Source organism: Corynebacterium sp. HMSC08C04 (assembly GCF_001807495.1).
GTDB lineage: Bacteria > Actinomycetota > Actinomycetes > Mycobacteriales > Mycobacteriaceae > Corynebacterium > Corynebacterium simulans.
In genome coordinates, this window is sequence record NZ_KV789226.1 from 171845 (window position 1) to 228514 (window position 56670).

The following is a 56670-nucleotide window of genomic DNA, read 5'->3' on the forward strand; positions in this document are numbered from 1 at the left end:
CGCCCTCGCTTCGGTAGCGCTTTTCTACCTCCGCCAGCAAGGCATCCACCTGGGATTGGCGGTATCCATGGGAAACGACGTCGAACTTGATGTCATCAAAGTTGCCATCTTGAAGCGCTCGCTGATTGTTTGCCAACACATCGCGTTTTTCATCAAGATCGTCTAGCACTTCCCCCCGCCCAAAAATCGAGCCCCACGCCCATGTCCCTAAAACCACCAACGCGAGCAGAACGACGATAAGCAAAATCCACGACAGCATGGGCTAAAGCTTACCGCCGGATGGTTCACGTTGAGCAACAGGACCTATTACTCCGTCGCGTGACAAAATCGTGCGCGCGACCACCTCAGCCATGGGCGCAAGCTCATGCAGCGGCCGGTTGCGGTGGATGCGCTCGCCAAGGTCTACTTCGGCGATGGAAGAAACACCGCAGCGCTTAGCGACGTCGATAAGCAGCCCGGCTTCCACCCCGTAGCCATCAACAAATGGCAATGCCCGAGCCAGCGACGTGCGCAGCGCATATTCGCCACCCAAGGGCTGTGCGATATCTCCGAGCTCCGGGAAGAAGGTGCGCAGCAAAGGCTTAGCGGTCAACTCCGTGACCCGCCCGCCGCCGCTTGGGGCACCGTTGAAGGTACGACGATAAGTAGCTTTGACCATCTGGATCTCTGGATCCGCAAACGGCGCAGCCAACTGCGCGACCATCCCTGGACACGCAGACTCCAAGTCGGCATCAACGAAGACCACGATGTCACCTTGCGCTGCGGCGACCCCGCGCCAGAGGGATTCACCCTTGCCCGGCCGCGGCGCAATCTCCGGCAGGATTTCGCGCCAGTTGTATACCTTTGCTCCGGCAGCGGCAGCGCGCTGCGCGGTGTGATCCGTGGAGTCAGCATCGACAACGATGACCTCCATTGGGTCATCTGCCAAACAGGCTCGTACCACGTTCGCGACGGTTGCTTCCTCGTTGAGCGCTGGGATGATGACAGAAACGCTCATGCGAGCCCACGGGTGGTGTTCAGCGGGGCCATCGTGCCTTCGATAGCTGCGGTCATACGAATGACGTCGAGGGTCTCCGCGACCTCGTGGACGCGGAAAGCGGCCACACCATGCGCCGCCGACCACGCGGTTGCGGCCAATGTCCCTGCCACGCGCTTGCCGACGCCGCGGTCCAAAGTCTCGCCTACGAAGTCCTTGTTAGACAACGCCATCAGTACCGGCCAGCCCGTGGCAACAACCTCGTCGATGCGGCGCAGCAACTCCAGCCCGTGAAAGGTGTTCTTGCCAAAGTCGTGGGTTGGGTCGATAAAGACCAGCTCCTCCGGGCACCCCAGGCTCGCCGCCTTTTCTGCCAGAGCAGTCGTCTCCGCGATGACATCCGCTACGACGTCGTCAAAGTGCACGCGGTGTGGGCGCGTGCGTGGGGTGACGCCGCCCGTATGCGAGCAGACATAGCCGACCTTATGTTCTCCGGCGACTTCGATGAGCTCAGGGTCCCAGCCCGCCCATGTGTCATTGATGAGCGTCGCCCCGGCTGTGATGGCGGCTTCGGCAACGCTTGCGCGCCATGTATCTACTGAGATGGTGACATCCGGGTAGCGCTCGTGCGCCGCGGCAATCGTGGGAACCACGCGCTCGATCTCTTCCTGCGCGTCCACGGCTTCGCCAGGCCCTGCCTTCACGCCACCGATGTCGACGATGCTGGCACCCTGCTCGATCACCTCGGCACAGCGGCGAAGGGCCTCAGCTTCGGCGAAGGTTGCGCCCTTGTCATAGAACGAATCCGGCGTGCGATTGACAATTGCCATCACCTGCGCCAACTTGGCGCTACGCGGATTAGCGCTCATCACGAATCCGCTTATCGCTCATCACCTTGTGCGAGTTCACGATGTGTGCGACCGCTTCGTCGACGTCATCAGTAAGCAGGAACAAGTCCATGTCTGATGCGCTGATAAGGCCGCGTGCTGCCATGGTGGACTTCATCCACTCTAGGAGTCCGGACCAGTACTCGGTGCCCATCAGGACGATTGGATAATTGGTGACCTTTCCGGTTTGCACCATGCAGGCCACCTCAAAGAACTCGTCCATGGTGCCCATGCCACCAGGCAGACAGATAAAAGCCTGGGAATACTTCAAGAACATCGTCTTGCGGGCAAAGAAGTAACGGAAGTTCAATCCCAGATCGACGTATTCGTTAAGTCCCTGTTCATGCGGAAGCTCGATGCCAAGGCCTACCGAAAGGCCTTTTTCCTCATAAGCACCACGATTCGCAGCCTCCATTAGTCCTGGGCCGCCACCGGTGATGACCGCGTACTGGGCATTGGTTAGCGCTTTGCCCACGCGAACGCCCAAGTCATATTCCGGCGTGCCCTCGCCCAGACGTGCGGAGCCGAAGACGGTGACAGCCTTCGGCAGCTTTGCCAAAGCATCAAAACCCGAGACGAATTCCCCCTGGATGCGCAGAACCCGCCACGGGTCCGCGTGCTGCCATTCGTGGTCGGCCCCGGATTCCAGCAGGCGCTGGTCATAGGTTGAGGTCTGCTCGCCCTCGGTGCGCAGCAATAATGGTCCGCGCAGGGTGCGATTACGTTCTGGCGACATATTGGTTAGGCCTCCTTGGCGTTTGCGCCGCTTAAATACTCAATCAAAGCATCGGACACGGAAGTAATTTGCGCAATTGGAACCTGCTCGTCTTTCTTATGCGCAAACCCCGGATCACCCGGGCCAAAATTCACGGCCGGAGTGCCCATCTCGGAAAAACGAGCAACGTCAGTCCAGCCGTATTTCGCACGGAAGTTACCGCCGACGGCGTCGACAAGCGCGCGAGCGGCGGGCTGGCCCAGGCCTGGAAGGGCTGCGGAGGATTCGTCATCAACCTCAATGGTGACGTTTTCATGCTCTCCGATAACCTCACGCATATGCGCCATGGCCTCGCGCAAGCTCCGGTCTGGCGCGAAGCGGAAGTTCACAAACATCCATGCCTCATCTGGAATGGTGTTGGTTGCTACTCCGGATTCCAGATGCACGATGTTGAGACCTTCCTTATAGGTACAACCATCAATGGTGACCTCGCGCGGAGCGTAGTTCGCCACGTTGACCATGATCGGTGCCAGTTTATGAGCAGCATTAGACCCCAGCCAGGCACGCGCGGAATGAGCGCGGGTTCCGTGCGCCGTGATGCGGAGACGGATGGTACCCTGGCAGCCGGCCTCGATCATGGCGCCGGAAGGCTCTCCCAAAAGAGCTAGATCGCCGTGCAGCCACTCGGGGTGGTCTTTTTGCAGATGTCCCAGCCCATTAAATTCCGAGGAGACTTCCTCCCCCTCGTAAGCAATGACTGTTAAGTCATGGGCGAGGTCGGGGGCGTCGTAAAGCGCAGCAAAAGCGTGCAGGTACACGGCCATGCCAGACTTCATATCGACGGTGCCACAGCCCCACATGACATCGCCTTCCATGTGGTGGGGAACGTTATCCGCCAGCGGGACGGTATCGATGTGGCCAGCCAGAATCACGCGGGATTCGAGCCCGCGATTGGTGCGGGCGCAGACGGTGTTTGCGTATCGCACCACTTCGATCTTGTCATTATCAAGGCCCCGTAGGGCTGCCTCTATTGCATCAGCGATCTCCTCCTCATGATGAGAGGGGCTCGGGATGTCTACGAGCGCTTTGGTCAATTCGATTGGGGAGGCAAAGAGATCTAAAGTCACAAAGCGCCATCGTAGCGACCTTGCACGATGGCTGCATTGTGTAATATACCTCTCAATACTTTGTTCTAAATCACAAAAGGTGCATCGATATGGCAGAAACCTCACAGCAGCTCAAGACACGCCACCTCACGATGATGGGGCTCGGGTCTGCGGTTGGCGCAGGCCTCTTTCTAGGCGTTGGCCTGGGAATCCAAATGTCCGGTACCTCGGTTCTGCTTTCCTATGCAGTCGCCGGCCTCTTGGTCGGCGCCATCATGTGGATGCTCGGCGAGATGGCAGCAGCCCGCCCCTCGCTAGGATCCTTTTCCACCTATGCCGGCCAAGCTTTTGGCAATTGGGCACGCTTTACCCTGGGCTGGTTGTTTTGGTTCATGCTAGTGATGGTGATGGGAGCCGAGATTACGGGCGCTGCCGCAATCATCGCCTCCTGGTTTAACATCGCAGCGTGGATTCCCGCCCTTATCGCAGTCTCCTTCTTCGCGGTGGTCAACTTTGCAGCCGTTCGTGGATTCGGCGAGTTCGAATTCTGGTTCGCCATCATCAAGGTGGCCGTCATCCTAGCCTTCCTGGCAGTGGGCGTACTGATGCTGATTGGCGTGCTGCCAGGCTTCAACGGCGACCTCGCAACCACCAACTTCACGGAGAACTTCCTTCCGAATGGCATGCCGGGCTTTGCTTCCGGATTGCTCGCCGTTGCATTCGCCTTCGGCGGTATTGAGATGGTAACCATCGCCGCCGCCGAGTCGGAGGATCCTGCACGCAACGTCGCGACCGCCGTGCGTGCGGTTATCTTCCGCATCATGGTCTTCTACATTGGCGCCATCGTGGTCATCACCATGGTTTTGCCATTTAAATACATCCAAGATGCCGATGCAGCCGCCGATTCCCCATTCACCCTGGTGCTAGAGGCCGCGCAAATCCCATTCGCCGCGGGCTTTATGGAAGTCATCATCGCTTTGGCCCTGCTTTCTGCATTCAACGCGCAGATCTACTCCACCTCCCGCGTAATTTTCGACATGGCTAAGGACGGCTCGGCACCGGCTATCTTTAAAAAGCAGAACCCATCGGGCTCCCCAGTCTTCGCCGTCATCTTGTCCATGCTTTTCGCATTCGGCTCCGTGCTGCTGCAGTTCTGGAATCCGCCAGGACTTCTGTCCTTCCTCTTCAATGCAGTCGGCGGCTGCCTGCTAGTGATCTGGACCTTCGTGGTTTTGTCCTACTTGAAGCTGCACCCAATCATGAAGAAGAACGGTGAGCTTTCCGCCGTCGAGGTCATCGCCTACCCGGTTCTGCCATGGGCCACCCTGCTGGCGATTGCCGCATTGGTTGTTCTCATGCTCTTCGACCCATCCGCACGCAACCAGGTCCTTGCAGTGAGTGCGCTGACCGTCGTGCTCATCGTTGCGTCCCGCCTCACAAAACCTCGCCAAGTAAACACGGTGTCGAAGTAGCTGTGTATGCTCTAGCGGTGAAAGAAATGGCCTAGTTTTCGCTAGGCTCTACCCCGCATTTGTGAAGGTTTTTCCTAAAGCTATGACTTCTGCATCCGCACGCGGCCTTGCCACCCTTACCCACGATGGGACCGTTCTCGACGTGTGGTTCCCCGCCGTTCATATCGGCGATGACGCCCCGGTAACCGAGTCCGGCACCACTCGCTTGGAAGAGACCCCTCAGCAGTTCGCCGCCTTGGCGGGCCCGGATGAGGAGCGCGGCGTCGCCCGCGTGGCGGTTGAGACCGCCATTAAGGACTTGGATGATGCGCCGCTGGACGCATATGACGCATACCTGCGCCTACACCTGCTCTCGCACCGTGCCGTCAAGCCGCACGGTCTGAACATGGACGGCATCTTCGGACTTCTGGCCAACGTTGTGTGGACCAACTACGGCCCATGCGCTGTGGCTGACTTCCAGATGATCCGCGGCCGCCTGTCCTCCCGCGGCCCGGTCACCGTCTACTCCGTAGACAAGTTCCCGCGCATGGTGGACTACGTTGTGCCAACCGGCGTGCGCATCGGCGATGCTGACCGCGTCCGCTTGGGCGCTCACCTGGCTGAGGGCACCACCGTCATGCACGAAGGCTTCGTCAACTTCAATGCTGGCACCCTGGGCGCCTCCATGGTCGAAGGCCGCATCTCTGCAGGAGTTGTTGTCGGTGACGGCTCCGATATCGGCGGCGGCGCCTCCATCATGGGCACGCTTTCCGGTGGCGGCAAGGAAGTCATCTCCATCGGTGAGCGCTGCCTGCTCGGCGCTAACTCCGGTATCGGCATATCGCTTGGCAACGACGCAGTTGTCGAAGCCGGCCTCTACGTCACCGCCGGCACGAAGGTAAGCGTCTTCGGAAAGGTTGCCGAGGCACTGGGCGTGGAGGAAGGCTCCACCGTCAAGGGCTCCCAGCTCTCCGGCGCATCGGGCTTCCTGCTGCGCCGCAACTCCGTTTCCGGCGCCGTTGAGGCCACCGAATGGAAGTCTGATGCAATCGCTCTCAACGAGGATCTGCACAAGAACTAAGCCCGCCGACTCGTGGATTTAGTCATGGCTTAAACTATTCGGGTGACCGATAGCAATAAATCCACGCAAAATCTTGGCAAAGGCCTCAAGGTCCGCCATCTGACCATGATGGGCCTGGGCTCCACCATCGGCGCCGGTCTCTTCCTCGGAACCGGCGTCGGCATCTCGGCTGCAGGCCCTGCCGTCCTCCTCGCCTATTGCATCGCAGGCTTATTAGCCATCTTGGTAATGCAAATGCTCGGCGAGATGGGTACCGTCATCCCCGCCTCCGGCTCCTTTTCCGAATATGCCGAACACGGCATCGGCCGCTGGGCAGGCTTTACACAAGGCTGGATTTATTGGCTAGCCACCGTGGCCGTGCTGGGCGCTGAGATCACCGGCGCCGCCGGCTTCATCGGTTCTTGGTTCGGTGTTTCCCCATGGATTCCCGCGGCTATTTGCGTGGCGTTCTTTGGAATCGTGAACCTGCTGCGCGTTCGACTCTTCGGCGAGTTTGAGTACTGGTTCGCCGCCATCAAGGTCCTCGTCATCGTGGCCTTTTTGATTGTCGGCTTCCTGCTTATTTTTGGTCTTCTGCCTGGGCATGAAGCAATTGGCACCAAGGTCTTTTTGGATGACGGCTTCATGCCGAATGGCTTGGGCGGCGTCGCCGCTGGCCTGCTCGCCGTGGCATTCGCTTTCGGCGGCATTGAGGTCGTCGCCATCGCGGCGGCTGAGTCTGAAGATCCGGAAAAGTCCTTGGTCAACGCCGTTCGCACGACCATCCTGCGCATCTCGGTGTTCTACTTGGGCTCCGTTTTGGTAATTACCTTTCTGCTTCCCTACTCCTCGCTGGGTAACGCTGATACCGCGGCGCAATCGCCATTCACTCAGGTTCTCGACCATGCAGGAATTAAGGGCGCTGCGGGATTCATGGAAGTCATCATCGTGTTGGCACTGCTTTCCGCATTCAATGCTCAGATCTACGCTTCCTCCCGCATGATGCACTCGCTGGCCTCTCGCCACGAAGCACCGAAGATCTTCACGAAGACCAATGCACAGGGTGTTCCGACGCACGCGATTGCGCTTTCGGTCATTCTCTCGGTCATCATGGTCGTGCTCAACTATGCCGACACCGGCTGGTTGTTGTCCTTCATGCTCAATGCGGCGGGCGCCTCCCTGCTCATCGTGTGGGTCTTCATCGCGGTCAGCCAGCTGCGCCTGCGCCGCCAGCTTGAGGCCATTCACCCGCTGCCCATCCGCATGTGGGCTTTCCCGTACCTGACGTGGTTTGCATTGGCCGTCTTCGCAGCGATTGCGGTACTCATGCTGACTGACGCCTCCGCTCGCGTCCAGCTACTGTCCGCCGGTGCGATGTTCGTCGTCCTTGCGTTTGCGGGCGTACTCAACGCCAAGGCGCGCGGCATTTCGCCTACTTCGACGCTGCCGCTGCCGGACGTCGCCAAGCCCTAGCAATTCGCCTCGAATAATCCCCGGGCCAGCTGTTTCCTTCCAAACGCTGACCCGGGGATTTGACGTTTTGCGGCACCACTCTTGACATGATGACAATGAGCCTTTACATTTAGGGATGTAAGCACGACATAGAAACTTGAAAGCTTTACATCATGCCCGAACACTCCAATATGGTTCGCAAGTGGCGTCGATGGCTGGAAATGACCCAGGCAGACCTCGCCGCTGAGGTAGGCGTTTCCCGGCAGACCATCGCGAACATCGAAAAAGGTAACTACTCGCCTTCCGTGTACTTGGCACTAGACATCTGCAAGGTGCTCGGCAAGTCCGTGGAAGAAGTCTTCAACAACAACCCAGAAAGCGTGAACGATAATGGCTAATAACAACGATGGCTTCTTTGCCAACCTGACCTTCAAAGAGATTGCAAGCTACTCGCTCGATGAGTTCGAAGAGGAAACCTACTTCAAGACCTATGCCATTGGCTACACCACTGCCTTGTTTACCGTCTACTGCGTGTCCGCGCTATTAGCGTGGGTCCTGCCGGGCCGACTTTCCTTGTGGAGCCTCTCGCCCATCGTCGCGCTCGCGATTGCAGAATTTGTCTCGGCGCATTGGATGAAAAAGCGTGTTCCGCGTCCGAACAAGATGCGTTCTTGGACAGGCATAATCTTGATGCTGGTCCCCACCATTGCGCTTTTCGCTGGACTCGCTATGAAACTCAGCATCGACAGCGATTTCGACAACGGTCTCGTAATCGGCGCATTCACAGGTATAGCTGCGGTACTCATCCTCGGTCCCATTTTCCTAAAGTGGCAAAATGGCCGCGACCAGCAGCGCTTGGACAGCCAGCTAGAGGGCTAATCAAGAGGTTCCTCACCATCTGGCTTCCTAGTCCCCTCGTGTGACACTCCTCTTTTGGTCCTTTTGCTCGGCGCCCTTTGCCGGGGGAAAGGACCAAACAGCTCGTTTTCAGCGGCCGTCGAGAGAGCCCAACCTGGGCCAGCCAGCTTAAGCCGGCTCGGTGTGCTCGACCAAGACTGGGGCCTTCGGGCTAGAGCGGAAGGTCCACAGCTTATTAATGATGAAGTTAATCGGCATCGCAAGCAGGATGGATCCCGCAGTAGCCCAGTAAAACTTGGTGCGTAATCCAGTGGAATTATCGAAAATATCCGTGGGTAGACCAACCGGCGAATTCGGGTTCATAAACAAGGTCAAAAGCAAAAGGCTGACGACATACGCCCCCAGTCCCGCAACAAGAAACGCAACGTAGCCCCGAAGCCAGGAGACCTTTTCCACCGATTTGAAAGTCCACATGCGATTGAGCTGGTAGTTCCAGGTATTCGCTACGAGGAAAGCGATGGTCTGAAACACATGGTACCAACGAACATGGAACGCGGAACCGAAAAGATTCACAAAGGGGTCATCGGGCGTAATGCCACTGGTGGCTAGTGCAATTTTGACTGCGATGTATGACACCGCCAGGTTGACCACCGTGCCCGATCCGCCGACCATGCCAAACTTGATAAATTGGCCCATATTGGACGCAAAACGCCCAGCGGCAACTGATGAGCTCACGCGTTCCTCTTTCCGGTTAATCGATAACTAAATCAGGTTACCGCCCAATTGCCGCAAAGTGGAAAATTCGCGGCGTGTGCCGGATAACGGATCTGCAAACTCTAGGCGGTGCGCCACGAGTTGGAGAGGCGAGGAAAAGTCGTAGAGGTCGAGTCCGCGGTCTACCGGGTAGGTGTCGTCGCCTTGGATGGGAGCGCCTAAGTAGTTACAGACCACCCGCAGCTGGTGGGTATGCCCCGTGTGCGGAATGAGCGAGGCCGTATAGCCGTGTGCCTCCACTTGGGTCAACGTGGGCGTACCGCCGAGCGAGACTTGGCGGCTACCTTTGACCTTGTGCATGGAAAGCTCAACCGTTCCGGAGTATTCCAGGCAGGCAGAAAGGCGCGCATGGTAGGTCTTGGTTACTTTGCGCTCAGCAAAAAGCCTCTGATACCTCCCGCGTGTGCGAGGGTTGCGTGAGCACACCACTACCCCGGCAGTCAGGCGGTCGAGGCGGTGCAGCGGCACAATGTCATCTTCACCGAAATCCACGCGCAGGCGTGTCTGTAGGGTCTCGCGCACCAATCGCCCATTGCTGGTCGTGGGTAAAAAGTGTGGCTTGTCCACGACGATGAGGTCGCGGTCTTCATAAAGCACCGTGTAATCGAAGGGAATCGGCTTCTCTTCGGGCACATCAGGGTGATACCAGGCAGGGACCGGACGTGAAAGCGCCATTCCCGCAGGCAGAAGCTGCCCCGGTGAAAACGGCGAATCGCCCGCCGCGGCCGCGAAGTACTCGGTGTCCGCGGGCACGACTGCCTGCAGGACTACTTTGCGCGGAGAAATCCCCTCGCGGGCTGGCGGGCGATAGGTCACGGGCTAGTTGTCAGCAGCAAGGCGGGCCACAGCGGCATCGATACGCTCATCAGTGCCGTTCAAGCCGATGCGCACGAACTTATCACCCGATGGGCCATAAAAGTCACCCGGGGCAACCAAGATTCCGCGCTCGGCCAGCCAATCTACGGTAATGCGGCACTGCTCATCGCGGGTCGCCCACAGGTACATGCTGGCCTCAGAGTGCTCGATGCGAAAGCCGGCGCCAGTTAGTGCGCGCAGGAGCTTAGCGCGGCGGGCGGCATAGCGGCGCACCTGCAGCGTCTCAGAATCGTCGTCGTTTAGCGCTTCAACCATCGCAGCCTGAATCGGCCCTGGAACGATAAGGCCTGCGTGCTTGCGCAGCTCGAGAAGCTCCGCGATAAGCGCCTCATCACCCGCGAAAAAGCCCGTGCGATAAGAGGCCAGGTTATGGGACTTCGACAACGAGTGCATCGCGATAAGACCCGTGTTATCGCCGTCAGTCACGCGCGGATCCAAGATGGAAACCGGCTTCTTCTCGTCGTCCCATGCCAACGCCAAGTAGCACTCGTCAGAGGCCACAATGACGTTGTTCTCACGCGCCCATGCCACCACGGCACGCATCTCTTCCACGGTCTTTACTCGGCCGGTCGGGTTCGACGGCGAGTTGATAAAGGCCAGCTCTGCATCGCCAAAGTCGCGAGGATCGTCCGCGCGCTCTGGGTATGCGCCAGCAATCAGCGCGCCCACCTCGTAAGTCGGATAAGCCACGGAAGGGATGATGACGCGCTGGCCGCGCATGCCCAGCAGCGTCGGCAGCCAAGCGATAGACTCCTTCAAACCGATTACCGGCAGTACGCCGAAGGAGGAAGGTTGAGCGCCCGTGCGGCGCGCAACATTACCGCGGATGGCTTCCTGCAGCTGCGCAGTGCCCGCCGTGGTGGGATAGCCGGGAGCCTCCGCGTTCGAAGCCATCGCCAGCTGCACGCCCGGAGCTACCGGATCGACCGGATTGCCCACGGAAAGATCCACGATGCCATCTGGGTGCGACTGAGCTTTCTTCTTCGCCTCGGCAAGCGAGTTCCACGGAAAGTCCGGCAGGCTATTTCCAAGCGGTTGGCGAGCCATTCTTAGGTCAAGCTCCTTATTTACAAGGTAGGCAGTGGGAAAAGTTAAAGCCCGGACCCAAATGCGTGAGGTCCGGGCAGCAGGAATTAATCCTGGTTCTGCGGAGGCAGGGCCGCAATCAGCGGAGCGTCGAAGTCCTGTGGACCAAGCGCTGCAGCACCACCCGGGGAGCCAAGATCATCGAAGAACGCAGCGTTAGCGTCGTTGTAATCAATCCACTCATCCGGAACGTCATCCTCATAGAAGATTGCCTCAACCGGGCAAGCAGGCTCACAAGCGCCGCAGTCTACGCACTCGTCAGGATGGATGTACAGGGAGCGCTTTCCTTCGTAGATGCAATCGACGGGGCACTCTTCAACGCAAGCGCGGTCCATCACATCGACGCAAGGCTGCGCGATAGTGTAAGTCATGAGGTGCTAAAACTCCTGTTTTCACGGGTTTTGGGATGTCTAACAGTATGTCACTTTTGGGCAAAAAATGGGAAAATTCCGCCCCCGATTCCGGCGATTAACAGCAGGAGCGAGAGAATGTTATTGGCCAGCCACATATCACCGGTCACGACCGCACCCAGCACGAATGCGAAGTATCCCAGCAGCCAAGCCGCCAAAGGAACAAGCCCGATGTAGGCATTATCACTCCAGAGCCTTGCTGTGCGCGTGAGCACTGTATTAAACCACCAGGCTAGAACGATCGTGATGGGAAAAGCCACGCTTGTCCCACCCGGCAGCGGCAACCTGGCGGTGAGATAGACAACTTCTAGAACCAGGGAGGTCAGCGCGCCTAGGCACAGCCAGGCCAGGCCGGTTATCTGCTCGCCGCGTGAATATTCATTCAAAATCACAGGCCCTCCAGCAGCGCTTCTGCAGGCTCGCCCTGCCCCAGCTGGTAGTGCTCGGCACGCAACAACGGCATAACAAGGAGGTTGGACAGACCATATGCGCTTGGCGACGCCGCCGGGTCCCCAATGGCAGCCGCAGCCGCTACCGGGTTCGTCTGGGTCACTGTGGAGTCAGCCACCCAAATCTGCGTGGCATGGGCGACCATGGCGCGACGCTTGGCGGCTAGCGCGGCATCGTCAAGCCGGTATTCCACGTCAGCGGCCTCGTTGGTGAAATTGTCGAGGTAACCCCGGTCCGGCTTTCGCCAGCCCTCCGGTGCACCGATGGTCTCAAGCGCACTGTAGTGCGCGCCGCGTTCGAAGATTGCCCACCAGATGCGCTGGTCTGATGCTGCGGCCGCGTGGACTGCCTGGTGCACGGCGATGTGGTCCGGGTGGCCATAGCCGCCGTCCGGCCCGTATGTCAGCACGATATGCGGGCGAAGCTGCGCAAAGTGCTCGCGCAACAACTCTGCCGCCTCGTCAATGCGACGCACCAAGGCACGCGGATTCTCGTGAGCCGGTGAGCCCTCCATGCCGGAATCGCGAAAGAAGCCAAAGCCGCCGAGTTGAATACCGTGGACGCCCAAGATATCGAGGGCGTCGGAAAGCTCACGTGCCCTGAAACCGCCTAGCTGGTCTGCATTGCACAGGCCTTGATAAGGCGTGCCAATGACCTCGCCTTCCTCGCCGAGCGTGGCCGTGATGATCGTGACCTCGGCGCCTCTTGCAGCCATGTCAGCTAGCGTTCCGCCGGTAAAAAGCACCTCGTCATCTGGGTGAGCATGTACGGCCACCACGCGGTAACCGCGCAAATCATTACTTTTCATCTTTCCTCCACATCGGTGCCGTAATAAGCCCTGCATCCCAATCTTCGATGCGTTGACCGGGCCCAAGGATACCCCTGCCCAAAGCATGGATTCGCACCTCGTCCATCAAAGGTACGTAAAGCACCTCGTCAGAATTGAGTTTGTGGACCTTTTCCATGGCGGCGTCAGGATTGATGCGTCCAGACAAGATGTCGCCGCGCATGTCCTCTGCCTCCGCAGGGCAAAAGCCGGAGATATCGCTGGCGCGTACGTCGTCGTTTTCACACATATAGAGGCTGGCCAGACTCTCCGGAGACACGTTTGCATTCTCCCAGGCCACCACGGCGTCCACCTCTGCCTCCGGCAGCATCTCGCCCGCAATGGTTTGAGTGCGCTCAGAGACTACCTCTGCACTAATTGCTTGTGTTTCGAGGACGTCGACGATGGTGCTGGCAGCCGCCACAGCCTCCGGATGCGTGGGATCAGCTGCGATGCGCAGCGGCTTGCGGCCCGCGCGCTCGCGAAGTGGCGTCAGGTCCACTTCTTCGTTGACCGGGTTTTGGCCCGGACGCAACTCCGAGGCACGGCCCGCCGCCAGGCGAGCGACCTGGTCGGTCTCGATGAGCGAGGCTAAAGCGCGACGCTGGCTTTGCTCTGGCAACGCGCCTTCCCGGGCGGAAAAGTGCAGGCGCAGCTGGCGATTACGGGTCACGGTCCCGGCGTTGACGTTGCTCAGCAAACTGAGGCTCTCCAGCGAGGTTTGTTCCGGAGTAAAGTCCACGAATCCCACCTGGCCCGAGCGCAACATGTTGACCGCCTGACTGGTATCGCGGACGGTACGCAGCTGGACGACGTCGACAAGCGCAGGCCCCGCGCCCCAGAAGCGGTCGTTGCGATTCAGGGTAATAACTCCCCTGCCTCGATCGACGGCCTCGACGGCATAGCGCCCAGCGGATGCGGGGATGCCGTCGGCAAGAGCTGCCGTAAACTCGGTGTCCTGCAGCAGGTGCGAAGGAAGAAGGTGCGCGAAAAGTCGGTGCCAATCGGACACGCGCTGCTTGAAATCCACCACCACAACGCGCCCTGCCGAGGACGTGCTGATGTCCTCGATGGCGAAGTAGCCCGCTGGGTCCACCACTCCGGGGTTGGAGGTCATTTGGGTCCACAGGTAGTGAAAGTCACTGCCGCTAATCGGAGTGCCATCGGACCATTGCGCCGGCGAGGCAATCTTGTACACCACGCGCTGGGCAACACCTTTCGGCGGCTCTACCTCCTCCGCGCTGGCCAGCACATCGGAATCCATGTGTTCGCCGTGGAAAGCAGAAGGAAGGACGAGCTCTGCAATCTGGCTGACCAGCTCGCTATTGTTGGCTACCAGATGCGGATTGAGCCCGCCGCGGAGCGGATCGACGCCGATGGCGACGGTCTCGCGCTCGACGCCGTCCTCTTTTTCCTTCTTCTCGGGCGTCGGTGTTTCGGTCTGGGTGCTCTCGGCAGCCGGCTTGTCCTCGATGGGCGGCGGGCCTGGATTGGCCATGCACGAGGTGAGCACGCAAAGTGATGAGGCAACCACTGCCGCGCCAAGCTTTCGCACTTTGATACCGCCCTTCTACCTAGATCTGAAACCACTTTAGTCGGAGGGCCGGCATTGCTTGGAATCTGACGCTGTGTTTACGGCGCTCTCCAGCTGCATTCGAACCATCGAGTAGCTCTCTTGGGTGCCTTTTGGCGCCCTTCGATGGTTCGAATGCAGGTTGTTTTAATACATGAAGAAATGTGGATTGAGAAGCCGCAAGACCGCCAGGTGCCACGTACCAGTTTGCTGATGAGGAGCACTGCCAAAATCCGGTTGGTCCGCAGTACGAACTTGCTCGATGATGGCTGGGAGATGATGCGCCACGCAATGCCCCGTGTAGCGCAAGGTGCGCCACCCGCGAAGCACGGCGTCATTGTTCTTCCAGTGATCCTTTATCCAGGTATCCAGTGCTGAGTGAAATTTCCGACCATTAATTTCGATGGCAATTCGCTTGTCCTTTAATACGATGTCCCATGTATAAACACCGATGAAGTAATTGCACTCAACGTCCATTCCCGCATCTTGTAATCCGCGGGCCACCTTAATTTCCGCCGAAGAATCGGTGAATAGGACTGCTTCTGACAACGCTTCCTGCGTTCTCGAGTCTAGGCGAGCAAGCTTTCTTCTATCTTCTTCAAGCCGCGTTCTGCTACGTCGTCCTCGGTAGACCGCTTCGAGCATTTCTACTGCTTGAGTGCGCTCTGCAAAAGCCGCGGCCGCGAGCGGATTGTGTACTTTAAGACCTTCATATTCAAAGTGGTCTCTGACTTGGCTGCGTTTATAGGTAAACAGTGCACCGCTTCGCATCTTGTGTGGGCCTGCCACGATGACTGGAAAACTAAGGTCTTGTTCACTCAGCAATTGAGCTGCTGTATTCCCCGTTGCGCAACATCCGTGCTTGGCTGTTAGCAACGTGAGGACATCCCGCGGGTTCGGTTTACCCCACACATAAATCCCGCGAGCAATTTTTGTTATTTCCCCCGAGCGCACGCGGGCAGCTATTTTCGATCGACTAAGCCCCGATACTGGTTGCATGCTTGCCCCTCCCCCTTGCATTGGCATCATCCAGTTTCGATGCTCAAGCTAGCACGAGAGAAAGCAACCTGCATTCGAACCATCGAGTGGCTCTTTTGGGCGCCTTTTGGCGCCCTTCGATGGTTCGAATGCAGGTTTTCTGGCAAAAGAAAAAGCGTGACCCCAAAACGGCCGCGCTTTAATCTCCTAAGCGTTACTTGTTGAGCTGCTTCGCACGGGAAGCTGCACGCTTACGGTCGGTAGCGGAAAGCTCGACCTTACGCACTCGCATGACGTTCGGAGCAACCTCGACGCACTCGTCGTTGCCACAGAACTCAAGCGCCTCGTCCAGGGAAAGGGTACGCGCCTTTGCCAGGGTGACGGTTGCGTCTGCGGTGGCAGAACGCATGTTGGTCAGCTTCTTTTCCTTGGTGATGTTGATGTCCATATCCTCATCACGGTTGTTAGCGCCAACGACCATGCCCTCGTAAGCCTCCATGCCTGGCTCGACGAAGAACTCGCCGCGGTCAGCCAGCTGCTGCAGTGCGTATGCGGTGATCTGGCCGGAGCGGTCAGCAACCAGGGAGCCGGTCGGACGGGACTTGATCTCGCCTGCCCAGCTATCCAGGCCATCGGCGATGGAGTTAGCGATACCTGCACCGCGGGTCTCGGTCAGGAACTGGGTGCGGAAGCCGATGAGGCCACGCGCCGGAACGCGGAAGATCATGCGTACCCAGTCACCCTCGCGAACGTCCATGGACTGCATCTGGCCCTTGCGGGTAGCCAGCAGCTGGGTAACGGCGCCCTGGTACTCGGAAGGAGTATCGATGGTGAGCATCTCGTATGGCTCCATGGTCTTGCCATCGACAACCTGGGTAACAACCTGTGGCTTACCCACGGTCATCTCGAAGCCCTCTCGGCGCATGTTCTCAATCAGAACGGACAGCGCCATCTCGCCGCGGCCCTGTACCTCCCAAGCGTCAGGACGCTCGGTCGGCAGAACCTTCAGGGACACGTTACCGATAAGCTCCTGGTCCAAACGAGCCTTGACCATACGTGCGGTCAGCTTGTCGCCACCGCCCTGGCCAGCCATTGGGGAGGTGTTAACGCCGATGGTCATAGAGATTGCCGGCTCATCAACGTGAATCTGCGGCAGAGCAACCGGGTTTTCAACGTCAGCGATAGTATCGCCAATCATGATCTCTGGGATACCGGAGATGGCGACGATGTCGCCGGCAATAGCCTCGGTCTCTGGCTGGCGCTCGAAGCCGACGGTACGCAGCAGCTCGGCAACCTTAACGTTCTTGACAACCTCGTTGCCGTCCTCATCCCAGGAGATCCAGGCAACCTGCTGGCCCTTCTTGATCTTACCGGAGTAGATACGCAGCAAAGCGATACGGCCGAGGAAGTCAGAGGAGTCAAGGTTGGCCACGTGCGCCTGCAACGGGCCGTCGACGGAAGCGGATGGCTCCGGCAGAACCTCGTAGATGACGTCGAAGAGCGCCTGCAGGTCCTCAGCCGCAGGAACGTTGCCGTCGCCTGGGTTCTCGGTGGAAGCCTTGCCCTCACGGCCAGAAGCGTAGAGTACCGGCAGATCCAACAGTGTTTCTGCAGCAGCAGCTGCTTCCTCATCCTCTAGGCCGGAGGCGATTTCCAGCAGGAGGTCGTGGGACTCGTTGACGACCTCGTCGATACGAGCGTCTGGGCGGTCGGTCTTGTTAACGCAGATGATGACCGGCAGCTTGGCTTCCAGGGCCTTGGTCAGAACGAAGCGGGTCTGTGGCAGCGGGCCTTCGGAGGCGTCGACTAGCAGCACGACGCCGTCAACCATGGAGATACCGCGCTCGACCTCGCCACCGAAGTCGGCGTGGCCCGGGGTGTCGATGACGTTGATGATAAGGTCGCCGCCGTCCTTGCCCAGGCCCTTGCGGTGAATAGCGGTATTCTTCGCCAGAATGGTAATGCCGCGCTCGCGCTCCTGGTCATTGGAGTCCATGACGCGGTCCGTGTGCTCGCCGTGGTCACCGAAGGCACCGGACTGCTCCAGCATGCCGTTGACGAGGGTGGTCTTACCGTGGTCAACGTGGGCGACGATGGCGACGTTACGGAACTCGGTATTAGTCACTGGTGGGGTGCTCCTTAAAGCAAAGTTGGAACGCTTAAGCGCAAGATTTTGAACGGGGTCTAAATATACTCTGCAACTTTGCAATTTGCAGCATTGGAACACCCCTCTGAAGCGGGAAATCGCAGGAGCCAGCGTTTTGTAACAAATCTATAACCCCGGACGAAAGACGGGTTGAGACACACTTTCGCTTCAGAAACTGGCTTGACCGTAAGAAACTTGACCGCAAGAAAAAGGTGAATATTGTTACCAGAGATACTATTGTGACCAATGTGCCGAATGTTATTGTCAAGCATCTCGCACCCATTTCCGTCTCCTGCACCCAATTCAAGGAATCTGATAATCGTGAGCACCTCGAGCACCGCACCTAGCTCCGAGCACAACAACGGACGCCGCCTCCGCGCGAGCTCCGGCATGATTGCTGCCGCTACCGCGGCGCTCATCGGTCTAGCTACTCCCCTTATCGCACCGGCCCAGGCAGACGCCCCGGACCTGGCCGCCCTGGAAGCACAGGCAATGTCGCACTCCCCGCTGGATTCGCTGGGACGTCCCAATGAGGCAACCCAGAATCGTATCCGCGAATTCGCCGCACAGCTATGGATTCCCAACGACATTCGCAGCGCCATCCTCTCCGGACTTGCTTTCAGCATGGGCCAGGGAGGCGATCCAGGCGTGAAATTGCCTGAGGGCCAAAGCCCAGCATTCCGCCAGTTCTACTGGCCTACCGTCTCCGCAAAATGCATCGGGGGCCAGGGCGATTCCATGGGTTCTGCCATCGCCGTCCCGGGCCCTACCAAGATGCCAGCACCGGGTGCAGGTCCAGGAGAGGCAGTCTTCCTCTTCACGGCACTAGGCACTTCCCCTGCAGCTAAGGAGCAGGGCAACATGAAGGTCCAGTGGTTCAACCTGGACACCTTCCAGTCCGGCGTTACCCCGCTTTTCAACAACGGCATCAACGCCGACGGCCCCACCACCGTCTCAGGCCGCGCCACCACGGGCAAGGGCACCGTCGTGGCCATCTTGTCCGGTTCCGTCAACACCCAAGATTCCGCGTGCGCATTCCCGCCAACTGCCGCCTTCCTTGAGGTCAATTAATGAGCGTCGATCTGCACCCTGTCAAGCAAGAAACCTTTAATACAGCGGAAAACATCAACGTCGATCCAAAGGGTTTCTTACGCGAGGTAGACACCTACAAAGAAACCGAATTCGGTCTTTACATGGCCCGCGGTGCTAATCATCCGCGCTTTGGCTACCTCGAATCTTGGTTGCTGCCTAAACTGGGCCTGCGCGCGAATATCTTCCACTTCCGGGAAGGGGTCGAGGCACACCAGGACTTCTACTTCGATATCGCTGACATCGATAACAAGGATGGAGTCTGGACTACCCGTGACCTTTACGTCGATCTGGTCTCGAACACGGGCGAGCCAATCGACGTTCTCGACATCGACGAGTTGGCCGCAGCCACCTCCGCGGGTTTTATCTCGGCAGAAGAGGCAGAGCGCGCTATGGACCGTACCCTCGTCGCGGTTGAAGGCATTACCCGATACGGCGACGATTCCATGGCTTGGCTGCGCGCCCTCGGCATCGAGCTTTCTTGGGCAGACTCTGTCACCCTGACGCCTGCGGAGTAGTTGCGTAAGATATTTAGGGTTATTTGTCCCTATCATATTAAGGATGCTTTCCCCATGGCCGGTGGACTTTTTGCATTGCTTGACGACGTCGCGGTAATCGCTCGCGCGGCAGCCTCCAGCGCCGACGACGTCGCTGCCCTAGCTGGCAAGACCTCGGTAAAGGCGGCGGGCGTCGTGGTTGACGATGCCGCCGTTACGCCACAGTACGTCTCCGGCGTTACCCCAGCCCGCGAGCTGCCTATCATTTGGCGCATCACCAAAGGCTCGCTCATCAACAAGATCGTCATCATCTTGCCGATCGCGCTGCTGTTGTCTTGGATTGCGCCGTGGGCGCTGACCCCCATTCTCATGTGCGGCGGTACTTATCTGTGCTTTGAGGGCGCAGAAAAGATCTTCCACTACTTCGCAGCACATGGCGCAGAAGAAGAAAAAGAAGCACAGACGGATACAAAGGATCCAGACGCCGAAGACAAGTTGGTTAAGTCTGCCGTTACCACGGACCTTATCTTGTCCGCTGAGATCATGGTGATCTCGCTCAACGAGGTCATTGACCAAAGCTTCTGGATGCGCCTAGGCGCGCTGCTCATCGTCGCCTTCGCTATCACTTTGGCGGTCTATGGCGCTGTCGGCGTGCTGATCAAGATGGACGACCTTGGCATTAAGCTGCTGGAGCGCAACGAAGGAAAGTCCGCCGTCGGCAACGCCTTGGTCAAGGGCATGCCGGTAGTTCTGGACATCATCTCCGTCATCGGCACGGCGGCAATGCTGTGGGTAGGTGGACACATCGTTATCAAGGGTCTGCACGAGTCCGGCATCAACCAGCCGCACGGTTTTATCCATCACCTGACCGACCCCATCTCCAACGGCGCGCTGGCCTGGACCGTAGATACCGTCTGTTCCATGGCCTTCGGCCTTGTCCTGGGCGCCATCGTCTTGGGCATCGTCACAGGCGTCAAGAAGGCTCTCGGTAAGTAGTCGAGAACCCCTTAAGGTTTTTCTCGGCTACTCGATTACAGAAACATAAGCAGCGACAGCGCCATCACTGCCATTCCGGCAATCAGCCCGTAGATGGCGTGGTGGTGTTCACCAGTTTCCTCTGCGGTGGGCAAAAGCTCATCAAGCGAGATGAAGACCATAATGCCGGCGATGGCTGCAAAGCTAAAGCCCATCGTGGCAGGCCCCATCAGCGGCAGCAGGAGAACGAAGCCCACCGCTGCCCCGACTGGCTCAGCGAGCCCCGAAACCGTAGTCCACCAGAAGGCTTTGGCTCTCGAGCCCGTGGCTTCCCGTAGTGGCACCGCGACGGCGATGCCTTCCGGTATATTGTGAATCGCAATCGCCACGGCTACCGGAATCGCGATACGTGGGTCTTCCAAGCCGGCGAGGAAGGTGGCAAAACCTTCCGGAAAATTATGAAAGGCCAAGGCACAGGCCGTAAACACGCCCGTCTTCATCAGCCGCTTGCGGCGTGCTTCTTCTTCCGTGGTGGCAGGCTCGTGCGGATTAATCTCTTCCGGAACGATCCGGTCAATAACCGCAATTATCGCGATGCCGGCGAAAAACGCGAGCACCACCGCCCAGGTTCCTGTCTTCTTTCCGCCAAAGGCCTCAGTCAATTGCTCGAGGCCCGTCGGCAGGATCTCCATGAAAGAGACATAAAGCATGACGCCAGCTGAAAGGCCTAACGCGGCAGCCATAAAAGCCGAACCAGCATGGCGTTTACTGACGGCGATGCCGGCGCCGATGGACGTCGATAAGCCGGCCAAGAGCGTAAGACCGAAAGCCACCGCCAAGGAAGACGCTGTATACATAACTTAAGACTCTAGAACATTAGCGCGTCCCAGCCCCCACTCCGTGGTGCGTAGGCTTTAAATGCGTAGGCTAGAAGCCTATAAACCTTTAAAGATTTGGAGGCCCTCGTTGGACGTGAGCATGTACCCACTAGCTAAAAGCTACTTCGGCGTCACTCACGTCGCAGTTCTCGAGCATGTAGTCCACTCGGTAGCGCTCAGCCTCCCGCTTTTGCACAAAGGGCCGCTTGCGCTGGCGGTCACGCTCGAGCCCGAGGCTTTCAGCGGCGGCTGGCGTGTGCGCAGTGAGTTTGGCATCTTAGGCTATCTCGACGCCGCGGAAACCGCGGAGTTTCCTGCCCTGCAGCGCGTGCGTGCATCAGGGTTTAGAGTCGCAACTGACGCTACGGTCGAGCTCGTGCCTGAGGACGCGACTATCGACGTCGCGGTTAACCTCGGTCTTGCCCCGTGGATGGTGCCTGTCAATGAGCAACCCGCAGGCTCCGTACTATTGCAGGGCGGCCTCGGCCTCCTCATCGATACCGCAAACGGGCAGCTCAATGAATCTCAACTTTCGCGCTTAAATACCCAGCAGATCTTCGTCTCGCTGCATCTGGTTGAAAGCGATATTGTCGCCGCTACCCCAGGCTCCGTCCTGGGCCGCGTGTGCACCACACAACAACAGCCACACCTCGGTGCGATCCTGGAACGTGGCGCTGCACAAGGTGCCGCTATTGCTGCCCGTGCTTACTGCGCCGACGGCCGCATCGCTGTCGACGTGCCCGAGGTGGGTGCCACCGAGTTCTTCTCCCCCGCCGTCCCCGCCCTGCGCGTGCCGCCCGAAGCACCCGCCATCCCTCCTGCCGTCGAGCCCGTGGCCACGCAGGCTTGGGAGACCGGCCTCGAGGCCGCAGACTTCCATGCCGACCTGCCGCGCGGAGCCAAGAAAATCGCGCGCCTGGTGACTCTAGCGGCACAGCCTGCCCCGGAAGCAGTAGTAAAACCGGAACCAGCGGACAAACCTGAACCGCTGGCAGAGCCTGCACCGCATAGCGAGCTCGCAAGCCTCGTCAACCACGTCCCAGGCCAACAAGCGTTAGCATGGCGGCAGCTTCCCATCGCTGCAGCGCCGGGTCGCTTCTCCTCGGAGTCAGCGCGTGTGCGCGCACGACGCTCTGAACGTGCGGCCTCCCGGCAGCGGGGCGGGCACCACCGCAAGTAGACTTGCAGCTTTCCCACCGAAAGGACTTAACAATGCTTTCCCACAACCGGCGCTTGCTGCGCATCGGCGCGACCGTGCTGGCTGGCAGCCTCTTTTTGGCTGCCTGCGGCGAGGGCGAGTCCGCCAACCCGCGCATCATCCAAGGCTTGCACCAGAAAAAGCCGAAAGAGCCGATTGCCCGCCCGATGTCGGAGATGGTCCCAGCAGAGGTCGCCGCAGGACTCGGCAGCGAAAAGTACGGACTGCCCACCGCCCACGGCGCATCCATCGCATCGGGAGCGATGGAGCAATGCCGGGATTTCAAAGGCGATACCTTCCAAGCTGTTGCCGAGGCCAAGACTTTGGAGGACCACGAAATCGAGGTGGACTACGGCCTCGACGATGCCGACATGAAGTCCTGGGATGGCATGTGCGCACCCATCAAATTCGAAGGCGCCAATGCCTTTGCCACCGTGGCGACAGTGCCGTATAAGCAGGACAAGAACGAAGTCACGGGCCCGATGCTCTACATCTTCAACGGCGGTAACGGCGCTCCCCTGGTCACCCAACCTTTCGAGCTGCCGCACGAATTTGCCGGGAAGAAGATGAGTGATTTCGCCATCACCCAGGTGGGCGAAAAGCTGGTCTTTTCCCTAAACGATGTGCCGGAGGACAAAGCCCCACAAATCTTCACGCTCTCGCTTGCTGATGCCACCTCAAAGACCGTCAATCAGCCAGAGCCGCCGGCGAATACCTCGCAGCGCCGCCTAGAGGAATTCCGCATTCAGGATTCCTATGTTTATATCGCCGAACGCAACAGCGAGGCCGGATATCAGCTCGTTGCTGTCGATGCCCTAAGCGGCGAGGAAACCGTCTTGGTGGATGCGGGTTCCCCGGGCTTCAACGACGGCGAGCTGCCGCCCGAGGCCAAGGGCTATACCTTGCTGCACAACAACGACTTCCTAGTGGGACTCTCCGACAACGCAGCGCGCCCAACCTTTGTCTACGACAAGCAGCAAGGCCCGCGCATGCTTGGCGATGCCTTCCCGCTCGACGACCCTGAGGATCCCGCCCACGTCTCCAGTCCTACGGGCACCATCGTGCGCAATCATCTGACGCTGCTGGATAAAGATGCCGGCATCAAGGTCATCGATCTGGCTAGCGGCGAGCAGGTGAGGGAAGTCTCCAACGAGAAGATGACCGAACCTTTCGAGACCGAGGACTACAAGGAGAAGGGTATTTCTGCCATCTCCGACGGCCAGTCGCTCTACTTGTCTACCGGCAAGACCGAGGAATCCACCGAGCGCTACAAGCTCAACCTGGAGACCTTGGAGGTCGAGGAAAAGAACCCGAAGGCCGTGCCGCTCTTCGATACCCAGAACCTCTTCTTTGCTGGCTCCACCCTATTCGCCAACTTCGGCGAGGCCGGCGAGACCATCCCGGCCACCGGCGTTTACGCCTACTACGACTAAGCAAGCTCGCGCAGGCTGCCATCGAGGCGCCGGGTAATCCCCTTCGCATCCAGTTGCTCTAGCAGCGGGATGGCAACCCGGCGCGTGGTGCAAAGCGCCTGACGCGCCTGCGAGGTGCTAAAGGGCTGCTCGATTCCTTGCAGGCGGGTTCTCGCCTCCGCGACTGCCGCGGGCAGCAACACCACGCCGTCTTTTAGGCGCAGCAGTCTCCCGGCGCGCTCAGCTGCGGCAAGCTCCTTGTTTCCCAGACCAAGCTCGCGTAGGTCCGCGGCCTCCGGCGCGGCGAAGGGCTCTCTCTTTAGCCGGCGCTCCAGCTCGGCAACGCCCGCTTCTGCCTCGCCCAAGTTAACCGCAGCGCCGGGCAGCCGAATAACGCCTTCGGCGGACTCCAGCTTCGCCGCGGCAACAGCTAGGTTGAGCAGGCTATCTTCTTCGACACCCAATACATCGCGGGCGGCACCGCGCGGCAGGCCGACAGACAGCGGCTTGGCCGCCATGTGTTCCTGTACGGCATCATTAAGCGCCTGCTTCCACTGTCCCACCTGGCGGGCGGTGATCCACCACTTGTTAAAGGCAATCACCCCGGCAGGCGGCGCGGAGGTCTCATAGCCATCCTGTTCTAACTCGCTGAGCAACACGTAACCGCGGCGGCGCAGGCTCTGCGCCGGATTGCGGTAGTCTTCCAGCTGCGCGAGTTCTTCCGCGCGGCGGGCTGCAGCTCCCCGCCGGCGCAGCGCGGGCGGGACGAGGTCAACAATTTCCACGCCGGCCAACACGTGGCGAGCGCCGGGCCCGCGCAGCACAAAGCGATCCCCCAGCTGAAGAGCCAATGGGGCACTGAGTCGAATGCGCGCGAAGTCGCCGCTGAGAGGTCGCACGCGTGCTGCCACGCCCGCCGTGCCGGTATGGGCGATGAGCTCCTGGACCACGTCACTTAGGCTTTCGCCAGAGACCCGGCGCACGTCGAATTCTTGTGTGACCCGCCACGTGCTTGGGCTGAGCAGGCTATCGCCGCGGCTAATCGCCTCTGCCTCCACGCCGCGCAGGTTTACCGCAACGCGGGTGACTGGCTGGGCTGAGACAACCGCCGTATTTTCACTGTGCAGGCCGCGTACCTCGACTGGGACCAGCTCCCCGCCGCTGAGCAGCTCAAGTCGATCGCCCACGGCAATGCTGCCTGCCCCAAGTGTTCCGGTGACCACGGTGCCCGCACCCTTCACGCTGAAGGAGCGGTCTACCCACAGGCGAACGCGCCGCTCGGCATCTGGAGCAGGCGCGGCAGCCAGCACGGTGTCGAGCTCAGCGCGCAGCTTCTCGATGCCCTCCCCGGTCTTAGCGGAGACCTCGATGATGGCGGCGTCGGCAAGCGCGGTGGCCGCGAGCTGCCTGCCTACCTCCGCGCGCACCTCCTGACGACGCTGATCATCCGCACGGTCAGCGCGGGTCAGCGCCACGACGCCGTGACTAATTCCCAGCGCGGCGATGGCATCGCGGTGATCGGTGGACTGAGCCTGCCAGCCTTCATCGGCGGCGACGACGAAAAGCACCACCGGCGCAGGCCCCAGGCCAGCCAGCATATTGCCCAAGAATCGCTCATGGCCTGGGACATCAACAAAGGCAACATCGGCGCCCGAGGGCAGGTGCGTCCACACGAAGCCCAAGTCGATGGTGAGCCCGCGGCGCTTTTCCTCTTCCCAGCGATCCGGGTCCATACCTGTAAGCGCCCGCGCAAGCGTGGACTTTCCATGGTCCACGTGGCCGGCGGTGGCGACGACGTACATCTTTTACTCCTCAGGCTGTAGCTCTTGGGCTTTGCGGATGGCCGCGATAAGCGCGGCGTCGTGGGAGGCAGGGATGCAGCGGACATCGATAAGACACTGCCCCTGGTGTACGCGCGGCAGCACGGCCGACTGCCCTACGCGCAGAAGAGCGGCGAGTTCTTCCGGCAAAGCCACGGCAAAGCCTTCGAGCGGGTACTCAGGTGCCCCACCACCGCCAACACGTCCGGCGTGTGCAACCACCTCGCCGCCTACCGCCTGCGCCACCTCTTCGGTGCGGCGGCGGTACTTGGCGGAATCAATATGCAGGGCCTCCTCGACTGCATTCGCCGGCGCATTCAGCGCTGCTTCCAGGGCGTTTAGCCGCAGCTTATCGATGCGCACCGCACGCGCGAGCGGGTGCTTTTTCAACAAAGCAATAGCCTTCTTGGTGCCCAAGATGATGCCGGCCTGCGGCCCGCCGAGCAGCTTGTCACCAGAGGCGATGACCACGTCCGCGCCGGCATCCAGCTGCTCGCTGAGGCTCGGCTCCTCGGGCAGGGTCGGGTCCGGCACCAGCAGCCCGGAGCCCAGATCGACGATGAGGCTGACCTGCCCCGCGCCCTCTCCACGAGACTTATTGTGCTTCTGCAGCGCCCCACGCAGCTGCGGCACATCCACGGCGGTGGTAAAGCCCTCGATGCGAAAGTTGGAAGGATGTACCTTGAGCACCGCACCGGTGTTGTTACCTAGCGCAGCCTCGTAGTCAGCGAGGTGGGTGCGGTTGGTGGCGCCAATCTCTTTGAGTACCGTGCCGGAGGATTCGATGAGTTCCGGCAGCCTAAATCCGGCGCCGATCTCGATGAGTTCGCCGCGGGAGATGATGACTTCCTTTCCGGGGGCAAGAGCGGCGGTGGCCAGCAACAACGCTGCAGCTCCGTTGTTGACCACGAGCGCATCTTCCGCGCCCAGGCAGGCTGCGAGCAGCGCATTGATGGCGCCGCGGCCGCGGTCCTTAGAACGCACGCCGGCCGGAAGATCGAGCTCGACGTCGGTGTAGGCGGCGGCATCGGCAAGCGCAGCGATGGCAACCTCCGGAAGCGGCGCGCGGCCCAAGTTCGTGTGCACGATAACCCCGGTGGCGTTGAGCACCGGGCGCAGGCTATACGGGCTTGCGTTGTTTAGAGCATCCCGGACCTTGGCGGTGACATCCGCTGGCGCGATGGCTCCCCTTTGCGCCTGCTTGACGACGCCCCGGATAACAGCCCGCACTGCATGTTCCGCGAGCTTCTCGCGCGCAGCTTGGGCCTCCGGCAGCGCCAAAAGTTGGTCGGTACGGGGGATGTTGCGGCGCTCGTCCTGCCGCTGCGAATCGCTCTTGCTTGTCACAAACGTTCCTTGGGTTGCGGGGAGATGCCACGGGTGCCAGATACGCTGGCGGAGACGGACAGGAATCGAACCTGCCAGACCGAGCTACTCGGCCTCACCGGTTTTGAAGACCGGGGCGCCCACCAGGACACGTACGCCTCCATCGCACGAGTTTACACTTAGGCCAATTCAGCCAACACCCTGCCCAGCACCGCGCCCGCGCTCATCCGCAAAAGCACTATTGTCCCAGCGTGTTGCCAGCGGTTGTACACTCGGGATAATGAACGACATTTTGTTGACATCTTTTGCAGCAGGCGGCGGATGCGCCTGCAAAATCCCGCCGGGCGAGTTGGAATCGGCCGTCGAAGGCCTCGTGGGCAAGGCCGATCCGAACGTCTTGGTGGGCCTCGATGACGGCGACGATGCCGCGGCTGTCAAGATTCAAGATGGCCTAGCGGTAATTTCCACCGCGGACTTTTTCACCCCGATGCTCAACGACCCTTATGACTGGGGCCGAGTGGCGGCAGCGAACGCGCTTTCTGACGTCTACGCCATGGGTGGCACCCCAGTCACCGCCATCAACCTGGTGGGTTGGCCGCGTGAGGTACTCCCCCTCGACGTTCTGCGCGAGGTCTTGCACGGCGGAATGGATATCGCGACGCAAGCTGGCATCTCCGTGACCGGTGGCCACTCAATTACCTCGCCAGAGCCAATCTACGGCATGGCGGCCACGGGCATCGTGGCGCCGGAGAAGCTGATGCGCAACGACACTGCGGAAGCGGGCCTTCCCATCACGCTGACCAAACCCATCGGCGTGGGCATCTTGAACAACAAGCACAAGGCCACTGGTGAGGTTTCCAAAGCGGCCGTGGACTCAATGACCACGCTCAACCGCGAGGCCTCCCGTGCAGCAGTTGAGGCTGGCATTTCTGCAGCTACCGACGTCACCGGCTTCGGCTTGTTGGGCCACCTCTACAAGATGATGCGCGCCTCCGGCATCGCCGCTGAGCTCGACGCCAGCGCGGTTCCGGCCGTAGAAGGCGCCAAGGAAGCTCTTGCTGAGGGCTTTATTCCAGGCGGCTCCCGCCGCAACCTGGATTGGGTACGCCCGCACATCGACAATGCCGCGGAGCTTAGCGAAGAAGAGCTCGTCTTCTTAGCCGACGCCCAGACCTCCGGCGGCCTGCTGCTCATCGGCGAAGTACCGGGCTCCCCAGTCATAGGCCGCACCGTCGCGCACGACGGCGGGCCTTTTATTCGGCTTGCTTAATCTACTGAAGTAATCACCGAATGACGCAGCCCTTCCTGCGCGCGGGCACGTTCCGCCCGGCGTTTTTGGGGCGCGATGGTCGTGGCCGGGTCCTTGACCGCTTCGATGCCGCCGTTAAGCACACCGAAGCGGGTGCAGGCGGAACCAGCCATGAGCGAGAGGCCGGAGACCACCGAAAGCGCACGTGACTTGGTGGCCGCGGCCAGTGCGGTGCCCATACCACCGGCGGCGATGAGGTACTCGCTGGCCTTCATCAACTTGCCTGGGGTGCCGTTGTGCAAAGGTGCGACGGTCTCAGGCTCCATGTTTTCCTCCATGACCTCGGTCATGACCAGGTCGCTGGCAGCGGCAGCCATGCCCAGAGCGCGGGCCGGGCCGGCGCTTTCGACCGGAGTAAAGACCATGGCGCAGCCGGAGGCAGCGGCAGAGGCCGAGGAAACGAACACATAAGGCAGATGCTGCTTGGCGTCGTTCCACGTCGGGTTCGAGGTATTGCCCAAAAGCACCGCGGTATATCCCGCCAGCGGCCCACCCAAGATGCCCGCCGCCACGCCGGCCGGACCGGTAGCGGCACCAAGAGCCTTGCGCACGAACTTTGGCACAGGCAGCTTCTGCTTGGTCAGCTTGTCCGCCTCATGCAAAGCCGGCAAGGAGGAGGCCGTGGCAAAGGTGCCCAGAATCCACGAGCCCACGCTCATCGGGGAGGTCACCTTGAACACACGAAACATGTTCAGCAGGCGCTCAGGGCGGCCGAGGTCCAAGACCAGGAACACGGAGCCGCCCGCGGCAGCGCCAAAGGCCGCCAGGCGGGTGCTGCGCGCCAAGGCTTCATTCTTGGTGGCCTGCGCGCCAGCCGCCAGCAGTGCGGAGCCGCCAGAGACGCCGCCCAAGAACAGGTAAGCGCCAATCGGCCACTCCCATGGCGGAGCCTTGACCACGGGCTTGCCGTAGTAGGAGGAGAACTCGAAGTCCTCCGCCATGCGCTCTTCCTTGGAACCGTCCTGCGCACCGGCGCCAGGACGCTTACGCTTCTTCTTTGGCTTGATGCCGTCGAACTTGCGGTAGCGGTTAGCGCGCGCTGGTTGCGGCGGGCGGTACTCGTCGAATTCACTCACTTGCGGCCTCCCATCACGAATGCGCCAGCGACGGCCAAGGCCATGCCGCCGATAGCTTTAGCTGCGGTCTTGTACATCTGCGGCAGGTCCGCAGTGGGCACGCGTGGGTCTGGCGGCAGGCCATAGACCTCCGGGGAATCCAGCAACAGGAAGATGGACCCAGTTCCGCCGACGCCGTCCTCGCGGTTGGCGCCGTACAGGCGTGCCTCGGTCAGGCCCTGCTCGTGCAGAGCTTTGACGCGCGCCTCGGCTGCGGCCAGCATCTCCTCATACGGGCCGAACTGAATGGAGTCAGTCGGACATGTCTTGGCGCAGGCTGGCTGCTCGCCGAGCTTAAGGCGGTCGTAACACATGGTGCACTTCTGAGCGACGCCGAGATTCTTAATCGGCATTTTCTCACCCGGCGTGTGGTCCTCGCCCTGTGGTTTCAGCTGCGCCAGCTTCTTGAACACATTAATGCCAGCGTGGTCATCGGGCTGAAAATCGACGGTAGCCGTCTTATCAGTCTTCAGCGTCACACCGCCGTCATCGCGGCGCTCAATGACGCCGAACGGACAGCCGGCAACGCAAGTACCGCAACCGTTACACACGTCATCCTGCACAACCACCGTGCCGAACTCGGAGCGGAAGAGCGCGCCCGTTGGGCACACGTCCAAGCAGCCCGCGTTGGTGCAGTGCTTGCACACGTCAGAGGACATGAGCCAACGGAAGTCACCGGTGTCCGGCGGCGTGGTATCGACCTTTTCTAGCTGCGACCCGAAACCGGGCATGCCGAGGGAGACCAACTGACGGCCTTCCTCACGTGCCTGCTCGATGCGCTCTTGACCTTGTTCGATGAAGGCCACGTGGCGCCAGGTATTAGCGCCCAATGAGCCGGTGTTGTCGTAAGAGTCACCGGTTACCGCATATCCCTCAACCGGGTTGCGGTTCCATTCCTTACAGGCCACCTCGCAGGCTTTGCAGCCAATACAGATCGAGGTGTCCGTAAAGAAGGCCATGCGGTTATAGGACTCGTAGCCGTGCTGATCGGCTTTTTCAGTAAGCAAATTAGCCATGAGCTCTACTCACCTACCCTTCTTTGCCTTCGTAGTCGGCTACGTTGCCGGCGGTGTCATCAGCGCCGGTGTTTTCGTCCTTGGAATTAGCACCCTTGTCTTCGGGATTCAGCGTGAAAGCATCGTCGACGTCGACAAGCTGGTTACCGGACTCCAGGTCAAGGTGAGCCTTGTCCTGGTACTCCTTGAGCAACTCGATGCGGGCATGTCCGCGTGGACGACGGCCCGGGCGGATATCGCAGGCACCAATCTTGGAGTTCTGAATCCACACGTTCGGCTCAAGCGTGAGACCGAGCAGGTCATTCGCGCCGTCGCCAGCCACGTCCGTGGTTTCAGACTCGCCGTAGTGATACGGCAAACCGATCTGGTGGAAATCCTCGCCGTTAATCGTCAGCTTCTGCACGCGGCCGGTGACCAAGACCTGCGCCTCGATCACGCCACGCGGTGAAACGATGGTTGCCCATTCGCCATTTTCCAGCCCGCGCAGTTCTGCAAGCTCCTTCGAGACCTCACAGAACAGGCCCGGCTGCAGCTCCGCCAGGTAAGGCAGGCGGCGCGACATCGCACCCGAGGTATACATCTCGGTCAGGCGGTAGGTGGAGAACACGAACGGAAAGACCTCGGCTCCTGGCTCGCCCGGTTCTGGGCGCGACAGGTTATCTGGACGCTTAATGGTAAGACGCGTCGGCGATTGCTGCTGCTTGTAGAGCAGGTTGTGCGCTGGGGACTCATGCGGCTCATAGTGCGTTGGCAGCGGGCCATCCGATAGTCCCTTCGGCGCGAAGAGCCAGCCGACGCCGTCCGCCTGCATGATGAATGGATCGTCACCGTCGAGCGCGGCAGGGCCGACGGCGTCGATAGGCGCACGGTAATCCGGCGCCTTGTTGACTGGGAAGTCTGGGACGTCGTCGCCAACCCATGCCTCCTTGGCAGCATCCCACCAGATGTACTTCTTGCGCTCAGACCATGGTTTTCCGTCTGGGCGTGCGGAAGCACGGTTATAGAGGATGCGGCGGTTTGCAGGCCAGACCCAGCCCCACTCGAGGGCGACCTCGTTTTGTTCAGATCCCGGTACCTTCTTGGCGGCATGGTTGATGCCGTCCTTGAACACGCCTGTGTAAATCCAGCAGCCGCCGGAGGTGGAGCCGTCGTTCTTCATCTCCACGAAGGTCGGCAGTAGCTCGCCCTTCTTAGGACCATCGAGGTAGTAGCCGTTGATCTCCTTGAGGATCTCCTCGGAGTCTGGCTCACCTTCCTCGTTTTCGGTGTAATCCCAGGTGATCTTCTGAACCGGAAGATCGCGCGGATCGGTGGAGTCGGCCAAGCGCTCCTTGATCTTCTTACCCAGCTGGTAGAAGAACCACAGGTCACTGGTGGCCTCACCCGGCGGGGTGACCGCCTGGAAACGCCACTGCAGCATGCGCTGGGTCTGGGTGAAGGTGCCGGCCTTTTCCACGTGGGTAGCTGCCGGCATGAGGAAGACCTCGGTACCGATTTCCTCGGTCTTCAATTCACCGTTTTTAATCTCCGGCGAGTCCTTCCAGAAGCTGGCGGTCTCAATTTCTTGGAAGTCACGAACGACCAGCCACTTCAGCGCAGCCAGACCACGGCGCTGCATACCGCCGTTGGACTGTGCCACCGCTGGGTTTTGACCGAAGACGATGTAGCCCTCAACCTCATGCTCGAGCATGGCCATCAAGGTCTCATACGTCGAGTGCGCACCAGAAATGCGCGGCATGAGGTTATAACCCCACTCGTTTTCCGCCGTAGCGGCATCGCCCCAATAAGACTTCATGAGCGATACGGCATAGTTTTCGCCGATCTGCCAGAAGCCCTTCTGATCTTCCTTGCGGAAGGTATTGACGTAATCCTTCCAGCTCTGCAGGTTAACGTGGGGCATCGGCAGGTAGCCCGGCAGCGAGTTAAACAGCGTCGGGATATCCGTGGAGCCCTGGATGGAAGCGTGGCCACGCAGCGCCATGATGCCGGAGCCTGGGCGGCCGACGTTGCCCATCAGCAGCTGCAAGATAGCAGCGGTACGGATGAACTGAGCGCCCAGCGTGTGCTGGGTAAAGCCCAAGGCATAGGCAAAGCAGGTGGTGCGATCCGGCTTGGAGTTATCCGCGATGGAATTAGCCAGATAGAAGAAGTCCTCCTGCGAGATACCGCAGGTCTCCTCCACCATCTCCGGGGTGTAACGGGAGTAGTGACGCTTTAAAATCTGGAACACCGAATTCGGGTGCTGCAGAGTCTCGTCCTTCTCCACGTTCCACGAGGAGCCTTCCGGCTTGCGCACGTACTGCCACGAGTCGGTAACGTACTTGCCCGTTTCTGGGTCATAGCCAGAGAAAAGACCATCCAAGTCCTCGGTGTCCTGGTAATCAGGCGAAATGATCGAGGAAGCGTTGGTGTACGAGACCACGTAGTCGTGAAAATAAAGCTCGTTGTCGAGCATGTACTTGATGATGGCGCCAAGCAGCACCACGTCAGTACCACCGCGAATGCCGATGTGGCGGTTCGCGAAAGCCGAAGTACGGGTATAGCGCGGATCCACGTGGATGATGCGCGCGCCGCGCTTCTTGGCCTCAACTACCCACTGGAAGCCCACTGGGTGGCATTCAGCCATGTTAGAACCCTCAATGACAATGCAGTCCGCATTTGCCATATCCTGCAGCGGTTGGGTTGCGCCGCCGCGGCCAAACGAAGTTCCCAAACTGGGAACGGTGGCAGAGTGTCAAATACGAGCCTGATTTTCGACCTGAATCGCGCCGGTGGCGGTAAACAGCTTCTTAATCAGGTAGTTCTCTTCGTTGTCCAAGGTTGCACCGCCCAGACCGGCGATACCCATGGTGCGGTTGAGAGTGCGGCCTTCATCGTCAACGTCTTGCCAATGGGCCTTGCGGGATGCGATATAGCGATCCGCAATCATGTCCATGGCGGTTTCGGTATCCAGGTACTCCCACTCGGTGGAGTAAGGCGCACGGTACTTGATCTTGGTCAGACGCGAAGCAGAGTTAATAAGCTGCTCAGAGGCAGAGCCCTTCGGGCAAAGGCGACCGCGCGAGATCGGAGAATCTGGATCGCCTTCAACCTGAATGACTCTGTTGTCCTTGACATAAACGCGCTGCGCACAGCCCACCGCACAATAAGGACAGACAGACTGCACGACGCGGTCCGCTTCAACGGTCCGTCCGTGGAGCTCTTTGCTCTTCTTCGACTGGGTGCTGAGATCCCTGCCGAAGGCGTCTTTAGAACGCACCTGGCGCACAACGGGCCAGTTGAGAGGACTAAATTTCGACATACAGTCAAAAGTAGTGTGACCCATTGCCTAAATCTAGAAAGGCGTGCCTAACTTAGGGCCTTCAATTCTGGAACAATCGGCCGCCCTACAGCGTTGACCAAGGTATGGCTAACCCAACGCATTTCGAACTCAAAGTCCCAGGCGGCAAGCTCCTTGTCGTAGACATCGAGGTCACCGACGGAACTATCTCCTCCGCGCAGGTCTCGGGCGATTTCTTCCTTGAGCCGGAAGAGGCCTTCGAGGCTCTCGGCCCTACGCTGGAGGGCTCCAAGGTTTCTGATTCCACGCAAGAGATCACCGCGCGGCTCGATGCCGCACTCGCCAAGATTGAGGCGGAGCACCCTGTGGCCCTCCACGGCTTTTCCACGCACGACTTGGCCGTAGCTGTTAAGCGTGCGCTCTCAGGCGGCACCGACTTCACGGACCACCAATGGGAGATCCTCCAGCCGGGAGTGCTGCCTACCCCAGTGAACGTGGCGCTCGACGAGGTCATCCTCAACGAGGTGGCTGAGGGCAAACGTGGTCCGACGCTGCGTTTCTGGGAGTGGGACGACAAAGCGGTCGTGTTCGGCTCCTACCAGTCCTATGCCAACGAGTTGGACCAAGCAGGCGTCGACAAGCACGGCATCACTCCGGTGCGTCGCATGTCGGGCGGCGGCGCAATGTTCATGGAAGGCGGCAACTGCATTACCTATTCCATCTATGCGCCTGAGTCCCTGGTTGCCGGGTACTCCTACGAGGCTTCCTATGCCTATTTGGACCAGTGGGTGTTGGCCGCGCTAGCTAAGCACGGCGTCAATGCCTGGTACGTTCCCATCAACGACATCACCTCCGACGGCGGAAAGATCGGCGGTGCCGCACAGAAACGCCGCGCGGGCGCCGTTCTTCACCACACCACGATGAGCTACGACATCGATGCAGACAAGATGATGGAAGTCCTGCGCATCGGCAAGGTGAAGGTCTCCTCGAAGGGACTTTCCTCCGCCAAAAAGCGCGTGGACCCGCTGCGCCGCCAGACTGGCGTAAAGCGCGAAGAGATCATCGAAACGATGGCCCGTGAGTTCGCCACTCGCTACGGCGCCAAGGACGCCGTGCTTTCCGACGCGACCCTTGCCGAGGCCGAGCGCCTCGTTTCCGAGAAGTACTCCACCGAGGAGTGGACGAAGCGAATTCCGTAATTCTTTCGCGGCTCTTCTCAGAGTTCAAAAGCAGCCCGGCGAAATCGCAGTTCCCGCTCAGCGGCATTAGCCGTCATGCGGTCACAACCTCAACACGCAGCCCCACTGCGCTGAGCAGTTCTAAAACGGTGGAAAAGCTCGCTTTTCCGGTCCCCAGCTCCACATCTCGGACCGTTCTGTCGCTCACTCCCACCAACTCGCCCAATTCTTCCTGAGTCAATTGATACGCCTTTCGGCTTTCCCGCAGTGCGGTCCCGAGTTCAGTCAACCAGCCATCGATGCGATTCATGCCGGAAATATCCTTCCTTTTTACGCTTTTCAAACTCTAAAATAGCCTCAAAATCACAAAACAGGAAGTATTTTTCCGATTTATCCATTTCCCCTGACATCCTCCTCACCCCGGCAAGTTTCCGGAAGGATATTTCCCCTTCAAACAACCCGCACCACCACACGGGCTCGAAGGTCGACGTAGCGCCCCTTGCATCCCCGGGCACCCCAACCATGAGCCCGATCTCACAATAGTTGCACGGGAATTTATAAACGTCGTACAGTGTTGATGTCATTAGTGAACCGATCAGTCCATAATCGATGGACTAGACAGTTCAAATACATACAAAGTTGTCTACAACGCCAAACTCTCACAAGTTCGAAGTAAAAGGAATTTTCGTGTCTCAACCACAAACGCAATCACGGAAACTGCCCAGCTGGGTAACCGGCTTCGGCGCCCAGGTCATTGCAGGCCTCATCATCGGCCTGATCCTGGGATTTATCGCTTCCAAAATGGACGCTGGCCTGCCTGCCGACGATGAAAAGGGCTCCTGGCTCACCCAGACCCTCACCGGCGTGGGCAGCGCTTATGTCCAGCTACTCAAGGTGATGGTGCCGCCGCTCATCTTCGCGGCCGTTGTTACCTCCGTGGCAAACCTCCGCAAGGTTGCCAACGCCGCATCGCTCGCGATTTCCACCTTGGTGTGGTTCGCAATTACCGCCTTCTTCTCCGTCATCAGCGGCATCGTCGTTGCCCTCGTGCTGCGCCCTGGCGTTGGTACCACTGTCGATGCAGCGAGCGCAGCGGAGCCATCCCACGTCGGTTCGTGGACGGCCTTCCTGCAGCAGCTCATTCCCTCGAACTTCATCGGTATGAAGGCTTCCTTCGACGAGGGCGAGGTTTCCCTAGGCTTCGGTGCCCTTCAGCTACTGGTTATCTCCCTGGCGCTGGGCATTGCCGCCGTGAAGGCCGGCAAGGCAGCCGACCCATTCCTGCGCTTTACCGAGTCCTTCCTCAAGGTCATCCAGGTTGTCTTGTGGTGGATCATCCGCCTGGCGCCGGTTGGCACCGCAGCCCTCATCGGTAAGGCAGTGGCCACCTACGGCTGGGACGCACTGGGTTCCCTGGGCAAGTTCGTGCTCGCGATGTACGTGGGCTTGGCAATCGTCATCGGCGTGGTTTACCCGGCAGTTCTTGCCTTCAACAAGATTCCGGTCGTGGGCTTTTACAAGCGCGTATGGCCCGTCTTCTCCCTGGGCTTTGTTACCCGCTCCTCCATGGGCGTTATGCCGGTTACGGAGCGTTACACCGAGCAGGCAATGGGTGTGCCGAGCGAGTACGCTTCCTTCGCCATCCCGCTGGGTGCTACCACCAAGATGGACGGCTGCGCTTCGGTCTACCCTGCTATCGCCGCCATCTTCATCGCTCAGTTCTACAACATTGACCTGACGTTGACGCAGTACCTTCTCATTATCTTCGTCTCCGTCATCGGTTCTGCCGCAACCGCGGGCACCACCGGTGCAACCGTCATGTTGACCCTGACCCTGTCCACCCTGGGCCTGCCTTTGGCCGGTGTTGGCCTGCTGCTGGCCATCGAGCCGATCATCGATATGGGTCGTACCGCCGTGAACGTTACCGGCCAGGCACTGTGCGCCACGATCGTCGCCAAGCGCGCCGGTATCCAGAACCAAGAGGTGTGGGACGCAGCCGAGCACGGCGTATCCGGCTTGATGGAGTCCGAAGAGCGCGAGTCCGTCGACGCCTAATAAACTTAGGCATTAACGCAGGGAGGCGCCTCACTGAGTGGGGTTCCTTCTTCGTTTTGCTTCGGTTACTCTCGATGCCGGTCGGACTCGGTCGGTGCCGGTCGGCGGTAGGCTGTGTGCTAGTCGACGATCGCCCCAAGAAAGGCCGCCATGGCAGGTGCCAGGTGGACGGCCTGTTCGTTAGTAAGTACCGCGCCTTTGAGGGAACCCACACCAGAGATAGCGTCGAAGTCGAGGCCGCGGAAGTCCACGTCTTTCATCCGCGCCGCATCCACCCGCAGGGTCCGAGCACGACAGCCCCGGAAGGCCACGCGTTGGGCCTGTACCTGGGACAAATCGACTTCGTCGAATACGCAGTCTTCAAAGAGGACATCCCGCAGTGTTCCACCAGAATGGTTAGTCCAGGCGAACTTGCACCCGCTGAACCTCACCGAAAAGAGGTCCGCTTCACCGAAGTCTGCAGCGCCAAAACGGGAATCAGCCACCTCGACGTCGCGAAGCACGGTGCACGCCATCCTCCATCCTGGCGCATCGAGGCCGGTCAGCTCGCACTCGGTGAAAGTAGATGAGGAAAGGTCGATTCCGTCGAGTGAGGAATCAGCAACCATGCACCCAGTCAGTGACATCCCTTGAAGGTTGCGCTCAAACTCGCCGGAGAACCACTCGTTTTCAAACACTCCCCTCGCGTCCAGTCCCAGGCCTTCCCGCACTTCCAGGTGCAATGAAGATAGTTGGGGCGCTTGGACGATCCGGCGAGTCACTGCTTACTTCCTTGTTGGTCGTGTTTTATTCATTTACGCGTTGCGTTCTATAGGTGCAAGCTTACGCAGCACCAACTCCGGCATCCACGAACGTGCCCCGATTGTGCGGGCAAGCATCCAGACAAGAACGAGAAGGGCTGCAACTGCCGCGAAGACAGCAGCGACGCTGCAGGCTCACAAAGTCGCGGGATCGACTGGAACGCTGATCGATTGTGCAGGAAGATAAGGGCGCAACAAGGCTAGGAGGCCAAAGTGGCGCTTGTTGAGCAGTGGATTGAACAGGCTCCGTGCGCTGATCTGAAGGTCCGGCTCAGCAGTCAGCAACGCTTGGTACACCGGCCACTGCTCCTCATCCGACGCTAAAGAGTGAACCAAATGAACCCAGACGGTTTCGCCAAAGCGATTGACAGCGTTGGGATCGGCGCCTGCAGCGATGAGCTTTTCGATGACTGGGGCGTCCTGCGCGCAGAGCTCTGGGTTGTCCGCCAGCTCCGGCAGCAGCTTGGTTGGCGGTGCCCAACCGAACTCAAGCATCGCCGTGAGAGCCTCAACTCTTTCGGCAGTGTCACGGACACGCGATGCATCAAAGAATACGGCTTCCGGGTCATGGCTCGCCCAGTCGATAGTGTCAACGAAAGTCATTACTGTGCCTCCTGGAGTTGAATCACGAGCCAATCGGGAATCCATTCCGCGGTGCGCGGGAAAGTCTCTATGTCGGCCGCCCACTGCTGCGGGCTAGGTTGTACCGACCACGCCGGGCGGTAAGCAAAGTTAGGTGTGAGGACAAAACCGTTAGGTCCTGGCTTACCGTGCAGCGAGAGCCACGCTCCACGGGGATCGTCTTTGCAATAGCGGGCATCCAAGAATTCGGCACGCTTGTCTGCTGGCAGTTCCCCGCTGACCTCGTAGATTTCGCCGCATGCACGCAGTACGAACTCTGGCAGGTCGGCGTCGATGGTGCCGTAGTAAGGCCCCTCTTGGCCGTTAACAGGCGCGGCAGGAGCAACGCTGTATTTTTCTTCGGCCCACTGACGCGCGGATTCGAGTTGAGTGCGGGCTTGGGGACGCAGCTCATCCACCTCTTGCGCGGAAAGGCTCTTGCCATCGATGATGATGCCATGTTCGGCAGGAGCGAAGTCGATGAGCTCTCTCATCGTCATCTGCAATTGTGCTCCCTCGAAAGGCGCGATGTCGAGGGTATGCGCCTCCAGATGCGGTAGCTTTTTGCGGCTGCGAATCTTGAGCCGGAGCGGACGCGGCTTTGCTAGCGCCACTCCGACCAGCGGGGCGAAATTGAAAGTATCGGGCTTTTCCATGGCAGTCTCCTGTCGCGTATAACTACAAAGTCGTTGACCATGTGCCGCCTAGTGTAAATAACTACTGTGACGTCCGCCTGAGGAGTTTCCGCACTGAAGTTTCACGCTGCACAAAGCGCTAAGAAATGGCTGTGTTGCACCAGCCGCAGACCGAAGAGCTAAGCAGTGGCAGCCGTAACGTGCACTGTTTCGCCGTATGCGCGCCGACCATGCACGAAGTAGTACAGCACCGTCGCCAAGGCCACGGTTGCGGCAAGCACCCAATACATAGCGGAGTAGCCCAGCGCAGAAATCAGCATGCCCAAGACCACGGGGCCAAAGCCTATTCCGATGTCGAGGAGTAAGAAGAGCGTCGAAATACCCGCGCCCATCTCGTGCGGAGCCACGAGGCGCACGGCCACCGCTTGCGCCGCCGGCATGATGGAGCCATAGCCCAAGCCAACCAAAGCACCCGCGATGACGACCTCCCAGTCAGCTACTGCGATAGCAAGCACCACGAGACCAATCATGAACGAAGCGAGCGCACCGTAGAAGATGACGTTATCGCCGTGGCGGTCTTGGACACGGCCCAAGACAAAGCGCATCGCGAGGCTGACAATCGCATAGGCAATGAAGAAGAAGCTGGCGCCCGTCGCCAGGTCGGACGCGTCAGCATAAGCGTTGAGGTACGTGATGATGCCTGCATAAGCAACGCCGATGAGAAGCATGAAGAAGCCAAAGGGTGCGACCGCCGGGTGGACGATGTTGGCCAGGCTAAAGGTCACGCTAGGGCGCTCCTGCGTGGGAGTCTTGAGTGCCAGTGCCAAAGCCACGGCACATACCGCGAGGCTGAGCACCACAACGAAGATGGTGTTGTAGCCACTCGCACCGACGATAGCCAGTCCTGCCGCCGGGCCAAAAGCGGTGGCAAGGGTAGTTCCCAAGGCAAAGTAGCCCGTGCCCTCAGCACGGCGATGGTCAGGAATGACGGACTGCGCCACGGCCATGACGGCAGTCGACGCCACCGCATACCCCAGGCCATGAATGATGCGCACGACGATAAGCAGCGCCAACGAGTGCGCAACAAAATACGCGGCACATGCCACGGTCACGAGAACCAACGAGACCAAGAGGGACTTTTTACGTCCTGCCGCATCTACCAGATATCCCGAGAACAGTCGCGCAATGGTCGCACCGACCACGAAGGAGCTGGAGGCAAAGCCGCCCGCTGTGTCTGATGCACCAAACTGTTGCACCGCATACAAAGCCATGATCGTCACCAACAGGTAAAAGACCATGAATTGGGCAAAATTAACCAGCCATGCAAAGACGAATGTTGGGGTGATGAGTTTCTGCTCAGCGGACGTAGGAAACACCTTCTTGACGCATATGGAGTTAAAACGAACCCTAAAACGGTATCAGACCCTTAATCGGCGCATGGCACTAGCTGGGCAGCAGAGCGGCTACCTCGGCGTCGGAAAGCACTGCGTCCTCGAAGTTGCGCAGCGTCTCCTCCGCATTGAACTCCACACCGATGAGCACGACCTCAGAGCCCGGCGTCACTCCGTTGGAGGCCCACAGTGAGGCCGGCTGGATCTGGAGGTTGGGGCCTGCCTGCTGCCAAGCGTGGGCAACGCGCAGATCCGTGTCGATCCAGCAATACCCCTTGGAGCGGACCAACCCGGTACTCACGCGCAGCGCCTTGAGCAGTCGCTCACGATTGAACGGCCTATCGGAGCGAAAGACGACGGAAGAAATCCCGTACTCCTCAGTCTCCGGTGTGTGTGGATTGGCCAGTTCCTCAGCATAGCCGTGATAGGTCGCGGCGGTAGCGGGGTTATAAAGGGCGGCATCGAGGATGAGCTCGGTGGCGATGACGCCGTTGGTCACCGGCACCACCTTGGCGCGGCGGTTCATAGCCTTGACGGTAGCGATGACCCGCTCGGTCTCCTCCGCGTCGACGAGATCGGTCTTGGTAATCAAGATAAGGTCGGCGAACTCAACCTGGTCCACTAAAAGGTCCGCGATGGTCCGGTCATCTTCCGGAGTCGCTTCGATTCCCTGTGAGACAAGGCTGCGGCCGCGACGTAGCTGGTCTAAGAAGGTCGAAGCGTCGACGAGGGAGACCATCGTGTCGATGTTCGCGTAGTCCTGCAGCTTGAAGCCGTCTTCGAATTCCCACTCAAAAGTGGCGGCAACCGGCATCGGCTCGGAGATGCCGGTCGACTCAATGATGATCTGGTCATATTTGCCTGACCTTGCAAGGCGCGCAACCGAGTCGATGAGGTCCTCACGCAGGGTGCAACAGATGCAGCCGTTGGACAGCTCCACGAAACGGTCTTCGCCGCGTTCGAGGTGTCCCTCCCCTGCAACGAGCGCCGCGTCGATGTTGACCTCGGAGAAGTCGTTAACAATGACGGCTAGCTTGCGGCCTTCACGGTTGGCCAAAAGGTGATTGAGCACAGTGGTTTTGCCGCTGCCTAAGAATCCAGAAAGAACAGTCACGGGTGTAGTCATTCCGCAAATGATAATCATTTTCAATTATGGAGACAACTACGCCCTAACCGAAGACCCTCCGCGTGTAATCAGAACCAAAGCGCCACTGCGGGTCCAGTTCCTCACGCAGGGCACAGAACTCGTCGAAGCGCGGATACAGCGCGGAGAAGTCTGCCCGCGTCAAGGTGTTCATCTTGCCCCAGTGTGGGCGGCCGCCGGCGGCCTTCAGAATGGACTCCACCTTTGGCAAGTATTCGTATGGGTTTTTGAAACGCGGGACGTGGAACGCGATGTACATCGACTCGCGGCCGTTGACGGTAGACAGCGCGACGTCGTCAGGTGCCGTGGTGCGTAGCTCCAGCGGGAAAGCAATCTGTCAGCCCTGTGCATCAATTAAACGTCGGATTTCTCGCACCGCTTCAGGTCCATCCGCCAGTGGTCGACTTCGCGGGAGTGCGGATGAGTGAGCGCCGCGGTCCGACTTTGACGCCACGCAGATGGGAAGCCCACCCGCACGCGTCACCATTTGTTCCGCGTTGAAGTCGAAAGCGGCAATGTCAATGACACCAAGAGGGGCAGCCGCCTCGCCGGCCCTGACGAGTGGCGCGATAGTTTCCCGGAGCTGCGGGCTCGGAATTTTTGAAAGCGTTGCCATAAAGTAATGCTACTCACACTCGCACCATGATTGCGATACATATCACAATCAATTTCTGGCACTATAGACTCCATGAAAACCTTCACTAGTGCTCATCTCCCGCCGCGCGTCTCTGATTTCCTGGCCACCAACCCGGTAGGCGACGTGCGTGGTTCCGGCGCTCAACACACAGCACTCATGCCGTTTACAGGCGAAGAGCTTTTCTCCTTCCCCACGGCCACGCCCAAGGACGTCGCCGCTGCCGTCACCACCGCACGGGCCGGGGTAGGCCAGGGCAATCGCGGGCGCATACTGCTCAAGCTCCACGACCTAATCCGGAAACATGAAGAGCTCATCCTCGACCTCATTCAGGCTGAGAACGGCAAGTCCCGCTCGCACGCCTACGACGAGGTGATGGATCTCTATAACTGCGCGCGCTTTTATGGCGTGAACATACGCAAGGCCTTTGGTCCGGAGCGACATCCCGGCGCGTTGCCGGTGCTCACCAAGACGCGCACCCAGCACTACCCACTGGGCGTCGTGGGGCTCATCTCCCCGTGGAACTATCCGCTTTCCTTGGGCGTGGGCGACGTTCTGGCGGCGCTTTCTGCTGGCAACTCTGTGGTTCACAAGCCTGATTCCCAGACCACGCTGACGGCAATCTTGGTCCGCCGGCTGGCGATTGAAGCCGGCCTACCAGAGGCTGCCTGGCAGCTAGTACCAGGCAACGGCGCGGAGGTGGGCGACGCCTTGATTCCCCTCGTCGACGGTCTTTCCTTTACCGGTTCCACCAAGGTGGGCAAGTCCATTGCCACCCAGGCGGCCGGACGTCTCATCCCCACAATGTTGGAGCTCGGAGGTAAGAATCCAATGCTGGTGCTTGACGACGCCCCCCTTGAGCCCACCGCTCGCGGCGCCGTGCACACTGCCTTCTCGTCCTCGGGCCAACTGTGCATGTCCGCCGAACGCGCCTACGTGCACACGGACATTTATAAGGACTTCCTCGTTGCGCTTGAAAAGGCCCTCGACGAACAGACTCTGGGCGCAGCGTTCTCCGATGCCGCAACTATCGGCTCCCTGACTTCGCAAAAGCAACTCGACGCCGTCCAAGCCCATGTGCGCGACGCTGTGGACAAGGGCGCAACTATTGTCTACGGCGGAAAGCATCGCCCGGAACTCGGTCCGTTTTTCTTTGAGCCCACGGTGCTCACTGGGGTAACGCAGGAAATGGAGCTCTTCGCTAACGAGACCTTCGGCCCAGTGTTGGCTGTGTACGAGGTCGATTCTGATGCTGCTGCCATCCACGCAGCAAATGACACGAACTACGGCCTATGCGCCTCAGTGTGGTCGGGCAGCCCCCGCCACGGCTGGGAGGTTGCTTCCCAGCTAGAAGCGGGCATGGTCAATATCAACGAGGGCTTTGCCGCAGCATATGGTTCTATTGCCGCCCCAGGTGGCGGCGTAAAGGAGTCCGGCCTCAATCACCGCCACGGTATTACCGGCATGCGCTTGTGGGCAAATGAGCGCACCGTAGCCGAGCAAAAGCTGCACCCGCTGGCGCCCTCGGAGCTACTGCCGCCGCAGCGCTTCCAGAAGCTCATCACCACGGGCATGGCGGCCATGAAGGCGCTGCGCTTGTAGCAGCATAAAGAAAGTCCGAATAAAGTTTAAGCAATGCTCCATCTAACGCTGCCTGAACTTCGCGCCCGCCGCCTCATCGCCCAGGGCCTGGCCCCTTCGGCGGCGCGCCCAGCCACCACTTCACCGCTGGCTGCGGCCGAACACCTCATGGCAGTCCAAGGGCAGAACTATGCCGCGGGCGTGCGCGCGCTGGCCCTGCGCAGCACCCAAGGATCCGCAGCGCCAGACGATGCCGCAGTGCTCAACGCCATCGATGAGTTCCAGGTCGTGCGCTGTTGGCCGCAGCGCGGCACGGTCCACTTCATGCCTGCTGCCGACGTGCGTTGGATGTCCCGCCTGCTCTATCCCCGTGTCGCGCGCAGCCAGCAAGCCCGACGCCCAGGGTTGGGCCTCGACGAAGACCTGTTTAACCGCGCACACGCCGCACTTCACGACGCCGCCCTAAAAAGCACGACGCCGACTCTGACCCGCGCCGAGGCCTACGAGATCTTCCGGTCAGTTGGCATCGCTCCGGATGGCGGCCGTGGATCGCACCTGCTGCGCGCATTCGGTGGCGCGGGCGACCTCGTCCAAGGACCGAAGCACGGCAAGCAAGAAACGTTCATGCACGTCGATGTCCTCCCCGTCGAGCAACGTCAACCGGAGGAGCCGCTCCGCGAGCTAGCACTGCGCTACGTCAGTGGACATGGTCCGGTGAGTGCCGCCGACCTAGCTTGGTGGACCATGCTCGCCAAAGGCCAAGCAGCCAAGGCCCTCGAAAACTCCGGATTGGTGCGGGCTGAGCACGAGGGCGAAACCTTCTGGCTCAGCCCATGGCAGCAGGACGTGACCGCAGAGGAAATCTCGGTCGCATTGGCGCTGCGGCTCGAGCTTCCCGCCTTCGACGAATACTTGTTGGGCTACGCCAACAAGGAGTGGATTCTGCCCGATGAACTACGCCCAGATATTCTCACCAAGAACGGGCTTAGCTGGCCGTGGGTGATGGAAAACGGTATGGCCGTGGCTAGCCTGCGTGAACCCGCTTAAGGCATGCGCAAGATGCGGCGATGCACCGTGCCGGCGGGCTCGACGTGGATGAACACTTCGGCGCCTGAGAAAAGCTCGTCGATGTTGTCCTCGATGCGATCCGCGATGTCGTGGGCCGCAAGAACTGTCCACTCGCCAGGCACGTCCATGGTGAGATAGACCAAGCGCTGGCGGCCCGATGCGATGGTACGACGGGACGTGAACAACACGTCGAATTCATCCTCAAGCTCAGCAAGTCGCGCATCAAGCTCAGCGTGCTCTTCCTTGGGCAAGGACTCGGAAAGCAGGCTGCTCAAGGATTCTTTGAGCAGCTTGTAACCGGTCCACAGGATGTTGATGCCCACTGCAAAAGCGACCATCGGATCGAGCCACAGCCAGTCCGTCAGGGCAACCAGCGCGATGCCCACGAGGACGCCAACAGAAGTCCACACGTCAGTCAGCAAGTGATGGCCGTCAGCTTGAAGCGTTGCCGAACGATATTTCTTGCCCGCTTTCAGCAACGCCAGACCGACAGCCAGATTAAGGACCGAAGCGAGCGTCGAAAGCGCCAGACCAATGCCTGGCTGTTCCAAAGGCTGGGGGTTGAGCAAGCGCAATGCAGAGGTATAAATGATGAGTGCTGCGGCGACGAAGATCATCGCGCCCTCTACCAACGCGGAAACATATTCGGCCTTGCCGTGGCCGAATTGGTGGTTCGCGTCAGCCGGCTTCGCAGCAATGCGAAGGGCGATGAAGCCCACTACTGCAGCAACGAGGTTGACTCCGGATTCCAAAGCGTCAGACAGGAAGCCGACGGAGCCAGTAAGCATGGCCGCAAGGACCTTTAAGACAATGGTGAGAACAGCCGTCGCGATGGACAGCTTCATGAAACGCTCAAGCAGGAGCTGCTCGGAAGGAAGTGCCATACAGATACCTTCGGTTAGTTTGGCGCCAACCGAGCATCCAACAACGGGGACAATCGGTCGACGTAGGAACTACGGACCGAAGGTCTCGCTCACTCACGAATTTCGCAAGCTGGGTGGCCGGGCGCAAAGGCACCAGTATGTCGACCATCCATCCGCCGCCATGGGAGGCCGCGGAGGAGCTACTCCCCTTCAGGAGGTTTTAGGTTAGCAAGCCGCCAAGTTGCCAACAACTCGGCGGCTCAAGCAATGCTGAGACTACAGCTTTAATCTCAGGCGAGCGCTAGCCGCCAATCTTGAAGTCGCAGACGTCGCCGTCCTGCATGATGTATTCCTTGCCTTCTTGACGGACCTTGCCCTCAGCACGGGCAGTGGCCATATCGCCGGCGGCATCCAGGTCATCGAAGGAGACGATCTCAGCCTTAATGAACTTCTTTTCAAAGTCGGTGTGGATGACGCCTGCTGCGGCAGGAGCTGCCGCGCCCTGTTTGATGGTCCAGGCACGCGCTTCCTTCGGGCCTGCGGTCAGGTAGGTCTGCAGGCCGAGGGTGGCAAAACCTGCTTTAGCCAGAGTTGCCAGGCCAGGCTCGGTCTGGCCGACGGACTCGAGCAGTTCCATTGCCTCTTCCTCGTCGAGCTCAAGCAGCTCGGTCTCAGTCTGTGCATCGAGGAAGACGCACTCTGCTGGGGCGACGAGCTCGGCGAGCTCGGCCTTCTTCGCGTCGTCGGTAAGCACTGCTTCGTCGGAGTTGAACACGTACAGGAACGGCTTCGCCGTCATCAAGTGAAGCTCACGAACCAGTGCGAGGTCGATCTCGCCATTCTTGGAAGCGGCGAAGAGCGTGCGGTCATCCTCCAGGATTTCCTGTGCCTTCTTGGTGGCCTCGACGGTCTCAGCCAGCTCCTTGTTCTTGCGCGCTTCCTTCTCCAGGCGCGGCAGGGCTTTTTCAATGGTCTGCAGATCCGCCAGGATGAGCTCGGTGTTAATCACGGAAATATCGTGGGCAGGATCGACCTTGCCATCGACGTGAATGACATTGTCATCGGCAAAGGCGCGCACGACCTGGCAGATAGCATCTGCCTCACGGATGTTGGCAAGGAAGGCGTTACCCATGCCTTCACCCTTGGATGCGCCTTCGACGATTCCGGCGATGTCCACGAAGGACACGGTCGCCGGCAGGATGCGCTCGGAGCTAAAGATCTCCGCCAAGCGGTTAAGGCGGTGATCCGGTAACTCAACGAGGCCGACGTTCGGCTCGATGGTGGCGAACGGGTAGTTCGCTGCCAGAATGTCAGAACGGGTCAGGGCATTAAACAGCGTGGACTTGCCAACGTTAGGCAGGCCGACGATTCCAAGTGTAAGACTCACAGGGGCAATCCTAACGCACCCAAGGTTTTTTAAGGCAAGATGGTGGGGTGAGTTCTCATTCGCCTTCCTCATCATCCACGCCGCCATCCGGTCACCACTCGGATCCGGACCACGCTGGGCTCGGCGATCGTTTTGACGAGTCTGTTGATGCCGCAGCGCTTGACGACGTCTCCCCTCACCCACCCGGAGACCAAGTCGACCGTTCCGTTGTAGTCGGCGAGGTAATTAAGTCTGCTTCCCTATGGGCACTGCGCCTGTTCGTCATTTGTCTTTTCCTTTATGCGCTCTTCCGCATCGCCGGCAACCTCTGGCGCGGCATCCTGCCTATCCTGTTGGCTCTCATCATCTGCACAGTTTTGGCTCCGATCACCCGGTGGCTACGCCGCCACCATGTGCCAAGTTCGCTAGCAGCGGCGTTGACGATCTTGGTTTCCTTCAGCGCACTGGGCGCGCTGTTTCTTTTCATCGCGCCGAATTTCGTTCGGCAATCCCAAACGCTTTATTTGCAAACAGCCAACGGCATTCAGGCACTGCGCCTATGGGTCCAGCAGCCGCCGCTGAATCTCAATGAGGATCAGATCGGCACCTACATCGATGAGATCGCCGCCTGGGCACAAAAGCAGGCCGGCACCATTGCAGGATCCGTGTTCAACGGTATTGGGCAGGCAACCAACATCATCGTGACCTTGATGGTGGTTTTGGTCTTGACCTTCTTCTTCCTGAAGGACGGTCACCGCTTCCTGCCATGGCTGCGCGAAGCCACGGGCCGGCGCACCGGTTGGCATTTGACGGAACTGCTCACCCGAGGCTGGAACACACTGGGCGGTTTCGTGCGTGCCCAGGCGCTCGTATCGCTAGTCGACGCCATCTTCATCGGCATTGGCCTGGCCATCATCGGGGTCCCGCTGGCACTAACGCTGGCCATCATCACCTTCGTTGCGGGCTTTATCCCCTTTGTTGGCGCTATCGTCGCCGGCGCGCTTTCGGTGACCATCGCCTTGGTCTCCCTGGGAATCACCAAAGCACTGTTGGTCTTGGCGCTCGTGCTTTTGGTCCAGCAGCTTGAGGGCAACGTGCTCTCCCCCTGGTTGCAATCTAAGGCGATGAACCTGCACCCCGTCGTTGTGCTGACTTCCGTCACTGTGGGCTCTGCTCTCTTTAACCTCGTGGGTGCGTTCTTGGCTGTGCCAGCGGCCGCGATGTTCGCTGTGGCGTATCGCTACTTCCAGGACATGATGATGCTGCAGTCTGGCGAGAAAACCGCAGAGGATATGCATTTTGCCACGGTGGCAGGCTTCCTCATTGGCCGCTATACCCAAGAGCAGGGCGATCATAAGCGGGAGGCCTGGTTGGCGATGCCGGACCACGCCGCCCCGGAGGCCGTACCTGCCGATGTTGCTAATCACGGCAATAGTCCGCACCTCGACGCCGCGGTCGATATGGATGCCCGCCCTACTGGTAAGGGCGAGGGAGAAGCACCTGCTTCCCGCGGCACGCAGATGCGCGTTGTTCGAGGTGGCGTGCAAAAGGCTATGTCGCGCGTCGAACATCTGTTGCATCCACGCCGCGAAGATTAGGCCAAGACAAACGGCAACGTCCGGAGCACGCGCTTAGGTGGTGGCTATGTCTACCACCTTGCCCGTGCTTTTGTTATTTCTAGGTCTTTTCATCGGCGCCATTTTGGGCTGGCTGCTGCGCGAATACCGCAGTAATTCCGCGCGCCCCAGCGATGAGCATCGCGCGCTACAGGAATCGCAACGCCGGCAAGCGGAGCTTGCGCCTTTAGAGAAAGCTATGGACCGCTTGGGATTCAAACTGCAGGAATTAGAGGAAGACCGCGCCACTGCCCTAGCAGCATTATCGAGCCAAGTCCAGGCTGTTACCCGGACTTCATCCAGGCTGACAGATCGCACTGACAAGCTCGTGGGCGCTCTGCGTTCCCCAAACGTCCGCGGCCGCTGGGGCGAGATGCAACTAGAACGCGTCGTGGAAATCGGCGGCATGACCAAACACGTGGATTTCGATTCCCAGGTAACAGCAACACTCAACGGAAAATCCGTACGCCCCGACCTCGTAGTGCATCTAGCGGGTGGGCGCAACATCGCTGTCGATGCCAAAGTGCCGTTTTCTTCTTATTTGGACGCAATGGACACCGAAGATCCAGAGGAGCACGCAGGTTACCTCCGCCGGCACGCACACCTGTTACGCAACCATGTTCAAGCGCTCTCCCATCGCGATTACATTGAGGCCTTCTCTCCCACTCCTGAGTTCGTAGTGCTCTTCGTCCCGGCGGATCCGTTCCTAGACGCCGCATTGAGCATCGATCCTGAGCTGCTCGAGTTCGCCTTCGGGCGCAACATCGTCATCGCCACGCCAAGCACACTTTTTGCGCTCCTGCGCACTGTGGCGCTGGGATGGCGGCACGAAGACATTTCAGAGAAGGCACGCGAGGTGCAACGTCTTGGCCGCGAGCTCTATGCGCGGCTAGGCACTCTCAACGAGCACTATGAGAAAGTCGGTCGCAGCCTTGAAAAAGCAGTCGAAGCATTCAACTCCAGTCTCGGCTCCTTGGATTTACGAGTGGGGGTTACTGCACGCAGGCTCTACGAGCTGGAGATCCCAGCACGCACCGATAAAAAACCGGTCTCCCCGCACCCCATCGAGGCAGAACCGCGGCACCTACGCTTTGGGGAATAGCTGCATTTACCTCCTTCACGGAAATAAATTTCGCCACATTCGGGCGAAGAAATACCGATAAGCCCAGCCAACGCTGTAGAATCTTCCGGCGTGTCACTTGCCAAAAATCGAAACCACCGAGCCGCGCGTGAAACCTCCGCCGCTGCGCATGAGCTGCCGCTAGCCAAGGGTCTCCTTGGCCTAGTAGCCACGTTCGTCGTAGCCGCACTGATCACGATTGCCGTGGGTTCGATTGGTTGGCTATTCTTCATCATCTCCGCGGCCGGTGCGCTGGCAGTCACCTGCTTCGCCCGCCTGCGCAGCTTGTACCTCCTAGTTGTCAGCATTCCAGTTCTGTTTACGGTCGCGATTGTGTTGACCTCCTGGGTGCTGTCCATTCAAGCCGCGCCAAAAGGCACATCGCCGTTCTCGAACACGTCACTGCTTTCCGCAGCGTTCCCTTTTATCCAGCGTTTCCCCTGGTTGCTCATCGTATTTTTGTTGTGCGCCGCTCTTGCCGTAGTCCGTCTATGGCGACACAAGAACTTGGCTCGAACCCGCGACGCCAAGGCACAGGTTGCCCGTCGCGCGGAGCAAAAAACCAATGAGCGCACTACCAACGAGCGTCTTTCCGTTGCCGAGCTTATAGCTCGTAACCGCCGTGATGCAGAAGGCTCAGGTGAAGCACTTCCCCAGAGTTCGCCGCGCCGCCGTACCCGTGCCCGCGAGTTGGACCGTGAGGTTCGTCGCCGCCGCCAGGCTGAAGAACGCGAGCAGCAAGCCCGAGAGCGCGTGGAAAAGAGCCGCTCAAGCAGTGAGGAGCTCAAGCGCGCACACGACGAGCGCGTGGCTCAAGCACGCTCCTACCGCGAGGCACGTGAGGCCCGCGAGCGGGGTACCACAGCTAGCTCCGCGGAGTACGACGATTCCGACTTCGCACCGCGCCGCCCCGACCCCGCACGCCGTGCTGGCGATGCAGGTGAATCCCGCGAAACCGAAACCACCAAGCCTAAGGCGTCCAAGGCAAAGCCAAAGTCCTCGTTCTTGGAAGACAATCTCTACGACGAAGACTAGTTCACCGCGCAAACCAGCTCGAATATTAGCTATCAATAAAACACCCAGGGCAGCCATTTACTGCTCTGAGTGCTTTTCTTTTGCTGTGGCTTAGGAGGGCACCCTTAAGCCTTTGGGGCCTGCGACGTGCGCGCCGGACGCAGCTCTCGTGGCAGGGAGAACTGGATAGTCTCGGTGGAAGTGGTAACTTGCTCAACGTTGCTGTAACCACGCTCGTCGAGGAATTCGAGCACCTCGCGCACGAGCAGCTCAGGTACAGAAGCGCCACAGGTAACGCCGACGGTCTCGACGCCTTCGAGCCACGCCTCATCGATCTCACGGGCGAAGTCGATGAGGTGGGAAGCCTTGGCCCCTGCCTCTAGCGCCACCTCAACTAGGCGCACGGAGTTCGAGGAATTCTTCGAGCCCACCACAATCATCAAATCGCATTTCGGAGCAATATTCTTCACCGACTCCTGGCGGTTCTGGGTGGCGTAGCAGATGTCGTCTGAAGGCGGATTCTCGAGGTGCGGGAAGCGCTCGCGCAGCTTATTCACAATAGTGATGGTCTCATCCACCGAGAGGGTGGTCTGGGATAGCCAGATGAGCTTTTCATCTTGCAGGGACTCAGGCAGCTTGTCGACGCCCTCGATGCCATCCACCAAGTGCGTGACCTCAGGAGCCTCGCCGGCGGTGCCTTCGACCTCTTCGTGACCTTCGTGGCCCACCAACAAGATGTGGTAGCCATCTCGCTGGAAACGGCGCGCCTCGTTATGAACCTTGGTCACCAGCGGGCAAGTTGCATCAAGGGTCAGCTGCTTGCGGCCTTCAGCCTCCTCACGCACCGCCGGGGCGATACCGTGTGCGGAGAAGACAAGGTGCGCGCCCTCGGGCGCTTCGGATGCTTCCTCGACGAAGATGACGCCGCGCTCAGCTAGCGATTCCACGACGTAGCGGTTGTGGACAATCTGCTTGCGCACATAAATCGGTGCGCCGTACTTTTCAAGTGCCTTCTCCACGGTCTCAACTGCGCGATCGACACCGGCACAATAACCGCGCGGTGCTGCCAGGAGAACATTCTTGCCAGTCTCAGTCATGCGTTCCAGCGTATCTAAAACTGCTTTGAAACAGTAGATTGGGTCGCTTTGCAAAGGCAATAGGTGGCCTATTTCTGACGTGGACAGCAATGTGACTTCGCTCGAACTTTCTCTGGCCCGCTGACCTTTAAATTTGCCCAAGCTGGCTGCCTCCGAAGACCACATGTCCGGGCTGGACAATAGACTTAAGTGGCAATCCACTGCTGCATAGAAAGGCTGCTTTGTGAATCAACCAGCAAACTCTGCGGAGACGCCCTGGCCCGTAGGCCGGGTCAATGACCAGGTCAAGGGTTGGATCGAGCGTCTCGGGTTCTTGTGGGTCGAAGGCCAATTAACCCAGATCAACGTCAAGCGCTCATGGAGACTTTCCTACCTCACTTTGCGCGACGTCGAGCAGGAAAAGTCCGTGCAGCTAACGTGCCCTACTGACATGGTCTTGAAAATGCCCACGCCTTTAAAAGACGGCGATCGCGTGGTGGTCTACGGCAAGCCCGCCTTTTATGCCGGCCGCGGTTCCTTTTCATTGTGGACCACTGAGATTCGCCACGTCGGCGTCGGTGATTTGCTAGCACGCATTGAGATGCTGCGCCAACAGCTTGCTGCTGAAGGGCTCTTCGATCCTTCGCGCAAGTTGGCGCTGCCCTACCTACCCAACAAGGTAGGGCTTATCACCGGCCGCGGCTCTGCTGCTGAACGTGACGTGCTAGCCGTGGCAAAGGACCGTTGGCCGGCGGTGCAATTCCGCGTCATTAATACCGCGGTGCAGGGAGCGAACACCGTTCCAGAGGTTATCAACGCGTTGGAAACCCTCGATGAGGATCCAGAAGTAGACGTCATCATTATCGCCCGTGGCGGCGGTTCTGTCGAAGACCTTCTTCCTTTCTCCGAAGAGGCTCTACAGCGCGCAGTTGCCAGCGCACGCACTCCGGTGGTCTCTGCTATTGGCCATGAGCCAGACAATCCAGTGCTCGACAATATTGCAGACCTCCGCGCCGCCACTCCTACTGACGCCGCAAAACGAGTAGTGCCATCAGTTGCTGAGGAATACGCATTGGTGGATGAAGCGCGTTCCCGCATGGCAGCTGCACTGCGTGGTTGGGTCGAAAGGGAAAGGCGCGGGCTGGAAAATATTCGTTCACGCCCCGTGCTTGCTGATCCAATGACGCCGATCAACGCACGCCGTGATGAGCTTGAGCGCTCCCGCGCGTTGATGAAGCGCGAGGTCACCTACTTGCTCGAGCGAGAAAGGAACAAGGTCACTGCCCTGCGCGCACAGGTCTCGGCTCTCGGCCCGTCGGCCACCTTGGAACGCGGCTATGCCATCGTCCAAGTCGTGCCGCGTGATGGCTCGGGCCCAGAGGTTGTGACTTCCTACGAGCAATCACCACCCGGCTCGCAGTTGCGTATCCGCGTCGGTGATGGCTCGATTACCGCAGCGGCAATGGCGGCCAAACCAGCCGACTAACAAACTTCAGTAATCATTCAGCGCTAAAGCACTGAAAAATATAGACCCGAAGCCAAAGACTTAACTAAAGGAGCAGACATGAACGAGACAATCGGTACCGGTACTCCCGGCCAAGACGCATTCCCGCCAGTAGAGGAACTTACCTACGAGCAGGCTCGCGATGAGCTCATTGAAACCGTCAAGATTCTTGAGCTCGGCCAGATGGGCCTCGACGAGTCGCTGAAGTACTGGGAGCGCGGTGAAGCGCTGGCAAAGGCCTGTGAGGCCCACCTTGACGGCGCTGCGCGTCGTGTCGAGAAGGCACTAGATAGTGCCGATAACTCCGAAGATGCCACAGACGCAGAAAACGCATCATCCAACGAAGGAGAGTACTAATGCAGATTTACGGCTACCCAGGTGAGCGCGTGGACTTCGTATCAAAGTCCGGCTCTGCCGGTTCCCTGCTCTTTGGCGATCCACGCCATCTTGCAGAGGAGTTTTTCGGCACGCCGCATACGGCAAGCACTGATGAGATCTCCTATTACTCTGGCTCCATCGTGCTGTGCTTTAAAGAAGGCCGGCTCCGCGAGGTAAAAATCTACCCGCAGAACTCCAAGCGCGAACGAGTCGACGTCTACGTTGCTAAGCAGCGCCTGAGCGGCCTAGACGAAGAAACCCTCGCCCAAACGGTAGAAACCGCGGGCGAGGGTGTCCAGGTCGAGTTTGCAGACGGCCTTTACTCAGCCACCTTCAGCTAAGGCTGCTGCGAGGTCGGTGCTGAAGCACCGTCCTCCTGCGCACCAGCCTCGGCTGCCCCGTCGTCATTCACGTGCAGAACCGGCGCCTTGGCGAATGCCTCGATGGTGGTCTCGTAATCCGCTTCAGAGGCGGAGCCGGACAATACCAAGCGGGAGTCGCCTAAATCTGTGATCCATAGTGGCCGAACATTAGCGTCGTCGCTTTCTAGGATCTTGACCTTCTTGCCGGCCACCTCACGCTCGGATTCGTTGGCACGGTAGTTGGAGTCATAGCCTTTCTCCGCCTCTTCAATAGAGACTTGGGTCTGCGTAGACTCCACATAGCCTTCATCAGCAGTCAGCCAGCTCACCACGGAGGCGTTCTCCCCCGCCACAGCGGAGCGACGCGCGGCAGTAGGCGCCCAGCCTTCGGGCATCTGTGGGTTACGGATTACTGCCCCCGTAGCGCGTGCTTCCATCTCTAGGAACGTCGTGGCATCGACATCCTGGACAGGCCCCTTCTTTGTCTCCGGGTTCACGCTACACAAGCCGGTAGCTCCCACAACAAGGAGCATGGCGATGACGGTCACGCCGAGAGACAAAATAATGTCCCGGGCGCCCTCAAAAATCTTGGGTTTCTCTTCTGCTGCCACGCGTCCAGTATTCCACGTACCCAAGCGCACAACGAAAAGCCGGGGCGAACTCAAATTCTTATGCTGCGAATTTTCTACTTCACTGCCCCCGGGATCGGGCAAAGCCCTCAATCGGGGGCACCAACCTGTCTAAAAATCCATTCAAAAGTGCAAGAATAGGAAACAGTGCCCTGGAAGGTTCCAGCGGCGAGACAGAAAAAGAATGGAAGGCAGCCTAAACACATGTCCGAAAACACTTCTTACATGCCAGATCGCAACCTCGCTATGGAGCTGGTTCGCGTCACTGAGGCCGCAGCTTTGGCCTCCGGCCGCTGGGTAGGCCGTGGCAAGAAGAATGAGGGCGACGGCGCAGCTGTGGATGCAATGCGCAAGCTCATCAACTCCGTCGCAATGAACGGCGTTGTGGTCATCGGCGAGGGCGAAAAGGACGAAGCCCCGATGCTGTTCAACGGCGAAGAAGTGGGCACCGGCGAGGGCGCTGCAATGGACATCGCAGTTGACCCGGTCGACGGCACCCGCCTGATGGCAGAGGGCCGTCCGAACGCTATTTCCGTCATCGCTGCCGCAGAGCGTGGCACCATGTATGACCCGTCCGCCGTCTTCTACATGAACAAGATTGCTGTCGGCCCAGCTGGCGTCGGCGCAATCGACATCAACCAGTCCGTTGAGTGGAACATCAACTCCGTCGCTAAGAAGCTCGGCATCAAGGCTGCCGACCTCACCGTCGTTGTACTGGACCGCCCGCGCCACCAGGACCTTATCGATCAGATCCGCGCTGCCGGCGCAAAGGTTCGCCTCATCATGGACGGCGACGTCGCAGGCGCAATCGCTACCTGCCAAGATTCCAACTCCATCGACATGATGATGGGCATCGGCGGCACCCCTGAGGGCATCATCACCGCTTGCGCCATGAAGTGCATGGGCGGCGAAATCCAGGGCAAGCTATGGCCGAAGGACGAGGAAGAAGCCGAAAAAGCTCGCCAGGCTGGCCACGACTTGGACCGCGTTCTGGGCACCGACGATCTGGTTTCCTCCGATAACTGCTACTTCGCTGCTACCGGCGTTACCAACGGTGACATGCTGCGCGGTGTTTCCTACCGTGCAAACGGCGCCACTACCCGTTCCCTGGTTATGCGCTCCAAGTCCGGCACCATCCGCTACATCGATTCCGTACACAAGCTGGCCAAGCTGCAGGAGTACTCCGTTATTGATTACTCCAACGCAGCGGATGCCTAAAGGTTTTTAAAGACCCGCTTTTGCATTTGGTGCACGCCCTTTTCAGCATGGACGTGCACCTTGCACATTCGCACGCCATTTAGTCCATACTGGTTTTAGTGAGGCGTGACTTCCAGCACCATTATGGTGCCGGTTGATACAAATCTTATTATTGCGTTTACTGCCGGAAGGGACACGTTATTCCGACTCCCTCCCGACACAATCGCTAAATGAACATCTTTATTCAACACATAATTTTGAGGTGGATTTCATGACTGAGTACCGCATTGAACACGACACCATGGGTGAAGTGAAGGTTCCTGTTGATGCTCTGTGGCGCGCACAGACCCAGCGTGCTGTAGAAAACTTCCCGATTTCCGGCCGCGGGCTTGAGGCCGCTCAGATTCGCGCTTTGGGCCTGCTGAAGGCAGCTTGCGCACAGGTCAACAAGGATTCCGGCACGCTCGATGCGGACAAGGCTGACGCAATCATCGCTGCAGCGAAGGAAATCGCTGAGGGCAAGCACGACGATGCTTTCCCAATCGACGTCTTCCAGACCGGCTCTGGCACCTCCTCCAACATGAACACCAACGAGGTCATCGCCTCGATCGCCCACAACAACGGCGTAGAGATTCACCCCAATGACCACGTGAACATGGGTCAGTCCTCCAACGACACCTTCCCTACCGCAACCCACGTTGCGGCCACCGAGGCAGCTGTCAACGACCTCATCCCAGGCCTGAAGGTGCTGCACGAGTCCCTGAGCGCCAAGGCCAAGGAATTCGCGGACGTCGTTAAGTCCGGCCGCACCCACCTGATGGACGCAACCCCGATCACCCTGGGCCAAGAGTTCGGTGGCTACGCACGCCAGATCGAGCTCGGTATCGAGCGCATCGAGG

Annotated in this window: 54 protein-coding genes and 1 tRNA gene (2 of these 55 only partly in view); 23 read left to right on the forward strand and 32 right to left on the reverse strand. The window is 59.4% G+C overall.

Annotated features, from left to right (window positions below; all coding sequences use genetic code 11):
• The 5 genes in view from HMPREF3169_RS09170 to dapE are tightly spaced (at most 5 nt apart) and all read right to left on the reverse strand, a layout consistent with a single transcriptional unit that may run on beyond the window.
• Positions 1-259 carry the 5' portion of a hypothetical protein gene (locus HMPREF3169_RS09170; RefSeq protein WP_062035440.1) on the reverse strand. 23 nt of this gene lie to the left of the window's left edge, so only the first 259 of its 282 coding nucleotides appear in the window; the start codon lies at positions 257-259; its stop codon lies off the left edge, out of view.
• 3 nt (positions 260-262) lie between these two features.
• Positions 263-997, reverse strand: coding sequence for a glucosyl-3-phosphoglycerate synthase (locus HMPREF3169_RS09175; protein WP_062035442.1), 735 nt, complete (start codon positions 995-997; stop codon positions 263-265).
• Positions 994-1845 (reverse strand): dihydropteroate synthase, encoded by an 852-nt coding sequence (folP, locus tag HMPREF3169_RS09180; protein ID WP_062035444.1) that lies wholly within the window; start codon positions 1843-1845, stop codon positions 994-996. Before folP ends, HMPREF3169_RS09175 begins: the two co-directional genes overlap by 4 nt.
• Positions 1835-2599: an LOG family protein gene (locus tag HMPREF3169_RS09185; RefSeq protein WP_062035446.1), complete on the reverse strand. Its 765-nt coding sequence runs from the start codon at positions 2597-2599 to the stop codon at positions 1835-1837. Before HMPREF3169_RS09185 ends, folP begins: the two co-directional genes overlap by 11 nt.
• Before the next feature lie 5 nt (positions 2600-2604).
• Positions 2605-3705, reverse strand: a complete 1101-nt coding sequence (gene dapE, locus HMPREF3169_RS09190; RefSeq protein ID WP_062035448.1) for a succinyl-diaminopimelate desuccinylase — start codon at positions 3703-3705, stop codon at positions 2605-2607.
• Between the two features lie 89 nt (positions 3706-3794).
• Here dapE and HMPREF3169_RS09195 point away from each other — a divergent pair, with 89 nt between their 5' ends.
• The 5 genes from HMPREF3169_RS09195 to HMPREF3169_RS09215 all read left to right on the forward strand — a co-directional run bounded on the left by HMPREF3169_RS09195 (position 3795) and on the right by HMPREF3169_RS09215 (position 8526).
• Positions 3795-5156, forward strand: a complete 1362-nt coding sequence (locus HMPREF3169_RS09195) for an amino acid permease (RefSeq protein ID WP_062035450.1) — start codon at positions 3795-3797, stop codon at positions 5154-5156.
• An 82-nt stretch (positions 5157-5238) separates the two neighbouring features.
• Entirely contained in the window at positions 5239-6216 is a 978-nt protein-coding gene (gene dapD / locus HMPREF3169_RS09200) for a 2,3,4,5-tetrahydropyridine-2,6-dicarboxylate N-succinyltransferase (protein ID WP_062035452.1), read from the forward strand.
• A 105-nt stretch (positions 6217-6321) separates the two neighbouring features.
• The gene (locus tag HMPREF3169_RS09205; protein WP_246815625.1) at positions 6322-7668 is read left to right on the forward strand and encodes an amino acid permease; all 1347 of its coding nucleotides are present in this window, start codon (positions 6322-6324) and stop codon (positions 7666-7668) included.
• 152 nt (positions 7669-7820) lie between these two features.
• The gene (locus HMPREF3169_RS09210; protein WP_062035457.1) at positions 7821-8045 is read left to right on the forward strand and encodes a helix-turn-helix transcriptional regulator; all 225 of its coding nucleotides are present in this window, start codon (positions 7821-7823) and stop codon (positions 8043-8045) included.
• Positions 8038-8526 carry a hypothetical protein gene (locus tag HMPREF3169_RS09215; protein ID WP_062035459.1) on the forward strand — a complete coding sequence of 163 codons (489 nt, stop codon included), beginning with the start codon at positions 8038-8040 and terminating at the stop codon, positions 8524-8526. The genes HMPREF3169_RS09210 and HMPREF3169_RS09215 overlap by 8 nt, the downstream gene beginning before the upstream one ends.
• A 147-nt stretch (positions 8527-8673) precedes the next feature.
• Here the strand turns inward: HMPREF3169_RS09215 and HMPREF3169_RS09220 are convergent, their stop codons facing one another.
• The 9 genes from HMPREF3169_RS09220 to typA all read right to left on the reverse strand — a co-directional run bounded on the left by HMPREF3169_RS09220 (position 8674) and on the right by typA (position 17603).
• Positions 8674-9201: a GtrA family protein gene (locus tag HMPREF3169_RS09220; protein ID WP_062039037.1), complete on the reverse strand. Its 528-nt coding sequence runs from the start codon at positions 9199-9201 to the stop codon at positions 8674-8676.
• Positions 9202-9267: 66 nt separating this feature from the next.
• The gene (locus HMPREF3169_RS09225) at positions 9268-10095 is read right to left on the reverse strand and encodes a pseudouridine synthase (protein WP_062035461.1); all 828 of its coding nucleotides are present in this window, start codon (positions 10093-10095) and stop codon (positions 9268-9270) included.
• A 3-nt stretch (positions 10096-10098) separates the two neighbouring features.
• The gene (dapC, locus tag HMPREF3169_RS09230) at positions 10099-11202 is read right to left on the reverse strand and encodes a succinyldiaminopimelate transaminase (protein WP_070456219.1); all 1104 of its coding nucleotides are present in this window, start codon (positions 11200-11202) and stop codon (positions 10099-10101) included.
• A gap of 86 nt (positions 11203-11288) precedes the next feature.
• On the reverse strand, positions 11289-11612 hold the full coding sequence (gene fdxA, locus HMPREF3169_RS09235; protein ID WP_061921740.1) for a ferredoxin: 324 nt from the start codon (positions 11610-11612) through the stop codon (positions 11289-11291).
• Between the two features lie 50 nt (positions 11613-11662).
• A complete protein-coding gene (locus HMPREF3169_RS09240) occupies positions 11663-12043 on the reverse strand; it encodes a hypothetical protein (RefSeq protein WP_062041289.1) in 381 nt (126 codons plus the stop codon).
• A complete protein-coding gene (locus HMPREF3169_RS09245) occupies positions 12040-12909 on the reverse strand; it encodes a PIG-L family deacetylase (protein WP_070456220.1) in 870 nt (289 codons plus the stop codon). Before HMPREF3169_RS09245 ends, HMPREF3169_RS09240 begins: the two co-directional genes overlap by 4 nt.
• On the reverse strand, positions 12899-14482 hold the full coding sequence (locus HMPREF3169_RS09250) for an ABC transporter family substrate-binding protein (protein WP_246815623.1): 1584 nt from the start codon (positions 14480-14482) through the stop codon (positions 12899-12901). Before HMPREF3169_RS09250 ends, HMPREF3169_RS09245 begins: the two co-directional genes overlap by 11 nt.
• A 165-nt stretch (positions 14483-14647) precedes the next feature.
• The gene (locus HMPREF3169_RS09255; RefSeq protein WP_061921728.1) at positions 14648-15499 is read right to left on the reverse strand and encodes a type IV toxin-antitoxin system AbiEi family antitoxin domain-containing protein; all 852 of its coding nucleotides are present in this window, start codon (positions 15497-15499) and stop codon (positions 14648-14650) included.
• Positions 15500-15692: 193 nt separating this feature from the next.
• Complete coding sequence (typA, locus tag HMPREF3169_RS09260) at positions 15693-17603, reverse strand: translational GTPase TypA (protein ID WP_070456224.1); 1911 nt, start codon at positions 17601-17603, stop codon at positions 15693-15695.
• Positions 17604-18014: 411 nt separating this feature from the next.
• Here typA and HMPREF3169_RS09265 point away from each other — a divergent pair, with 411 nt between their 5' ends.
• The 3 genes from HMPREF3169_RS09265 to HMPREF3169_RS09275 are packed head-to-tail and all read left to right on the forward strand — an operon-like array spanning position 18015 to position 20206.
• Entirely contained in the window at positions 18015-18695 is a 681-nt protein-coding gene (locus HMPREF3169_RS09265; RefSeq protein WP_070433469.1) for an Rv1157c family protein, read from the forward strand.
• On the forward strand, positions 18695-19231 hold the full coding sequence (locus HMPREF3169_RS09270) for a ribonuclease FAU-1 family protein (RefSeq protein ID WP_070433448.1): 537 nt from the start codon (positions 18695-18697) through the stop codon (positions 19229-19231). The genes HMPREF3169_RS09265 and HMPREF3169_RS09270 overlap by 1 nt, the downstream gene beginning before the upstream one ends.
• A 54-nt stretch (positions 19232-19285) precedes the next feature.
• Complete coding sequence (locus HMPREF3169_RS09275) at positions 19286-20206, forward strand: DUF808 domain-containing protein (RefSeq protein WP_070456226.1); 921 nt, start codon at positions 19286-19288, stop codon at positions 20204-20206.
• A 35-nt stretch (positions 20207-20241) separates the two neighbouring features.
• Here HMPREF3169_RS09275 and zupT read toward each other — a convergent pair whose 3' ends face one another.
• A complete protein-coding gene (zupT, locus tag HMPREF3169_RS09280; protein WP_061921716.1) occupies positions 20242-21042 on the reverse strand; it encodes a zinc transporter ZupT in 801 nt (266 codons plus the stop codon).
• A 121-nt stretch (positions 21043-21163) separates the two neighbouring features.
• On the opposite strand from zupT, the gene HMPREF3169_RS09285 reads away from it, so the two are divergent.
• Positions 21164-22243 (forward strand): hypothetical protein, encoded by a 1080-nt coding sequence (locus HMPREF3169_RS09285; protein ID WP_061921713.1) that lies wholly within the window; start codon positions 21164-21166, stop codon positions 22241-22243.
• A 32-nt stretch (positions 22244-22275) separates the two neighbouring features.
• Positions 22276-23694 (forward strand): hypothetical protein, encoded by a 1419-nt coding sequence (locus tag HMPREF3169_RS09290; RefSeq protein WP_070456227.1) that lies wholly within the window; start codon positions 22276-22278, stop codon positions 23692-23694.
• Here the strand turns inward: HMPREF3169_RS09290 and selB are convergent.
• The 3 genes from selB to HMPREF3169_RS09305 all read right to left on the reverse strand — a co-directional run bounded on the left by selB (position 23691) and on the right by HMPREF3169_RS09305 (position 26981).
• Entirely contained in the window at positions 23691-25475 is a 1785-nt protein-coding gene (gene selB, locus HMPREF3169_RS09295) for a selenocysteine-specific translation elongation factor (protein ID WP_070456229.1), read from the reverse strand. The genes HMPREF3169_RS09290 and selB overlap by 4 nt on opposite strands.
• 3 nt (positions 25476-25478) lie before the next feature.
• A complete protein-coding gene (selA, locus tag HMPREF3169_RS09300; RefSeq protein ID WP_070456231.1) occupies positions 25479-26840 on the reverse strand; it encodes an L-seryl-tRNA(Sec) selenium transferase in 1362 nt (453 codons plus the stop codon).
• A gap of 46 nt (positions 26841-26886) precedes the next feature.
• Positions 26887-26981, reverse strand: a tRNA-Sec gene (locus HMPREF3169_RS09305).
• 118 nt (positions 26982-27099) lie between these two features.
• On the opposite strand from HMPREF3169_RS09305, the gene selD reads away from it, so the two are divergent.
• Positions 27100-28089, forward strand: coding sequence for a selenide, water dikinase SelD (gene selD, locus HMPREF3169_RS09310; RefSeq protein ID WP_070456233.1), 990 nt, complete (start codon positions 27100-27102; stop codon positions 28087-28089).
• On the opposite strand, the gene nrfD is transcribed toward selD, so the two are convergent.
• The 3 genes from nrfD to fdnG are packed head-to-tail and all read right to left on the reverse strand — an operon-like array spanning position 28086 to position 33560.
• On the reverse strand, positions 28086-29204 hold the full coding sequence (gene nrfD / locus HMPREF3169_RS09315; RefSeq protein ID WP_070456235.1) for an NrfD/PsrC family molybdoenzyme membrane anchor subunit: 1119 nt from the start codon (positions 29202-29204) through the stop codon (positions 28086-28088). The genes selD and nrfD overlap by 4 nt on opposite strands.
• Entirely contained in the window at positions 29201-30259 is a 1059-nt protein-coding gene (locus HMPREF3169_RS09320; protein WP_070456237.1) for a 4Fe-4S dicluster domain-containing protein, read from the reverse strand. Before HMPREF3169_RS09320 ends, nrfD begins: the two co-directional genes overlap by 4 nt.
• 13 nt (positions 30260-30272) lie before the next feature.
• Positions 30273-33560, reverse strand: coding sequence for a formate dehydrogenase-N subunit alpha (gene fdnG, locus HMPREF3169_RS09325; RefSeq protein ID WP_235591027.1), 3288 nt, complete (start codon positions 33558-33560; stop codon positions 30273-30275).
• A 104-nt stretch (positions 33561-33664) separates the two neighbouring features.
• Between fdnG and HMPREF3169_RS09335 the strand changes: the two genes are divergently transcribed.
• Positions 33665-34738 (forward strand): lipoate-protein ligase small subunit, encoded by a 1074-nt coding sequence (locus tag HMPREF3169_RS09335; RefSeq protein WP_061921685.1) that lies wholly within the window; start codon positions 33665-33667, stop codon positions 34736-34738.
• A 73-nt stretch (positions 34739-34811) separates the two neighbouring features.
• Here the strand turns inward: HMPREF3169_RS09335 and HMPREF3169_RS09340 are convergent, their stop codons facing one another.
• A complete protein-coding gene (locus tag HMPREF3169_RS09340; protein ID WP_061921683.1) occupies positions 34812-35027 on the reverse strand; it encodes a helix-turn-helix domain-containing protein in 216 nt (71 codons plus the stop codon).
• Between the two features lie 377 nt (positions 35028-35404).
• Between HMPREF3169_RS09340 and HMPREF3169_RS09350 the strand changes: the two genes are divergently transcribed.
• Entirely contained in the window at positions 35405-36772 is a 1368-nt protein-coding gene (locus tag HMPREF3169_RS09350; RefSeq protein ID WP_061921680.1) for a dicarboxylate/amino acid:cation symporter, read from the forward strand.
• A gap of 119 nt (positions 36773-36891) precedes the next feature.
• Here the strand turns inward: HMPREF3169_RS09350 and HMPREF3169_RS09355 are convergent, their stop codons facing one another.
• The 6 genes from HMPREF3169_RS09355 to HMPREF3169_RS13440 all read right to left on the reverse strand — a co-directional run bounded on the left by HMPREF3169_RS09355 (position 36892) and on the right by HMPREF3169_RS13440 (position 41697).
• Positions 36892-37533 (reverse strand): pentapeptide repeat-containing protein, encoded by a 642-nt coding sequence (locus HMPREF3169_RS09355; RefSeq protein WP_070456240.1) that lies wholly within the window; start codon positions 37531-37533, stop codon positions 36892-36894.
• 174 nt (positions 37534-37707) lie between these two features.
• Positions 37708-38175 (reverse strand): hypothetical protein, encoded by a 468-nt coding sequence (locus HMPREF3169_RS09360; protein WP_061921672.1) that lies wholly within the window; start codon positions 38173-38175, stop codon positions 37708-37710.
• The gene (locus HMPREF3169_RS09365; protein ID WP_061921668.1) at positions 38175-38849 is read right to left on the reverse strand and encodes a hypothetical protein; all 675 of its coding nucleotides are present in this window, start codon (positions 38847-38849) and stop codon (positions 38175-38177) included. The genes HMPREF3169_RS09360 and HMPREF3169_RS09365 overlap by 1 nt, the downstream gene beginning before the upstream one ends.
• Positions 38850-39007: 158 nt before the next feature.
• A complete protein-coding gene (locus HMPREF3169_RS09370) occupies positions 39008-40204 on the reverse strand; it encodes an MFS transporter (protein ID WP_082778583.1) in 1197 nt (398 codons plus the stop codon).
• Positions 40205-40271: 67 nt separating this feature from the next.
• The gene (locus tag HMPREF3169_RS09375; RefSeq protein ID WP_070456335.1) at positions 40272-41345 is read right to left on the reverse strand and encodes a GTP-binding protein; all 1074 of its coding nucleotides are present in this window, start codon (positions 41343-41345) and stop codon (positions 40272-40274) included.
• 43 nt (positions 41346-41388) lie between these two features.
• A complete protein-coding gene (locus tag HMPREF3169_RS13440) occupies positions 41389-41697 on the reverse strand; it encodes a D-arabinono-1,4-lactone oxidase (protein ID WP_371441020.1) in 309 nt (102 codons plus the stop codon).
• A 354-nt stretch (positions 41698-42051) separates the two neighbouring features.
• Here HMPREF3169_RS13440 and HMPREF3169_RS09385 point away from each other — a divergent pair, with 354 nt between their 5' ends.
• Positions 42052-43599, forward strand: a complete 1548-nt coding sequence (locus tag HMPREF3169_RS09385; protein ID WP_070456244.1) for a succinic semialdehyde dehydrogenase — start codon at positions 42052-42054, stop codon at positions 43597-43599.
• A gap of 33 nt (positions 43600-43632) precedes the next feature.
• Positions 43633-44625, forward strand: coding sequence for a winged helix DNA-binding domain-containing protein (locus tag HMPREF3169_RS09390; protein WP_062041362.1), 993 nt, complete (start codon positions 43633-43635; stop codon positions 44623-44625).
• On the opposite strand, the gene HMPREF3169_RS09395 is transcribed toward HMPREF3169_RS09390, so the two are convergent.
• Together HMPREF3169_RS09395 and ychF are read right to left on the reverse strand one after the other, a co-directional pair.
• A complete protein-coding gene (locus tag HMPREF3169_RS09395; protein WP_061921654.1) occupies positions 44622-45530 on the reverse strand; it encodes a cation diffusion facilitator family transporter in 909 nt (302 codons plus the stop codon). The genes HMPREF3169_RS09390 and HMPREF3169_RS09395 overlap by 4 nt on opposite strands.
• A 280-nt stretch (positions 45531-45810) precedes the next feature.
• Positions 45811-46896, reverse strand: coding sequence for a redox-regulated ATPase YchF (ychF, locus tag HMPREF3169_RS09400; protein ID WP_061921651.1), 1086 nt, complete (start codon positions 46894-46896; stop codon positions 45811-45813).
• Positions 46897-46943: 47 nt separating this feature from the next.
• Between ychF and HMPREF3169_RS09405 the strand changes: the two genes are divergently transcribed.
• The 3 genes from HMPREF3169_RS09405 (at position 46944) to HMPREF3169_RS09415 (ending at position 50646) form a co-directional block, all read left to right on the forward strand.
• Complete coding sequence (locus tag HMPREF3169_RS09405) at positions 46944-48473, forward strand: AI-2E family transporter (protein ID WP_062041368.1); 1530 nt, start codon at positions 46944-46946, stop codon at positions 48471-48473.
• A 46-nt stretch (positions 48474-48519) separates the two neighbouring features.
• The gene (locus HMPREF3169_RS09410; RefSeq protein ID WP_061921645.1) at positions 48520-49593 is read left to right on the forward strand and encodes a DNA recombination protein RmuC; all 1074 of its coding nucleotides are present in this window, start codon (positions 48520-48522) and stop codon (positions 49591-49593) included.
• A gap of 90 nt (positions 49594-49683) precedes the next feature.
• On the forward strand, positions 49684-50646 hold the full coding sequence (locus HMPREF3169_RS09415) for a DUF6542 domain-containing protein (protein WP_070456246.1): 963 nt from the start codon (positions 49684-49686) through the stop codon (positions 50644-50646).
• Between the two features lie 104 nt (positions 50647-50750).
• On the opposite strand, the gene HMPREF3169_RS09420 is transcribed toward HMPREF3169_RS09415, so the two are convergent.
• The gene (locus HMPREF3169_RS09420) at positions 50751-51722 is read right to left on the reverse strand and encodes a 4-hydroxy-3-methylbut-2-enyl diphosphate reductase (RefSeq protein WP_070456248.1); all 972 of its coding nucleotides are present in this window, start codon (positions 51720-51722) and stop codon (positions 50751-50753) included.
• Between the two features lie 223 nt (positions 51723-51945).
• Here HMPREF3169_RS09420 and xseA point away from each other — a divergent pair, with 223 nt between their 5' ends.
• The 3 genes from xseA to HMPREF3169_RS09435 all read left to right on the forward strand — a co-directional run bounded on the left by xseA (position 51946) and on the right by HMPREF3169_RS09435 (position 53924).
• A complete protein-coding gene (gene xseA / locus HMPREF3169_RS09425) occupies positions 51946-53187 on the forward strand; it encodes an exodeoxyribonuclease VII large subunit (protein ID WP_070456250.1) in 1242 nt (413 codons plus the stop codon).
• A 78-nt stretch (positions 53188-53265) separates the two neighbouring features.
• Positions 53266-53562, forward strand: a complete 297-nt coding sequence (locus HMPREF3169_RS09430) for an exodeoxyribonuclease VII small subunit (protein WP_061921633.1) — start codon at positions 53266-53268, stop codon at positions 53560-53562.
• A complete protein-coding gene (locus HMPREF3169_RS09435) occupies positions 53562-53924 on the forward strand; it encodes a hypothetical protein (RefSeq protein ID WP_061921631.1) in 363 nt (120 codons plus the stop codon). Before HMPREF3169_RS09430 ends, HMPREF3169_RS09435 begins: the two co-directional genes overlap by 1 nt.
• Here the strand turns inward: HMPREF3169_RS09435 and HMPREF3169_RS09440 are convergent.
• The gene (locus tag HMPREF3169_RS09440) at positions 53921-54556 is read right to left on the reverse strand and encodes a DUF4245 domain-containing protein (protein WP_070456251.1); all 636 of its coding nucleotides are present in this window, start codon (positions 54554-54556) and stop codon (positions 53921-53923) included. The genes HMPREF3169_RS09435 and HMPREF3169_RS09440 overlap by 4 nt on opposite strands.
• A 222-nt stretch (positions 54557-54778) precedes the next feature.
• Here HMPREF3169_RS09440 and glpX point away from each other — a divergent pair, with 222 nt between their 5' ends.
• A complete protein-coding gene (gene glpX / locus HMPREF3169_RS09445; protein ID WP_061921624.1) occupies positions 54779-55792 on the forward strand; it encodes a class II fructose-bisphosphatase in 1014 nt (337 codons plus the stop codon).
• A gap of 250 nt (positions 55793-56042) precedes the next feature.
• A protein-coding gene (locus HMPREF3169_RS09450) for a class II fumarate hydratase (RefSeq protein ID WP_070456253.1) crosses the window boundary here: on the forward strand, positions 56043-56670 show its 5' portion. It continues 773 nt past the right edge of the window; the window shows 628 of its 1401 coding nt (coding positions 1-628); it begins with the start codon at positions 56043-56045; its stop codon lies off the right edge, out of view.

What these genes read in the sequence shown, in the direction of transcription:
- HMPREF3169_RS09175 (WP_062035442.1), bottom strand. Translation starts at nt 997, where the DNA reads ATGAGCGTTTCTGTCATCATCCCAGCGCTCAACGAGGAAGCAACCGTC.
- folP (WP_062035444.1), bottom strand. Translation starts at nt 1,845, where the DNA reads ATGAGCGCTAATCCGCGTAGCGCCAAGTTGGCGCAGGTGATGGCAATT.
- HMPREF3169_RS09185 (WP_062035446.1), bottom strand. Translation starts at nt 2,599, where the DNA reads ATGTCGCCAGAACGTAATCGCACCCTGCGCGGACCATTATTGCTGCGC.
- HMPREF3169_RS09195 (WP_062035450.1), top strand. Translation starts at nt 3,795, where the DNA reads ATGGCAGAAACCTCACAGCAGCTCAAGACACGCCACCTCACGATGATG.
- dapD (WP_062035452.1), top strand. Translation starts at nt 5,239, where the DNA reads ATGACTTCTGCATCCGCACGCGGCCTTGCCACCCTTACCCACGATGGG.
- HMPREF3169_RS09205 (WP_246815625.1), top strand. Translation starts at nt 6,322, where the DNA reads ATGATGGGCCTGGGCTCCACCATCGGCGCCGGTCTCTTCCTCGGAACC.
- HMPREF3169_RS09210 (WP_062035457.1), top strand. Translation starts at nt 7,821, where the DNA reads ATGCCCGAACACTCCAATATGGTTCGCAAGTGGCGTCGATGGCTGGAA.
- HMPREF3169_RS09215 (WP_062035459.1), top strand. Translation starts at nt 8,038, where the DNA reads ATGGCTAATAACAACGATGGCTTCTTTGCCAACCTGACCTTCAAAGAG.
- HMPREF3169_RS09220 (WP_062039037.1), bottom strand. Translation starts at nt 9,201, where the DNA reads ATGGGCCAATTTATCAAGTTTGGCATGGTCGGCGGATCGGGCACGGTG.
- dapC (WP_070456219.1), bottom strand. Translation starts at nt 11,202, where the DNA reads ATGGCTCGCCAACCGCTTGGAAATAGCCTGCCGGACTTTCCGTGGAAC.
- fdxA (WP_061921740.1), bottom strand. Translation starts at nt 11,612, where the DNA reads ATGACTTACACTATCGCGCAGCCTTGCGTCGATGTGATGGACCGCGCT.
- HMPREF3169_RS09245 (WP_070456220.1), bottom strand. Translation starts at nt 12,909, where the DNA reads ATGAAAAGTAATGATTTGCGCGGTTACCGCGTGGTGGCCGTACATGCT.
- HMPREF3169_RS09255 (WP_061921728.1), bottom strand. Translation starts at nt 15,499, where the DNA reads ATGCAACCAGTATCGGGGCTTAGTCGATCGAAAATAGCTGCCCGCGTG.
- HMPREF3169_RS09265 (WP_070433469.1), top strand. Translation starts at nt 18,015, where the DNA reads ATGATTGCTGCCGCTACCGCGGCGCTCATCGGTCTAGCTACTCCCCTT.
- HMPREF3169_RS09270 (WP_070433448.1), top strand. Translation starts at nt 18,695, where the DNA reads ATGAGCGTCGATCTGCACCCTGTCAAGCAAGAAACCTTTAATACAGCG.
- HMPREF3169_RS09275 (WP_070456226.1), top strand. Translation starts at nt 19,286, where the DNA reads ATGGCCGGTGGACTTTTTGCATTGCTTGACGACGTCGCGGTAATCGCT.
- zupT (WP_061921716.1), bottom strand. Translation starts at nt 21,042, where the DNA reads ATGTATACAGCGTCTTCCTTGGCGGTGGCTTTCGGTCTTACGCTCTTG.
- HMPREF3169_RS09285 (WP_061921713.1), top strand. Translation starts at nt 21,164, where the DNA reads ATGTACCCACTAGCTAAAAGCTACTTCGGCGTCACTCACGTCGCAGTT.
- HMPREF3169_RS09290 (WP_070456227.1), top strand. Translation starts at nt 22,276, where the DNA reads ATGCTTTCCCACAACCGGCGCTTGCTGCGCATCGGCGCGACCGTGCTG.
- selB (WP_070456229.1), bottom strand. Translation starts at nt 25,475, where the DNA reads ATGTACGTCGTCGCCACCGCCGGCCACGTGGACCATGGAAAGTCCACG.
- selD (WP_070456233.1), top strand. Translation starts at nt 27,100, where the DNA reads ATGAACGACATTTTGTTGACATCTTTTGCAGCAGGCGGCGGATGCGCC.
- HMPREF3169_RS09320 (WP_070456237.1), bottom strand. Translation starts at nt 30,259, where the DNA reads ATGGCTAATTTGCTTACTGAAAAAGCCGATCAGCACGGCTACGAGTCC.
- HMPREF3169_RS09335 (WP_061921685.1), top strand. Translation starts at nt 33,665, where the DNA reads ATGGCTAACCCAACGCATTTCGAACTCAAAGTCCCAGGCGGCAAGCTC.
- HMPREF3169_RS09340 (WP_061921683.1), bottom strand. Translation starts at nt 35,027, where the DNA reads ATGAATCGCATCGATGGCTGGTTGACTGAACTCGGGACCGCACTGCGG.
- HMPREF3169_RS09360 (WP_061921672.1), bottom strand. Translation starts at nt 38,175, where the DNA reads ATGACTTTCGTTGACACTATCGACTGGGCGAGCCATGACCCGGAAGCC.
- HMPREF3169_RS09365 (WP_061921668.1), bottom strand. Translation starts at nt 38,849, where the DNA reads ATGGAAAAGCCCGATACTTTCAATTTCGCCCCGCTGGTCGGAGTGGCG.
- HMPREF3169_RS09375 (WP_070456335.1), bottom strand. Translation starts at nt 41,345, where the DNA reads ATGACTACACCCGTGACTGTTCTTTCTGGATTCTTAGGCAGCGGCAAA.
- HMPREF3169_RS09385 (WP_070456244.1), top strand. Translation starts at nt 42,052, where the DNA reads ATGAAAACCTTCACTAGTGCTCATCTCCCGCCGCGCGTCTCTGATTTC.
- HMPREF3169_RS09390 (WP_062041362.1), top strand. Translation starts at nt 43,633, where the DNA reads ATGCTCCATCTAACGCTGCCTGAACTTCGCGCCCGCCGCCTCATCGCC.
- HMPREF3169_RS09395 (WP_061921654.1), bottom strand. Translation starts at nt 45,530, where the DNA reads ATGGCACTTCCTTCCGAGCAGCTCCTGCTTGAGCGTTTCATGAAGCTG.
- HMPREF3169_RS09410 (WP_061921645.1), top strand. Translation starts at nt 48,520, where the DNA reads ATGTCTACCACCTTGCCCGTGCTTTTGTTATTTCTAGGTCTTTTCATC.
- HMPREF3169_RS09420 (WP_070456248.1), bottom strand. Translation starts at nt 51,722, where the DNA reads ATGACTGAGACTGGCAAGAATGTTCTCCTGGCAGCACCGCGCGGTTAT.
- HMPREF3169_RS09430 (WP_061921633.1), top strand. Translation starts at nt 53,266, where the DNA reads ATGAACGAGACAATCGGTACCGGTACTCCCGGCCAAGACGCATTCCCG.
- HMPREF3169_RS09435 (WP_061921631.1), top strand. Translation starts at nt 53,562, where the DNA reads ATGCAGATTTACGGCTACCCAGGTGAGCGCGTGGACTTCGTATCAAAG.
- glpX (WP_061921624.1), top strand. Translation starts at nt 54,779, where the DNA reads ATGTCCGAAAACACTTCTTACATGCCAGATCGCAACCTCGCTATGGAG.